53 protein-coding genes and 1 riboswitch (2 of these 54 running past the window's edge) are annotated in these 57,671 nt (G+C 42.1%); of the genes, 43 read left to right on the top strand and 10 right to left on the bottom strand.

The genetic code is table 11. The features are described from left to right. From NKR21_RS17165 to NKR21_RS17130, 9 genes are all read left to right on the top strand, one after another. A protein-coding gene (locus NKR21_RS17165) for a DUF6376 family protein (RefSeq protein WP_144457084.1) crosses the window boundary here: on the top strand, positions 1-94 show its end. 362 nt of this gene lie to the left of the window's left edge; the window shows 94 of its 456 coding nt (coding positions 363-456); its start codon lies beyond the left edge, outside the window; the stop codon is at positions 92-94. Positions 95-195: 101 nt separating this feature from the next. Then, positions 196-501, top strand: coding sequence for a metal-sensing transcriptional repressor (locus NKR21_RS17160; RefSeq protein WP_012011272.1), 306 nt, complete (start codon positions 196-198; stop codon positions 499-501). A 72-nt stretch (positions 502-573) separates the two neighbouring features. Next, positions 574-780, top strand: coding sequence for a copper chaperone CopZ (gene copZ / locus NKR21_RS17155; protein ID WP_144457086.1), 207 nt, complete (start codon positions 574-576; stop codon positions 778-780). Positions 781-1,056: 276 nt separating this feature from the next. Continuing rightward, positions 1,057-3,492 (top strand): heavy metal translocating P-type ATPase, encoded by a 2,436-nt coding sequence (locus tag NKR21_RS17150; protein WP_144457090.1) that lies wholly within the window; start codon positions 1,057-1,059, stop codon positions 3,490-3,492. After that, complete coding sequence (locus tag NKR21_RS21205; protein WP_012011269.1) at positions 3,489-3,623, top strand: hypothetical protein; 135 nt, start codon at positions 3,489-3,491, stop codon at positions 3,621-3,623. The genes NKR21_RS17150 and NKR21_RS21205 overlap by 4 nt, the downstream gene beginning before the upstream one ends. A gap of 176 nt (positions 3,624-3,799) precedes the next feature. Continuing rightward, entirely contained in the window at positions 3,800-5,077 is a 1,278-nt protein-coding gene (locus NKR21_RS17145) for a cation:dicarboxylate symporter family transporter (protein ID WP_012011268.1), read from the top strand. A 16-nt stretch (positions 5,078-5,093) separates the two neighbouring features. Further along, a complete protein-coding gene (gene aspA / locus NKR21_RS17140) occupies positions 5,094-6,539 on the top strand; it encodes an aspartate ammonia-lyase (protein ID WP_088001228.1) in 1,446 nt (481 codons plus the stop codon). Between the two features lie 116 nt (positions 6,540-6,655). Further along, entirely contained in the window at positions 6,656-7,972 is a 1,317-nt protein-coding gene (locus tag NKR21_RS17135) for a sensor histidine kinase (RefSeq protein ID WP_144457092.1), read from the top strand. Continuing rightward, on the top strand, positions 7,969-8,901 hold the full coding sequence (locus NKR21_RS17130) for a response regulator (protein WP_012011265.1): 933 nt from the start codon (positions 7,969-7,971) through the stop codon (positions 8,899-8,901). The genes NKR21_RS17135 and NKR21_RS17130 overlap by 4 nt, the downstream gene beginning before the upstream one ends. A 15-nt stretch (positions 8,902-8,916) precedes the next feature. Here NKR21_RS17130 and NKR21_RS17125 read toward each other — a convergent pair whose 3' ends face one another. After that, entirely contained in the window at positions 8,917-9,525 is a 609-nt protein-coding gene (locus NKR21_RS17125) for a TetR/AcrR family transcriptional regulator (RefSeq protein ID WP_144457094.1), read from the bottom strand. A gap of 89 nt (positions 9,526-9,614) precedes the next feature. Here NKR21_RS17125 and NKR21_RS17120 point away from each other — a divergent pair, with 89 nt between their 5' ends. Further along, the gene (locus NKR21_RS17120; protein WP_144457096.1) at positions 9,615-10,163 is read left to right on the top strand and encodes a hypothetical protein; all 549 of its coding nucleotides are present in this window, start codon (positions 9,615-9,617) and stop codon (positions 10,161-10,163) included. Between the two features lie 34 nt (positions 10,164-10,197). On the opposite strand, the gene NKR21_RS17115 is transcribed toward NKR21_RS17120, so the two are convergent. Genes NKR21_RS17115 through NKR21_RS17105 form a run of 3 tightly spaced genes read right to left on the bottom strand, consistent with a single transcriptional unit; the run spans position 10,198 to position 12,765 of the window. Further along, entirely contained in the window at positions 10,198-11,136 is a 939-nt protein-coding gene (locus NKR21_RS17115; RefSeq protein WP_012011262.1) for a metal ABC transporter substrate-binding protein, read from the bottom strand. 13 nt (positions 11,137-11,149) lie between these two features. Further along, positions 11,150-12,022: a metal ABC transporter permease gene (locus NKR21_RS17110; RefSeq protein WP_012011261.1), complete on the bottom strand. Its 873-nt coding sequence runs from the start codon at positions 12,020-12,022 to the stop codon at positions 11,150-11,152. Then, on the bottom strand, positions 12,022-12,765 hold the full coding sequence (locus tag NKR21_RS17105; RefSeq protein WP_012011260.1) for a metal ABC transporter ATP-binding protein: 744 nt from the start codon (positions 12,763-12,765) through the stop codon (positions 12,022-12,024). Before NKR21_RS17105 ends, NKR21_RS17110 begins: the two co-directional genes overlap by 1 nt. A 425-nt stretch (positions 12,766-13,190) precedes the next feature. Between NKR21_RS17105 and NKR21_RS17100 the strand changes: the two genes are divergently transcribed. The 7 genes from NKR21_RS17100 (at position 13,191) to NKR21_RS17070 (ending at position 21,471) form a co-directional block, all read left to right on the top strand. Further along, on the top strand, positions 13,191-15,290 hold the full coding sequence (locus NKR21_RS17100) for a heavy metal translocating P-type ATPase (protein WP_144457098.1): 2,100 nt from the start codon (positions 13,191-13,193) through the stop codon (positions 15,288-15,290). Positions 15,291-15,434: 144 nt separating this feature from the next. Continuing rightward, positions 15,435-16,121: a DsbA family protein gene (locus NKR21_RS17095; protein WP_012011258.1), complete on the top strand. Its 687-nt coding sequence runs from the start codon at positions 15,435-15,437 to the stop codon at positions 16,119-16,121. Then, positions 16,118-16,531: a disulfide oxidoreductase gene (locus NKR21_RS17090; RefSeq protein WP_012011257.1), complete on the top strand. Its 414-nt coding sequence runs from the start codon at positions 16,118-16,120 to the stop codon at positions 16,529-16,531. The genes NKR21_RS17095 and NKR21_RS17090 overlap by 4 nt, the downstream gene beginning before the upstream one ends. A 146-nt stretch (positions 16,532-16,677) precedes the next feature. Further along, positions 16,678-17,289, top strand: a complete 612-nt coding sequence (locus tag NKR21_RS17085) for a trimeric intracellular cation channel family protein (RefSeq protein ID WP_012011256.1) — start codon at positions 16,678-16,680, stop codon at positions 17,287-17,289. A gap of 318 nt (positions 17,290-17,607) precedes the next feature. Next, positions 17,608-19,623, top strand: a complete 2,016-nt coding sequence (locus NKR21_RS17080) for a Na+/H+ antiporter (RefSeq protein WP_012011255.1) — start codon at positions 17,608-17,610, stop codon at positions 19,621-19,623. A 63-nt stretch (positions 19,624-19,686) separates the two neighbouring features. After that, the gene (locus tag NKR21_RS17075; protein ID WP_012011254.1) at positions 19,687-20,556 is read left to right on the top strand and encodes an ROK family protein; all 870 of its coding nucleotides are present in this window, start codon (positions 19,687-19,689) and stop codon (positions 20,554-20,556) included. Positions 20,557-20,625: 69 nt separating this feature from the next. Beyond that, positions 20,626-21,471, top strand: a complete 846-nt coding sequence (locus NKR21_RS17070; RefSeq protein ID WP_012011253.1) for an aldo/keto reductase — start codon at positions 20,626-20,628, stop codon at positions 21,469-21,471. A 40-nt stretch (positions 21,472-21,511) separates the two neighbouring features. Here NKR21_RS17070 and modB read toward each other — a convergent pair whose 3' ends face one another. From modB to NKR21_RS17050, 4 genes are all read right to left on the bottom strand, one after another. Next, complete coding sequence (gene modB / locus NKR21_RS17065; RefSeq protein ID WP_012011252.1) at positions 21,512-22,174, bottom strand: molybdate ABC transporter permease subunit; 663 nt, start codon at positions 22,172-22,174, stop codon at positions 21,512-21,514. Further along, a complete protein-coding gene (modA, locus tag NKR21_RS17060) occupies positions 22,174-22,950 on the bottom strand; it encodes a molybdate ABC transporter substrate-binding protein (RefSeq protein ID WP_041815926.1) in 777 nt (258 codons plus the stop codon). The genes modB and modA overlap by 1 nt, the downstream gene beginning before the upstream one ends. 151 nt (positions 22,951-23,101) lie before the next feature. Continuing rightward, the gene (locus NKR21_RS17055; protein ID WP_012011250.1) at positions 23,102-24,952 is read right to left on the bottom strand and encodes an LTA synthase family protein; all 1,851 of its coding nucleotides are present in this window, start codon (positions 24,950-24,952) and stop codon (positions 23,102-23,104) included. 124 nt (positions 24,953-25,076) lie between these two features. Beyond that, on the bottom strand, positions 25,077-25,568 hold the full coding sequence (locus NKR21_RS17050; RefSeq protein WP_050944121.1) for a metal-dependent hydrolase: 492 nt from the start codon (positions 25,566-25,568) through the stop codon (positions 25,077-25,079). A gap of 172 nt (positions 25,569-25,740) precedes the next feature. On the opposite strand from NKR21_RS17050, the gene NKR21_RS17045 reads away from it, so the two are divergent. The 3 genes from NKR21_RS17045 (at position 25,741) to NKR21_RS17035 (ending at position 28,291) form a co-directional block, all read left to right on the top strand. After that, positions 25,741-26,169, top strand: coding sequence for a MarR family winged helix-turn-helix transcriptional regulator (locus tag NKR21_RS17045; protein ID WP_088001262.1), 429 nt, complete (start codon positions 25,741-25,743; stop codon positions 26,167-26,169). An 82-nt stretch (positions 26,170-26,251) separates the two neighbouring features. Beyond that, positions 26,252-26,395, top strand: a complete 144-nt coding sequence (gene sspJ / locus NKR21_RS17040) for a small acid-soluble spore protein SspJ (RefSeq protein ID WP_003213383.1) — start codon at positions 26,252-26,254, stop codon at positions 26,393-26,395. Positions 26,396-26,516: 121 nt separating this feature from the next. Continuing rightward, positions 26,517-26,695, top strand: a riboswitch (Lysine riboswitch). Between the two features lie 189 nt (positions 26,696-26,884). After that, a complete protein-coding gene (locus NKR21_RS17035; protein WP_012011245.1) occupies positions 26,885-28,291 on the top strand; it encodes an amino acid permease in 1,407 nt (468 codons plus the stop codon). A gap of 35 nt (positions 28,292-28,326) precedes the next feature. Here NKR21_RS17035 and NKR21_RS17030 read toward each other — a convergent pair whose 3' ends face one another. After that, positions 28,327-29,265 (bottom strand): iron-hydroxamate ABC transporter substrate-binding protein, encoded by a 939-nt coding sequence (locus NKR21_RS17030; protein WP_012011244.1) that lies wholly within the window; start codon positions 29,263-29,265, stop codon positions 28,327-28,329. A 259-nt stretch (positions 29,266-29,524) separates the two neighbouring features. Here NKR21_RS17030 and NKR21_RS17025 point away from each other — a divergent pair, with 259 nt between their 5' ends. The 20 genes from NKR21_RS17025 to pdxA all read left to right on the top strand — a co-directional run bounded on the left by NKR21_RS17025 (position 29,525) and on the right by pdxA (position 54,803). Beyond that, a complete protein-coding gene (locus tag NKR21_RS17025) occupies positions 29,525-30,577 on the top strand; it encodes a FecCD family ABC transporter permease (RefSeq protein ID WP_012011242.1) in 1,053 nt (350 codons plus the stop codon). Then, positions 30,578-31,600 carry a FecCD family ABC transporter permease gene (locus tag NKR21_RS17020; protein ID WP_012011241.1) on the top strand — a complete coding sequence of 341 codons (1,023 nt, stop codon included), beginning with the start codon at positions 30,578-30,580 and terminating at the stop codon, positions 31,598-31,600. Positions 31,601-31,619: 19 nt separating this feature from the next. Then, entirely contained in the window at positions 31,620-32,435 is an 816-nt protein-coding gene (locus NKR21_RS17015) for an ABC transporter ATP-binding protein (protein ID WP_012011240.1), read from the top strand. A 176-nt stretch (positions 32,436-32,611) separates the two neighbouring features. Then, positions 32,612-33,334 (top strand): response regulator transcription factor, encoded by a 723-nt coding sequence (locus NKR21_RS17010; RefSeq protein ID WP_012011239.1) that lies wholly within the window; start codon positions 32,612-32,614, stop codon positions 33,332-33,334. A gap of 3 nt (positions 33,335-33,337) precedes the next feature. Next, positions 33,338-35,092 carry a HAMP domain-containing sensor histidine kinase gene (locus NKR21_RS17005; RefSeq protein WP_144457101.1) on the top strand — a complete coding sequence of 585 codons (1,755 nt, stop codon included), beginning with the start codon at positions 33,338-33,340 and terminating at the stop codon, positions 35,090-35,092. A 136-nt stretch (positions 35,093-35,228) separates the two neighbouring features. Beyond that, on the top strand, positions 35,229-36,665 hold the full coding sequence (uxaC, locus tag NKR21_RS17000; protein ID WP_012011237.1) for a glucuronate isomerase: 1,437 nt from the start codon (positions 35,229-35,231) through the stop codon (positions 36,663-36,665). 68 nt (positions 36,666-36,733) lie between these two features. After that, positions 36,734-37,744: a LacI family DNA-binding transcriptional regulator gene (locus tag NKR21_RS16995; RefSeq protein WP_012011236.1), complete on the top strand. Its 1,011-nt coding sequence runs from the start codon at positions 36,734-36,736 to the stop codon at positions 37,742-37,744. 59 nt (positions 37,745-37,803) lie between these two features. Continuing rightward, positions 37,804-39,261, top strand: a complete 1,458-nt coding sequence (locus tag NKR21_RS16990; RefSeq protein ID WP_012011235.1) for a tagaturonate reductase — start codon at positions 37,804-37,806, stop codon at positions 39,259-39,261. Continuing rightward, complete coding sequence (locus NKR21_RS16985) at positions 39,258-40,751, top strand: UxaA family hydrolase (RefSeq protein WP_012011234.1); 1,494 nt, start codon at positions 39,258-39,260, stop codon at positions 40,749-40,751. The genes NKR21_RS16990 and NKR21_RS16985 overlap by 4 nt, the downstream gene beginning before the upstream one ends. Positions 40,752-40,771: 20 nt before the next feature. Next, positions 40,772-42,163: a glycoside hydrolase family 28 protein gene (locus NKR21_RS16980; protein ID WP_012011233.1), complete on the top strand. Its 1,392-nt coding sequence runs from the start codon at positions 40,772-40,774 to the stop codon at positions 42,161-42,163. A gap of 174 nt (positions 42,164-42,337) precedes the next feature. Next, the gene (locus NKR21_RS16975; protein WP_012011231.1) at positions 42,338-43,288 is read left to right on the top strand and encodes an ABC transporter substrate-binding protein; all 951 of its coding nucleotides are present in this window, start codon (positions 42,338-42,340) and stop codon (positions 43,286-43,288) included. Then, positions 43,254-44,312, top strand: coding sequence for a FecCD family ABC transporter permease (locus NKR21_RS16970; protein WP_012011230.1), 1,059 nt, complete (start codon positions 43,254-43,256; stop codon positions 44,310-44,312). Before NKR21_RS16975 ends, NKR21_RS16970 begins: the two co-directional genes overlap by 35 nt. Then, a complete protein-coding gene (locus NKR21_RS16965; protein WP_012011229.1) occupies positions 44,309-45,592 on the top strand; it encodes a heme ABC transporter ATP-binding protein in 1,284 nt (427 codons plus the stop codon). The genes NKR21_RS16970 and NKR21_RS16965 overlap by 4 nt, the downstream gene beginning before the upstream one ends. A 181-nt stretch (positions 45,593-45,773) precedes the next feature. Further along, positions 45,774-46,673, top strand: a complete 900-nt coding sequence (gene dapA / locus NKR21_RS16960; RefSeq protein WP_144457103.1) for a 4-hydroxy-tetrahydrodipicolinate synthase — start codon at positions 45,774-45,776, stop codon at positions 46,671-46,673. A 7-nt stretch (positions 46,674-46,680) separates the two neighbouring features. After that, a complete protein-coding gene (locus tag NKR21_RS16955; RefSeq protein ID WP_144457104.1) occupies positions 46,681-47,853 on the top strand; it encodes an iron-containing alcohol dehydrogenase in 1,173 nt (390 codons plus the stop codon). A 73-nt stretch (positions 47,854-47,926) separates the two neighbouring features. Then, positions 47,927-49,333, top strand: a complete 1,407-nt coding sequence (locus tag NKR21_RS16950) for a sodium:solute symporter family protein (RefSeq protein ID WP_088001285.1) — start codon at positions 47,927-47,929, stop codon at positions 49,331-49,333. After that, a complete protein-coding gene (locus NKR21_RS16945; RefSeq protein WP_144457105.1) occupies positions 49,330-50,505 on the top strand; it encodes a sialidase family protein in 1,176 nt (391 codons plus the stop codon). The genes NKR21_RS16950 and NKR21_RS16945 overlap by 4 nt, the downstream gene beginning before the upstream one ends. Before the next feature lie 146 nt (positions 50,506-50,651). Further along, positions 50,652-52,433 carry a sigma-54-dependent Fis family transcriptional regulator gene (locus tag NKR21_RS16940; RefSeq protein WP_186299652.1) on the top strand — a complete coding sequence of 594 codons (1,782 nt, stop codon included), beginning with the start codon at positions 50,652-50,654 and terminating at the stop codon, positions 52,431-52,433. A gap of 25 nt (positions 52,434-52,458) precedes the next feature. Beyond that, complete coding sequence (locus tag NKR21_RS16935; RefSeq protein WP_144457109.1) at positions 52,459-53,802, top strand: four-carbon acid sugar kinase family protein; 1,344 nt, start codon at positions 52,459-52,461, stop codon at positions 53,800-53,802. Beyond that, complete coding sequence (gene pdxA, locus NKR21_RS16930; protein WP_144457111.1) at positions 53,778-54,803, top strand: 4-hydroxythreonine-4-phosphate dehydrogenase PdxA; 1,026 nt, start codon at positions 53,778-53,780, stop codon at positions 54,801-54,803. The genes NKR21_RS16935 and pdxA overlap by 25 nt, the downstream gene beginning before the upstream one ends. A 17-nt stretch (positions 54,804-54,820) precedes the next feature. Here the strand turns inward: pdxA and NKR21_RS16925 are convergent, their stop codons facing one another. Beyond that, entirely contained in the window at positions 54,821-55,567 is a 747-nt protein-coding gene (locus NKR21_RS16925; protein WP_088001308.1) for an SDR family NAD(P)-dependent oxidoreductase, read from the bottom strand. A gap of 188 nt (positions 55,568-55,755) precedes the next feature. Between NKR21_RS16925 and NKR21_RS16920 the strand changes: the two genes are divergently transcribed. The 3 genes from NKR21_RS16920 to liaH form a co-directional block, all read left to right on the top strand. Further along, complete coding sequence (locus NKR21_RS16920; RefSeq protein WP_144457113.1) at positions 55,756-56,325, top strand: cob(I)yrinic acid a,c-diamide adenosyltransferase; 570 nt, start codon at positions 55,756-55,758, stop codon at positions 56,323-56,325. 334 nt (positions 56,326-56,659) lie between these two features. Continuing rightward, positions 56,660-57,052 (top strand): hypothetical protein, encoded by a 393-nt coding sequence (locus NKR21_RS16915; protein ID WP_144457115.1) that lies wholly within the window; start codon positions 56,660-56,662, stop codon positions 57,050-57,052. A gap of 15 nt (positions 57,053-57,067) precedes the next feature. After that, on the top strand, positions 57,068-57,671 hold the 5' portion of the coding sequence (gene liaH / locus NKR21_RS16910; protein WP_144457118.1) for a stress responsive protein LiaH. The gene runs 62 nt beyond the window's last position; only the first 604 of its 666 coding nucleotides appear in the window; its start codon is at positions 57,068-57,070; the stop codon falls past the right edge of the window.

The following is a 57,671-nucleotide window of genomic DNA, read 5'->3' as shown; positions in this document are numbered from 1 at the left end:
CATTGCTGCGATGCTTGAGGACCAGCAAGGGTTGATCAAGCAGCTTCAGCAGTCCGTCAATCTATTGCAGGACATTGAACAATTAACAAACTAAAGCAAACCCGATAGAGTGTATTCAGCATATCTTTGCCTTTTCCGGTGGAGATATGCTTTAATTTAGGTAAAGACAAGTCACATTAGAAAAAAGGTGATCACATGACAGAACATGAAGAAAGACATATGGCTTCGCCTAGAGCCGAGAAGGAAAAAGACCAATTGATCAATCGGTTAAAACGAGTAGAAGGACAAGTGCGCGGGATTCAGCAAATGATTGAAAACGATCGTTACTGTATAGATGTTGTGAACCAAATCTCCGCTGTCAATGCGGCTTTGAAAAAGGTCAGTCTTCATTTGATGGAAAAGCATACACATCATTGCGTAGCAGATGCAATCAAGAGCGGCAATGGGGATGAAGCCATTGAAGAGTTAATGACGGTCTTTACGAAACTGACAAAATCGTAGCATTTATGTTTACATTGATACCCTACTAGGGTATAGTAAATTGTAGAAAATGATTGATGGAGGTGATGAGAAGTGGAACAAGCAACACTTCAAGTGCAGGGCATGTTTTGCGGACATTGCGTGAAAGCAGTCGAAGGAAATGTAGGAGAACTAGCAGGTGTTGAATCTGTGAAAGTCCATTTAGACAAAGGAGAGGTGGAAGTTTCATTTCACCCAGATCAAGTCACGTTGCACCGTATCTCTGATGTAATTGAAGAACAGGGATATGATGTCGTTTAAATGAACATACGTGCTGCATAACAGCACGTCAGCGTGTAGACAAACCCTCGCATTCGTTGTCAGGTCTGCGCGCAGGTGCTCACGAATGTCAAATTCGCTCCGCGCCAGTGCTCGCCCTTCCTAGACTTCAAAGGTTTTCTATCACGCTGAAAAGAAGACAAAATGCTAAAATCAAGATCATTTTAGCACTTTGTCAACAATCTGACGTGCTGCATAACAGCACGTATTTTTTTCAAAATATAATACCCCCATGGTGTATATGGAGAGGTGAGGTCAATGAAGAAGGAAATCGACTTTCAAATTACGGGGATGACCTGTGCTGCCTGTGCAGGACGCATTGAAAAGGGATTGAACAGGCTGGAAGGTGTGGAGGATGCCAATGTGAATTTGGCGCTGGAAACATCTCATGTTGTGTATGAAGCAGAACAACTCACACCAGATGATCTCAAGAAAAAAATTCAATCCCTCGGCTACGATGTGGTGATGGAGCAAGCAGAATTTGATATAGAGGGAATGACGTGTGCAGCGTGTGCCAACCGAATCGAGAAAAAAATCAATCGGATGGATGGTGTTGATCACGGATCTGTGAACTTTGCGCTGGAGACCCTTCAGGTCACGTATCACCCAGGGCAAACGTCTACAAGTGATATAAAGGAAGCGGTTCAGTCCATTGGGTATTCTTTAATTGAACCAGCTGTAGATGAAGCAGAGGAAGGAAAGAAAGATCATCGCCAAGCAGCAATAGAGAAGCAGACGGCGCGCTTTCTATTTTCAATGATCCTGTCACTGCCGCTTCTTTGGGCAATGGTCAGCCATTTTTCTTTCACGTCTTTTATTTGGCTGCCTGAAGCGTTCATGAATCCTTGGGTTCAGCTGGCGTTAGCAGCACCCGTTCAGTTTATTGTCGGCTGGGCCTTCTATGTAGGTGCGTATAAAGCGTTACGTAATAAAAGTGCCAACATGGATGTTCTTGTCGCACTTGGGACATCAGCAGCGTTTTTCTATAGTTTATATGAAAGCATTCAGTCAGCGGTTCAAGGCACACATGAGGCAGCCCTCTATTATGAAACAAGTGCTGTACTCATTACGTTGATCGTACTCGGTAAATTAATGGAAGCAAGAGCAAAAGGGAGATCATCAGAAGCGATTCAAAAGCTGATGGGTCTACAAGCGAAAGAAGCGGTCATTGAGCGAGATGGGAAAGAGATGACCGTGCCTATTTCTGAAGTGAAAGTAAATGACCTTGTGTTTGTCAAACCGGGAGAGAAAGTACCGGTCGATGGAGAGATCGTGGAGGGCACAACCGCAATCGATGAGTCCATGATAACTGGCGAAAGTTTGCCTGTTGATAAAACGGCTGGTGATTCGGTCATCGGGGCAACCATCAATAAAAATGGGTTTGTAAAAGTGAAAGCGACAAAGGTTGGGAAAGAGACCGCCCTTTCACAGATTATCCGAGTCGTAGAACAAGCACAGGGCTCAAAAGCACCGATTCAAAGGATGGCCGATCAAATATCAGGTATATTCGTTCCTATCGTTGTAGGAATTGCAGTGCTCACCTTCCTGATTTGGTTTTTCTTTGTTGATCCAGGAAATGTGACAGCAGCCCTTGAAACCTTTATAGCGGTCATCGTTATCGCATGTCCGTGTGCACTCGGCCTTGCTACACCAACCTCGATTATGGCTGGAAGCGGCCGTGCCGCTGAATCAGGCATCCTGTTTAAAGGCGGGGAGCATTTAGAAGTGACTCAATCACTCGACACGGTGGTGTTAGATAAAACGGGAACTGTGACAAAAGGGGAACCGAGTCTGACAGATGTGCAGGCATATGCTAATTGGACAGAAGATGCGCTGCTTCAGTTAGTAGGATCAGCTGAACAGCAGTCGGAACACCCGCTTGCTAGAGCCATCACAGATGGAATGAAGGAACAAGGCATTGAAGCGGTCGAGATTGAAGCCTTCCAAGCGGATCCAGGTCATGGGATTGAAGTAAAGGCAGCAGGACACAAGCTTTTGGTTGGAACGCGTAAGCTATTACAGAAACATCATATCCCATATGATCAAGTCGAAGCATCCGTCACAACACTGGAGCAGCAAGGGAAAACGGCTATGCTTGTCGCAATTGACGGCGAAGTTGCTGGTATTGTTGCGGTCGCAGATACGATCAAATCATCCTCTTCTCAAGCAATCAAGCGTCTAAAAGAGCAAGGGATTCACGTCGTGATGATGACAGGCGATAACAAGCTGACAGCAGAGGCGATTGCGAAACAGGCGGGCATTGATCATATCATTGCTGAAGTCTTGCCTGAGGAAAAGGCAGCACACATTGCGGCGCTTCAGGAAGAAGGAAAGAAAGTCGCCATGGTTGGAGATGGCATCAATGATGCACCGGCCCTTGCGACAGCGAATATTGGGATGGCAGTGGGAACAGGGACAGATGTCGCCATGGAAGCAGCAGATATCACACTCATGACAGGAGATCTCCATGCGATTGCGGATGCGCTTGAATTTAGTCAAAAAACGATGAGAAACATTAAGCAAAATCTTTTTTGGGCGCTTGCTTATAATTGTATTGGGATACCGATAGCTGCTTTTGGGCTCCTTGCGCCATGGCTTGCAGGAGCAGCAATGGCATTTAGCTCCGTGTCCGTTGTATTGAACGCGCTCAGATTGCAGCGATTGAAGCCTGTGAGAGAGGAAGTGGCACAATGAAACTGAATGTCAAATGGATTTGGACGATTAGTGCATTGTTCTACGTTGCTCTTGTCCTCATTGGATATGCGACGTACGATCGATTTTCTCCACAACAAGATACACCAAGTGAACAAATGCAAAATCATTAGGACTTCGCCCAAAAGCGGAGTCTTTTTTTAACAATTTTGTGGAAAAACCCACCTTTTAAAAGATTTTTCATAAAAAATTCACTTCTTTTTGTTCCTTTTTGTCGTTTTTTGTAGGTTCATCGTTAAGATGCGATTAAGCAACAAAGAAAGCGTTATCAAAAAAAGGGGGTTCACGTATGAAAAAGTTAGGGTTAGCTTCTCAAATACTCATCGCGCTTGTTCTGGGTGTTATCGTGGGAGCGCTGTTTTATCAAAATGAAACCGTTATTAATGTGTTAACGCCGATTGGCGATATATTCATCCACTTAATTAAAATGATCGTTCTGCCAATTGTTATTGCTGCGTTGATTGTCGCAGTAGCTGGTGTAGGGGATATGAAAACCATCGGAAGACTCGGTGGGAAAACGATTCTTTACTTCGAAATTGTGACAACGATTGCATTAGCAGTAGGACTGCTTGCAGCAAACTTCTTCCATCCTGGTACAGGAATTGACATGAGCAACATGGAAAAAGGCGATATCTCTAAATATGAAGAGACATCAAAAGCTTCTTCCGAAAAAGCAAGTTTCTCTGAAACGATTGTGCATCTAGTGCCAACAAACGTGTTCCAATCTATTGCAGAAGGTGATCTATTACCAACGATCTTCTTTACCGTCTTATTCGGATTAGGAATTGCCGCAGTAGGAGACAAAGGAAAACCAGTATTAGGATTCTTTGAGGGGATACTCGAAGCCATGTTCTGGGTGACCAATAAAGTGATGAAGTTTGCACCATTTGGTGTATTCGCGCTCATCAGTGTGACGGTGATCAAATTCGGGGTCGGAGCGCTTCTCCCGCTAGGTAAGCTGGTACTTGTCGTTTACGGCACAATGGCATTCTTCGTGATTGTCGTACTTGGCATTATCGCAAAATTAGCTGGAACAAGCGTCTTTACACTATTTAAAGTGCTAAAAGAAGAAATCATTCTTGCATTCTCAACAGCAAGTTCAGAAGCTGTACTGCCTAGACTAATGGATAAAATGGAGAAGTTCGGCTGCCCGAAAGCGATCACGTCGTTCGTTATCCCAACAGGCTACACCTTTAACTTAGATGGAAGTGCCATCTATCAATCCATTGCCGCCATATTTGTTGCACAAATGTACGGCATGCCACTTTCAATCTATGAGCAAATTACGTTACTATTAATCTTGATGCTGACATCTAAAGGAATGGCTGGTGTACCAGGTGCATCCATCGTTGTTGTCATCACAACACTTGGTGCAATGGGACTGCCGCTTGAAGGACTTGCCTTCATCGTTGGGATCGACCGTATTCTTGACATGGTTCGTACAACTGTTAACGTATTTGGTAACTCACTTGCAGCCATTGTCATGTCTAAGTGGGAAAAAGTGTTTGATCAAGAGAAATCGAAGAAGTATATTGAGGAATTAAAACAACAAACAAAAGCAGCGTAAAAGGAGATCTTTTCAAATGACGAAGCTACAGGACAAGCAAGTTCGAATCGAACGAGACTTTCTAGGTGAAAAGGAAGTAGACACTCAAGCGTATTATGGAATTCAAACATTACGTGCAGTAGAGAACTTTCCAATTACTGGCTACCATGTTCATGAGGAACTCATCAAAGCATTAGGGATTGTCAAAAAGGCAGCCGCACTTGCAAATATGGATACAAAGCGACTCTATTCTGGTCTTGGAGAAAAAATTGTCCAAGCTGCCGATGAGGTTATTGAAGGAAAATGGAACAATCAATTTATAGTCGATCCAATTCAAGGCGGGGCTGGCACTTCAATGAATATGAATGCCAATGAAGTCATTGCAAACAGAGCGCTTGAATTACTAGGAAAGGAAAAAGGCGCTTATACTGAGCTAAGTCCAAACACGCATGTGAACATGTCGCAGTCAACAAACGACGTTTTCCCAACAGCGATTCATATTTCAACATTGAATATGATTGAAAAACTACTTTATACGATGGAAAACATGCATCAAGTCATGACAGAAAAAGCACAAGAATTCGATCATGTGATCAAAATGGGACGTACGCATCTTCAGGACGCTGTTCCAATTAGACTTGGTCAAGAGTTTAGTGCTTATGCAAAGGTTCTTGCTCGTGATATTAAACGGATCAAGCAGTCTAAACAGCATTTATATGAAGTCAATATGGGTGCAACAGCAGTCGGAACTGGCTTGAATGCTGATCCTAAATATATTCGCCAAGTGGTCGGCTATCTATCTGACATTAGCGGATTACCGTTAGTTGGAGCAGAAGACTTAGTCGATGCCACACAAAATACGGATGCTTATACAGAAGTATCAGCTGCACTGAAAGTATGTATGATGAATATGTCCAAAATGGCGAACGATATTCGCTTGATGGCATCAGGTCCAAGAGCAGGTTTTGGTGAGCTTCACTTGCCGCCGAGACAGCCGGGTTCATCCATCATGCCAGGGAAAGTCAACCCAGTGATGCCTGAGGTCATGAACCAAGTGGCATTCCAAGTCATCGGAAATGACCACACGATCTGTCTTGCATCAGAGGCGGGTCAGCTTGAACTGAACGTCATGGAGCCAGTTTTAATATTCAACTTACTACAATCTCTCAGCATGATGAAGAATGTATTTGAGTCATTCATGGACAACTGCTTGCGTGATCTAAAAGCAGATGAAACGAGATTAAAAGAATATGTAGAAAAAAGTGCTGGTGTCATGACAGCAGTGAATCCGCATATTGGTTATGAAGCTGCTGCACGAATTGCAAGAGAAGCGATTCTTACAGGCGCATCTGTACGTGAGCTTTGTCTGCAAAATGATGTGTTAACAGAGGAAGAGCTTGACGTCATCTTGAATCCTTTTGAAATGACCAAACCAGGTATTGCTGGCGCATCACTTTTAGAAAAGGATCGTTTAGAAGATTAAGCGGCATCACGAGAAGCGCACACCGACAAAGTTCCGGTGTGCGCTTTTTTATGGATGTTTGTTTTTCTCAAGCCCACATAGTATACTATCGTCAATTATTAGGGATGTGACTGCGTTTGAATCTACTGAAAAAATGGCTAAATACAGAGCCTTATTTAATTGTCATGCTCATTTTCCTGACACCGATTGGCGGAGAGTTTAAATTTTATCCATTTGAGGACAGCTTTCGGGTCAGCTTTGGAACCGTTGTCTTTTTCTTTATCCTGCTTCAAATGAAAAAATTCCCAGCATGGGCAAGCGGTATCATTGCAGGGGTTTCTGTTTTTGCATTTCGTGTGCTTCTTGATACAGCCGTCACAGGTCATCTTCCGCTGGAAGAAGCGGTTTCGTTAAGATTTCCTCCCCTGCTTTATTATGTCGTCTACGGCACGCTCTTTTATTTATTAAAGGTCAAACGTTTCCGCGATCAGCCTTGGCTGATTGGAGCGACAGGCATCATCATGGAGCTGTGTGCGAGCGTTGTTGAAATGATTACGCTTCGCGGGACCATCGATGAAATTTTAACGATGCGGACGCTGTTTCAGCTTTTCGTTTTAGCGATTTTCAGAAGCTTTTTCGTGTTGGCTTGTTATACAATGATTCGCTTATATGAAGAGCAGGCGAGAGAGCGTCAGATGAAAAAGGAAAAGGAACATCTGCTCATGCTCCTGTCTAACCTTTATACGGAATCTACATACTTTCATAAAACACTTGCACATGCTGAGCACATTACAGCGACATCCTACCAATTGTATCAATCCCTGCATCACGCAAAGGATGCGGAATCTTTGGATTTGAAAAAGCTCGGAAAAACAGCCCTGCAAATCGCAGGAGAGGTGCATGAGATCAAAAAGGATAACCAGCGGATTTTTTCTGCCTTATCAAAGCTGATTCATGAAGAAAATTTTCAGGCGTATGCAAGTCCTGCGCATATTGCTGGGCTTGTGATCCGTATTCATGAAAATTACGCAGAATCTCTTAAAAAAAACATTATCTTTCATTATGATGAAGATGGGCAGCATCCCGTCTATCACGTGTATACCATTCTATCTTTGTTAAACAATATCGTTTCCAATGCTGTCGAAGCCATTCCGGTGGATGGAGAGGTGTCACTCTCTATTTCTCAGAAAGAGAACCATGTGGTCTTTCAAATTAGTGACAACGGGCCTGGTATTAAAGAGCGCAATCACCATGTGATTTTTAAACCCGGTTTTACTTTAAAATACGATCAGGCTGGGAATCCATCAAGCGGTATTGGGCTTTCCTATGTAAAGGATACAGCGGAGAAGCTTGGCGGAAGTGTTGAGATGCAGAGTGTCCCAAATAAACAAACGACTTTCACGTTAACGATACCAATGGATCAAGTCAGTAGAAAAGAGGGGATTGGGAGATGAGATTTTTTATTGTGGATGATGATGAAGCCGTGCGTTCTTCACTGGCTCAGCTCATTGAAGATGAAGAGCTTGGCATTGTCGCAGGGGAAGCAGAAGATGGCGCAGAGTTAACAGCAAGCTACTTAAATGATTTGCACATTGATATCTTATGTATTGATCTATTGATGCCAGAAAGAGACGGTCTTGAAACGATTCGAGCCATAAAAGATGAGTTTCATGGGAAATACTTAATGCTGTCACAGGTAGAAACAAAGGAATTAATCGGTCAGGCATATACGCTTGGTGTCGAGTATTATGTGACAAAGCCAATCAATCGTGTAGAGGTGTTAAGTGTGCTCCACCTCATGATTGAGCGGCTTCATTTAGAGCATTCCATTGAAAATATTCAGCATTCACTCAAATCTGTCATGCAGTTTCAGCAGCGCGGTCAAACGAAAACGAAGCAGCGGGGTAAAACGCTTGCAGAAGCAGGTCAGTTCTTGCTTGCAGAGCTTGGGATTGTGGGTGAAAAGGGGTCTAAAGATTTATTAGATATGATTCTCTTCACAGATCAGTATTTAGCACTGCATACCGAACATCATGATTCCTTTCCTTCTTTAAAGGTCATTTTTAATGGTGTCACGGAGGATAAATTAAATGAGCCTTACACATCGGCAGACATTGCAAGAGAAGCGAAGGCAGCGGAACAGCGGGTGAGGCGTGCGATCAACCAATCATTGAAACACATCGCATCACTTGGGTTAACTGATTTTTCTCATCCGACTTTTGAAAATTACGCCTCTAAATTCTTTGATTTCACCATCGTGCGAAAGAAAATGAGTGAATTAACAAAAGAGACAAGCGGAAGAGAAGAACATACCCGTATCAATGTGAAGAAATTTGTGCAGGTGCTCTATTACGAAGCAAAACGTATTTTTATGGAAGATTAAAAAAGACATGCTCCCTTATGAGGGAGACATGTCTTTTTTGGTGATGGATTGCAGATGCATCTGCAGCACGGAGCGTATGAGCTGAGGCGGTAAGCGATGAGGCTGCAAGATCCCATTCAATGCAAGTCCGTTGATGACCGCATAAAGCCGCTCAGTTTCGACGAAAAGATCGATATGATCAAGCAAAAGCCCATCCTCTTTTAATGTCATTAAACAATATTGGGTCATTTGGAAAAGCTCGTCATACATCTTTGCATTGAGTGGCTGTAAATCTGGTTCAGTCATCGACTTAACCGTAAAAGCCTGCCACACCTCCATTTCAAATCTTCGTTCTTCATCAAGTGGAAGAACCTGCTCCAATAACGCGAGAACATTTTCTTCCGTTGAACCATTCAGCTGAAGTCCTGTCATTCGCTCTTTGACTCTTTCCTGAATCAATGTCATAGAGAAGAGAAATAGCTCCTGCTGTGTGGAGAAATAATGACGCATAGAGCCAGCTGAAATACCAGCTTCTACCGCTATTTTTCGTACAGAAGCGTTTTCCAATCCATCCTGTTTAATCACTCTCATAGCAGCTTGAGCGACTTTTTGTTTTTGTTTATGGTGATCGACGATTTTTGGCATACATAGATTTTAGCACAGCTATTGTTTTTTTAACACAGTTGTGTTATTTTTTATTTAATACAATTGTGTTAAAAAGGATGTGGGGAATATTGGTCGGGTTATTGATTGTGGCATGTGAAATTGGCTTTTGGCTGTTTATTCTGGTCGGGTTAACACTGCGTTATGTGTTTAGACAGAAAAAGTGGGGCGCATTCTTTCTCATTTGTACACCAATTTTGGATCTCATTCTTCTGGCAGCGACGTATTTGGATTTAAGACAGGGGGCTGTGGCGAGTGTCATTCATGGGCTCGCGGCTGTTTATATTGGGGTGAGTCTCGCTTTTGGACATCAGATGGTGAAATGGGCAGATGTCCGGTTTGCTTATCGATTTGCAGGAGGCCCTAAGCCGAAGGGAAGACCAAAATACGGGAAGGAACGGTCTGTGTATGAAATAGTCGGCTGGACGCGGCATCTCGTCTCTTATGTCATCGGAGCTGGTCTACTATTTGGGCTATCCTATCTCATCCAAGCACCAGAACGGACGGAAGCACTGATGCAGCTAGCAAGAGTATGGGGAATGGTCTTAGGCATTGATTTCGTCATTAGCATCAGCTATGTGATCTGGCCAAAAAAACACCCGCAAAATATAGCCAGCTAATAAAAAAACAGGCGAAATCATTTCGCCTGTTTTTTTATGATGAAAGCCCTTTGTAAATGGTGTCAATATTCCATTTCATCATCTTATAGTAGCTGTCTCCATCTTCACCTTTCTTTCCAATGGAGTCAGTGAATACTTTTCCTTTAATCGGAACACCAGTTTCTTCAGATAGGCTTTCAAGGCTACGTTGATCGACACTTGTTTCAAGGAAGAGCGCAGGTACTTGATGATCTTTGACGAAATGAATGATACGTTTCATTTGTCCAGGTGTTCCTTCATTCTCTGTGTTGATCTCCCAAATGTATCCAGCCTCTAGTCCATAAGCATCTGCAAAATACTTGAAGGCTCCCTCACTTGTCACAAGACGTTTTTTATCTTTTGGCAGCTGATCGAACTTGTCTTTTGCTTCATTATGAAGCGTTTGAAGTTTTTTGATATAGGCTTCTGCATTTTTTTCGTAATCCTCTTGATGCTCAGGGTCCGCCTTAATAAGTGCATCTCTAGCATTTTTAGCATACAGAATCCCATTTTCGACATTTAGCCAAGCATGTGGATCCTGCTGGCTTTCGAGTCCTTTTGAAGATAAATGTTTGACTTTGACACCTTTACTCATTTCGGCTACAGGTGCATCATCCCCGTCCTTGCCACTCGATTCGAGCAGCTTTTGAAACCAGCCATTCCCTGTTTCAAGGTTTAAACCATTATATAGAACAAGGTCTGCATCCGTTGTATGCTGAACATCCTTTGGCAGTGGATCAAATTCATGTGGGTCTGTACCAATGGGAACAATGCTGTGAATAGAGACGTGCTCTCCGCCTACTTCCTTCACAATGTCATAAAGAATGGAGTAGGTCGTGACGACTTTTAATGTGCCGTCATCTTTGCCGGAATTATTTTGCTTAGTAGAACAGCCTGTGATGATCATAAGGGCAATGAATACTGCGGTTAAACGGATTGCAAATACCTTCTTCATATATGTCCTCCTTTTACATAGACGCATCCTTTTTTAGCTGCGTTCGTTTTTGTTTAGATTTTAATGATCTCCATAGAATGCCTTGTTTTGGTGAAAAGATAAAGGCACTCCCGAATAAAATAGTCGCGACCAGCACGATAGAAGCGCCAGATGACAAATTATACGTAAAACTAAGTCCAAGTCCGGCGACAGCAGAAACTGCCCCGAAAAAAGCAGATAGATAGATCATGATCCATAGCCGGTCTGTTAAAAGATACGCAGTGGCTGCCGGCGTAATAAGCATAGCAACGACAAGAATAATCCCCACAGTTTGCAGTGAAGCAACGGTCACAAGGGTCAACAAGGTCATGAGAAAATAATGGATCATACGATTCGGTAAACCGTAAACCGAAGAAATGACCGGATCAAATGAACTAATGAGCAATTCTTTGTAGAAAACGATGACGGCCAGCAGGATAAAAATGCCGATGCCAAGCGTAATCCACATATCAGATGATCGAACAGCTAGAACGTTTCCAAACAAGATATGATATAAATCACTGGAACTTTTCAAAAATGTGATCAAAATGATCCCAATTGAGAAAAAAGCGGTGAAGACAATCCCAATCGCAGAGTCATTTTTGATGCGACTGTTTTGACTCACGTATCCGATCCCAATCGCTGTTAATACGCCAGTTAAGACGGCTCCAAAGAAAAAATTAATGCCTAGCATATAAGAGATGGCGACACCTGGCAGTACAGCATGTGATATGGCGTCTCCCATCAAGGCCATGCCCCGTAAAATGATAAAGCAGCCAATGACCCCGCAAATAATGCCTACCATCACGGATGTAAATAACGCTTTTTGTAAAAACGCATATTCAAAGAGTCCGGTTAAAAATTCCATTACACGTCTCCTCCTGCTGATTTTAAGAATGGTAGCTGCGTTTCATATGCCTCCAGCATGACCTCTGGACGTAGGATATCGTGTACAGGTCCTGCTTTGATGAGTTTTTTATTTAATAGAACGAGATGGCTGAAGTAATCATCGGCTTTACTTAAATCATGATGGACCACTAAAATGGTTTTTCCTTCATCTCGTAATTCCTTCAAAATGCGAACCATCGTTTCTTCACTCGCCATATCAATCCCAACAAACGGTTCATCCAAACAGAAGAGCTGTGCATTTTGCGCAAGTGCTCTTGCAAGGAAGACACGCTGCTGCTGACCGCCGGATAACTCACCAATCTGTCTTTTAGCAAAATCCTGCATGCCCACTTTTTCTAAACAGTGGTACGCATAAGCCCGGTCTTCTTTTTTGGGACGTTTGATCAGGCCAAGCTTCGGATATGTTCCAAGTAGGACGGTATCCAGCACATGTATAGGAAACGTCCAGTCTAGATCATTTCTCTGTGGTACATACGCAATCTGCTTTCTCACTTGTTTAAAGGGCTGTTCAAAAAAGCGAATATCCCCTTGGTCTTTTTCAATTAAATCCAAGCATGCCTTGAGTAAAGTCGACTTGCCGGCACCATTTGGACCTATGATTCCTGTCATCGTTCCTTCCTGTATGGAAAGAGAAATGTTCTCTAAAGCATCCTGTCCGTGATATGAGACATGAAGACGGTCGATTGTTAAAGCATTTGGCATCTCTTGCGGCCCCTTTCAATCTTCATTGCACTTCCTAAAGTTATATGCATACATTAAATAATTTTGACTAAAGGATGAAATGATTCTCTAACGCTAATTTGTTTCCTTAGGGAAACTTTTATTTTATTCTAAGCGTATGTCCTCTTTTTGTAAAGAGAAAAACTGTACTTATTCTTATAAGAGGTGAAACGATCGTTTTTATGTTATGCGTAGAGCGGAGGACATGAGCTTGGTTTATTGAAAATCAGCGTGACAAAATGGGACACAAAAAACCCATTTATTTCTTCATAAATGATTGACAGAAGATAAGAATGCCTCATATAATAAGGGTAATCTAATATATGAATATATGCTCATATATAAAGTTTTTAATAAGTTGAATCGATCCAGGGAACGTTACTTATCATATAGAAAAAGGTGAGAACATGAAAAAGATAAAGGATGAATACGTATTAAACGGTCTTGATTGCGGCAACTGTGCACGTAAAATAGAAACAGGTGTCAGCAAAATGGATGGAGTGGAAGCTTGCTCTGTTAACTTTGCGACAGGCACCTTGACTGTCACCCATGCAGATAAGCAAGAAACGATGTCGAAGAGAATTGAAAAAACTGTTCAATCCATAGAACCTCATGTGAGTGTATCACCGAAAGAAGAGGGACATCATCACGATCATGATCATGGGACGAAAAATTTAAGAACGATTGTACTGAAATTAATTGGCGGAGCAGTCATTGGAACAGCCGCTTTCTTTATCCCTGAAGATGGTGTATTAAAGTTCCTTATGTTCTTCGCAGCATATTTACTGGTCGGCGGTGATGTGGTTTTTAAAGCCCTGAAAAATATCGTGCGCGGTCAAGTATTTGATGAGAACTTCTTAATGACCATTGCAACAGTTGGCGCTTTTGTGATTCAGCAATATCCAGAGGCACTGGCAGTGATGCTCTTTTACCAAATTGGAGAGCTCTTCCAAGGGGCGGCAGTAAACCGTTCAAGACGCTCAATTAGTGAATTAATGAATATACGTCCAGAATATGCGAATCTAAAAGTCGGAAATGAAACGAAAAAAGTGAATCCAGAAGAAGTGAAAGCCGGGGACCGTATTGTCGTGAAGCCTGGTGAAAAAATTCCGCTGGATGGGCTTGTTATCGAAGGATTCTCTCTTGTTGATACCTCTGCACTAACAGGGGAGTCAGTGCCGCGGGATGTAGAAGCAGGAAAAGAGGTTCTTGCAGGATTTGTGAATCAAAACAGTATACTTGAAATTGAAGTCCAAAAAGAGTTAAGCGAATCGGCCGTGACTAAAATTTTAGATTTGGTTGAGAATGCAAGTAGCCGAAAAGCACAGACAGAAAATTTCATCACAAAGTTTGCAAAATATTATACACCGGCTGTCGTCGTGCTCGCCTTATTGCTTGCCTTTGTGCCACCGCTACTTATTCCATCAGCACAATTGTCTGACTGGGTGTACCGGGCACTTGTCTTTCTCGTCATTTCTTGTCCTTGTGCTCTTGTTGTATCCATTCCATTAGGGTTTTTCGGGGGAATTGGGGCAGCGTCTAAACGAGGCATCCTTGTCAAAGGCAGTAACTATTTAGAAGCATTAAATTCTGTGAAATATGCGGTATTTGATAAGACAGGCACGCTCACAAAAGGAAACTTTACCGTGACCAATATTTCCACAGCCAGTGACAAGTGGTCAGAAGAAGAGCTGCTTTCTTTTGCCGCACTAGCAGAAGCCCATTCCTCTCATCCTATTGCAGAATCGATTAAAGCGGCATACAGCTTACCACTTGATGAAAGCCAGATCGAAGCATATGAGGATATCGCGGGACATGGAATTAAAGCGACCATCAGCGGTTCTCACGTCTTAGCGGGAAATCACCGCTTGATGGAGCGAGAAGGCATTGTGTATGAAAAAGAAAAAAGAAGCGGAACCGTTGTTTATATGGCGATTAACGGTGAATTTGCCGGATCAATTTTGATCGCAGACGAATTGAAAGACGATGCAATCGAAGCCGTATCTGCTTTAAAAGCGTCTGGTATTCAAACCGTCATGCTCACAGGTGATGCTAAACAAGTCGGAACTGCGGTCGCCAATCAAATTGGCATTGATGAAGTACATGCAGAATTATTACCGCAAGATAAAGTAACGAAATTAGAAGAAATTGATCAGAAAAAGGCGCCTCAAGAAAAGCTATTATTTGTTGGGGACGGCATTAATGATACACCGGTATTAGCAAGAGCGGACATAGGAATTGCAATGGGCGGGCTTGGTTCAGATGCAGCTGTCGAAGCGGCTGATATTGTCATCATGACGGACCAGCCATCAAAGGTAGCAGAAGCCATCGCTGTCGCAAAACGAACAAGAAGGATTGTCTGGCAGAATATCGCATTTGCCCTTGGCGTTAAAGGCATCTTCCTTTTACTCGGTGCATTCGGTATTGCAACGATGTGGGAAGCCGTCTTCTCGGATGTCGGTGTCACCGTACTCGCTGTTTTAAATGCGATGAGGGTCATGAAATAAAATTGTAAGGAAAATTTCATGAATACCATCTTTCATAATAGATCCCCTCTTGTTAAAATAGAAGAAGTTGGATAATGGCATTCTTCTAAGCTATTATCCTTTTTCTTTTGTAAAAGGAATGAAAAAGATAAGGTAGGTGCTTATGTGAGTAAGAAAAATAATCAATCTTCATCCATTAAATTTGCTGTCATTTTAACCATTATTGCCGCTCTTCTCATCGGTATATTTGTTGTGATTGGAAACAAGAACAGCCAAGAAGCACAAACAGTTGACAGTAAGCCTTCGATTCAAGGACAACCTGTCATAGGAGACAAAAACGCAGCAGTGCAAATTGTCGAGTTTGGAGACTACAAATGTCCGTCATGTAAATCATTTGAAACAGACATTTTCCCAAAACTGAAAGCAGACTACATAGATAAAGGCGATGTATCCTTCTCATTTATTAACTTACCACTGCCTGTTCATGGAGATGGCGCAGTGTTAGCAGCACTAGCTTCTGAAGAAGTGTGGAAAGAAGATCCAAAAAACTTCTGGGCATTCCATGAAGCTGTCTATCAAGCACAGCCAGATAGTGAAGCAGAATGGGTGACGCCTGCTAAGCTGACTGAACTGGCGAAAAAGACAACAAAAATTGATACGGACAAACTCAAAGATCATTTATCAAAGAAAACGTATCAGCCGCAGCTGAACACAGACAATCAGCTTGTGAACAAATACAAAGTGAATTCAACACCAACGATCTTTATTAACAATAAACAAGTTCAAAATTTCTATGACTATGATGAAATCAAAGAATTAATTGATCAAGAACTTAAAGGGAAGAAATCATGAAGAATAAGCTTATTTACTTGTACAGTGCTTGGATTGTCTCGATCGTTGCGACGATGAGCAGCCTGTATTTAAGTGAAATTAAAAAGTTTATTCCATGCGATATGTGCTGGTTCCAGCGCATTTTCATGTACCCGCTCGTGCTTTTACTAGGAATTGCTACGTTCCGGGGTGATGTTAAAGTGAAGTATTACGTACTGCCTTTGGCTGTCATCGGTGCTTGCTTTTCCATCTATCATTATATGGAACAAAAAATCCCAGGCTTTGCGTCGATTCGCCCTTGTCTCAGCGGCATTCCTTGTTCTGTAGATTATTTGAACTGGTTTGGTTTTATCACCATTCCGCTATTAGCACTTATTGCATTTATTCTGATCATCATCAGTATGCTGCTGTTAAATGCAAAAGAAGATTAAGAGATGGCCTGCTTTTTAGCAGGCTGTTTTTTATTTTTGCAAAAAGATAAAATTTAAAGAAAATTTGTATTGCTTTTCGCTTATGTCAGATATACATTAAGGGAGTAGTATTAGATGATCAGATCATGTAAGGAGATAAGCGGAAAATGGCATGGGAAGTCTTAAGTATCATTGGTATTATCGCATTTGCCATTAGTGGTGCGATAGTAGCAATGGAGGAAGAGTACGATATTCTTGGTGTGTACATTTTAGGGATTGTAACAGCTTTTGGCGGTGGAGCGATTCGGAACCTATTAATTGGTCTTCCGGTGTCTGCTTTATGGTCACAGGGCAAAATGTTTACCATTGCTCTTGTATCCATTACGATTGTGTTTCTTTTTCCAAAGCTTTTGCTCAAGCACTGGAGCACATGGGGGAATTTCTCGGATGCAATTGGCTTAGCAGCGTTTGCGATTCAAGGTGCATTATTTGCGGTGCAAAGAGAGCTTCCGCTCAGTGCGGTCATTGTGGCAGCCATTCTGACTGGGAGCGGTGGCGGAATTGTGCGTGATTTATTAGCAGGGCGAAAGCCACTTGTGCTAAAAGCGGAGATTTACGCAGTCTGGGCAGCACTTGGTGGCTTATTCGTAGGACTCGGTTTAGCACAAGGAGAGATTGCTTTGTATTTGCTGTTTCTCATCCTCGTCGTATGTAGGGTGTGTTCCTACCTATTCAAATGGCGGCTTCCCGCTAGGTCTTATTTTTTAAATAAAGGGTAAAACGAGAAAAGAGCGATTTCGCTCTTTTTTTGTGTTTAATACGAGCTGGATCTCAGCAGGTGATAGAGTTTTCGTGTAAAATAAAAACAGGATCTTTTGTTCATCATTAGAACAATACATGTGATGAAAATTTTGTCAGTTGGCTGAATATGTGGATTCAGTCTTTTTTTGCCTAGATGGATTGTTATGTGTTGGTTTCTCTTTTTGCGGAATACTAAGAAGGCATATATCACTGAACGGATGAATGCTTGAAATGAACACATCACTGCATGTAAGCAAAACTTGACGAAAACATGAATTAAGGAGGGACACGTATTAGTGGAGATTTTTTTAGCAGTGCTCGTACTACTCGCACTCATTGCATCATCTAATATTATCAATCGTTTTGTCCCCTTTATTCCAGTCCCGTTAATTCAAGTGGGCTTAGGAATACTGGTGGCAGCTTTTCCTTCAGGTTTGCATATTTCTTTAAATCCTGAACTATTCTTCGTTTTATTCATCGCGCCGCTGTTATTTAATGACGGGAAGCGTACCCCAAGGGACGAACTGTGGAAATTAAGAGCGCCGATTCTTTTGTTAGCCCTAGGATTGGTCTTTGCGACAGTCATTGTCGCGGGATATACCATCCATTGGATGATCCCAAGCATTCCGCTTCCAGCCGCATTTGCGCTAGCAGCGATTTTATCACCGACAGATGTGGTAGCAGTCAGTGCTCTTTCCAGCCGTGTGAATATGCCAAAGGGCATCATGAGACTTTTGGAAGGCGAAGGATTGATGAACGATGCATCAGGACTTGTCGCCTTTAAATTTGCCATTGCTGCAACAGTGACTGGCGCTTTTTCAATCGCTGAGGCATCCTTTAGCTTTGTCCTAATTGCCGCAGGTGGTCTATTGACTGGATTTATTCTATCCTTTTTTATCATTCGTTTTCGCTATTTTCTCCGCCGTTTAGGAATGGACGATGTCACGATGCACATCATCCTGCAAATCCTTACACCATTTGTCATCTATTTAGCCGCTGAAGAAATTGGTGTATCCGGCATTTTAGCCGTTGTTGCTGGCGGTGTGACACACGCTATTGAGCAGGATCGAATGGAGGCAAATTTAGCCAAACTACAAATTGCTTCATCAAACACATGGAATATTATTTTATTTATTTTAAATGGACTTGTTTTCGTTATTCTTGGATTGCAGATTCCTGATGTATCGACAGTCATTTTCCAGGATGAAGCGTTTAATAATATGCAGGTCATCACTTACATCTTAATCATTACGCTGTGTCTTATGATTCTAAGGTTCTTATGGGTATGGCTCTTCTGGGCAGGGAAATGGAGCGCAACGAAAAAGCAAAACGTGAAAAAACCGAAACTTCGCGCCTCGATGCTCATGACATTCTCTGGTGTACGCGGGGCCGTGACATTAGCCGGTGCCTTCTCCATCCCATTTACACTTGCGGACGGATCACCGTTTCCTGAACGACATTTGATTATTTTCCTCGCAGCAGGCGTCATTTTATGTACACTCATTTTAGCTAGTGTGCTACTGCCTCTTCTATCCGAGAAAAAAGACAAACAAATCGCTGTCGATTTGGATACAAAAATTCAGCATGCGAAACGGAAGCTGCTGAGAAGTGCCATTAAAACGTTAAGAGAAGGAATGAATGAAGACAACAGGGAAGTGTCTCTTGCACTCATCAATGATTACCGAATGAAGCTGCGTAATATCCAGCGTGAGCCATATCAATTTGGGATGAGAAGACAAGAGAAAAAGATCAGGCTACACGGAATTAAAGCGGAGCAGATGAAGCTCCAACAACTCATTGAGGAAGAGAAAATCGATCAACAAGAAGCCTATGAGCTGCAAGAAAGATTCCATGAGCTCGAAATGCTGTACTCAAACTCCTTCAAAATTCGATTTTCAAAAGTGAAGTTTCTACGCTTGCTTCAATGGCTCCAATTATGGCGGCCGAATCAGCTCGTTTCCAGTGGTATTTTAGAAAACGAGGACTCGTACAAACAAATCCGTAAGAAAACGGCAGAGGCTGCTGTTGACTCGATCAAGCAGCATATGAACGATGAAAATAAACAAACGTGTCATCAAGTGATTGGCTTTTACAACCAAGTCATTTATCGCTGTGAACACGGCCCAAGCTTCTTTCAGCAAAAAGATCGTTCATTTGACCGGAAGAAAAAAGAGCTTAACTTCCAAGCTGTACAGACGATTCGAAATGAAATTCAAACGTTGTATGAAAATGGTGAAATCAATCGTGATATTGCCCATCATCTAAGGGAGTATATCAATGATATGGAAGCTGTTCTCTTGACCAATACGTAATGTTGTCATCTCCTCCCCTATGTTTTATGATGAAGAAAGAGAACAAGCAGGGGGAGATCAATGATGGCGTATTATGGAGCAATTGAAGCTGGCGGTACAAAGTTTTGTTGTGCAATCGGCAATGAGCATGGGGATATTCTCAAAGAAATGACGATTCCTACAGAGCACCCAGAAAAAACATTACAAAAGCTCATCCCATTTTTCGAGCAGCATGACATTGAAGCATTAGGGGTCGGCTCCTTTGGACCGATCTGTGTCCAAAAGGACGACCCTTCTTACGGTTATATCATGAACACGCCGAAAGTAGAGTGGAAGCATTATCCGTTCATCCCAGAGCTAGAGAAACAATTAAAAGTCCCAGTATCTTTTACAACAGATGTCAATGCGGCAGCCTTAGGTGAATTAACAAAAGGAGCAGCCAAAGGGCTGAATAGCTGTATGTATATCACGGTCGGTACGGGTATCGGTGCAGGCGCTGTTGTAAAAAACGAACTTCTTCACGGACATTCGCATCCAGAGATGGGACACATCCTTGTCAGGCAGCATGAATCAGACGTTTTTGAAGGAGTTTGCCCAGCGCATGGGACATGCTTAGAAGGACTGGCAGCTGGACCAGCGATTGAAAAAAGATGGGGGAAATCTGCGAAAGAACTGACAGAGGAAGAATCAGTTTGGGCACTTGAAGCCGATTATTTGGCGCAGGCGCTAATGCAGTACTCGCTCATTTTAAGCCCAGAACGCATCATTATGGGCGGGGGCGTCATGAAACAAAAACAGCTGTTTCCATTAATTCGAGAGAAGCTTGCTGCTTATCTCAATGATTATGTAGACCTGCCGCCGCTTGATTCATACATTGTCTCTCCTGGACTTGAGGATAAGGCCGGCATGACAGGTGCTTTGCTGTTAGCCATCGAAGCGAAGAAAAACGCCTGATAATAGAGTTTTAATGGACAACGTGAGATAATGAAAAAGATGGAATCTATGAAAAAGGTGGTTGTTAAAATGGTCAAAAGCTTGAATGATACCGTAACACTGAATAACGGAGTAGAAATGCCTTGGTTTGGTTTAGGTGTATTCAAAGTGGAGGACGGCAATCAAGTGGTAGATGCCGTAAAAGCAGCCATACGAAACGGATACCGCAGTATTGATACGGCTGCCGTTTATAAAAATGAGACAGGCGTAGGCAAAGCAATTAAAGAATCTGGCGTGAAACGAGAAGATTTGTTCATTACGTCTAAAGTATGGAATACGGATCAAGGCTATGACAAAGCGCTGGCTGCATTTGACGCAAGCTTGAATCGATTAGGTCTTGATTACCTAGACCTCTATTTGATCCATTGGCCTGGTCCAAATGCAGAAACATTTAAAGACACATGGCGTGCGCTTGAGAAGCTTTACAAGGATGGGAAAGTGAGAGCCATTGGCGTCAGCAACTTCTATATTCAGCATTTAGAAGAGCTGTTAAAAGATGCAGAGGTTGTTCCAGCCGTGAACCAAGTTGAATTTCATCCGAAACTGACACTTGTCGAACTACGTCAATATGCAAAAGAAAAAGGCATTCAAATTGAAGCGTGGTCTCCGCTTATGCAAGGAAAGCTATTAGATCATGACGTATTAAAGGACATGGCTGCACGCTACAACAAATCTGTTGCGCAAGTCATCTTGCGTTGGGATCTACAAAGCGGCGTCGTGACGATTCCTAAATCAATCAACGAAGAACGTATTAAACAAAATGCAGATATTTTTGATTTCGAACTTTCCAAAGAAGACATGGAAAAAATTGATGCATTAAACAATAACGAACGCGTCGGCTCGAATCCAGAGACGATGACGGTTGGGTTTGAATAAATAAAAAAATCCTCTTTCTCATGTGAGAAAGGGGATTTTTTTATTTATTTCTACGCACAGCCAAAAGCATTATAAAAGATAAGATCACGATACAGATTGTCCAGGCCCAAGCAAGCTCCATGCGTCCAGAATCAATCGCCACATAGATAGCGGTTGGGAGTGTTTGGGTTTTTCCTGGAATGTTGCCAGCAAACATTAAGGTCGCTCCGAATTCTCCAAGGGCTCTTGCAAAGCTAAGGATGCTGCCAGACAAGAGGGATGGCAGGGCAAGAGGTACAGTAATATAGGCAAAGACTTGGAATGAATGAGCACCATCTACTTTTGCAGCCCCTTCAATATCTGACTCAATTGTAGAAAAGCCCGCCTTTGCTGATTGATACATGAGCGGAAATGCGACGACTGTCGAAGCGATGACCGCCGCCCACCATGTGAAAATGACCGGCTGATGGAAGATCCATTCAATCGCGCCCCCTATTAAGCTATGTTTTCCGAATACGACGAGCAATAAAAAGCCAACGACTGTTGGTGGGAGAACGAGTGGCATCATCAGAAGCGTTTCCACAAGCATTTTCCCTTTAAAAGTTGTTCGCGCCATCCAAAAGCCAATCGTTGTGCCAAAAACAGTGGCCAACAGTCCGCTAACGATCGCCACTTGAATGGACAGCCAAATGGGTGATAGAAAGTCTTCAGTCAGCATAGGCATTACGACACTTGAAAGCCATATTTCTTAAAAATAGATTTGGCTTTATCAGATTGAAGAAATTGAAAAAAGACCTTGGCTTCCGTTAGATGTTTTGTCCCTTTGACAATCCCTACTGGATATATAACCGGAGAGTGCATGTCCGAATTTGCTTCAGCTGCGATTTTTACTTTTTTAGAAACGAGGGCGTCTGTTTTATACACAACACCAGCGTCTACATTTCCTGTTTCGACGTAGCTTAGAACTTGACGTACATCTTTGGCATAGACAGCATTCTTTTTCACTTGGTCCCATATGTTCAGTTTTGTAAAGAGCTCTTTGCCATATGTACCAGCAGGAACCGATTCAGGTGTGCCAAGAGCAATCTTTCCTTTTATGTGCTGGACGTCTTGAAAGCTTTTAATAGAGGAAGAGCCATCTTTTGGCACAATAAGGACTAACTCGTTTTGTATAGCATCCTTGATATAATCTTGATCAATGTCTCCAGATTGAACAAGTTCATCGAAGGGCTCTTCTGCTGCTGAGAAAAAGAGATCGGCTTTTGCTCCTTGAGCGATTTGCTGCTTCAATGCGCCGGATGACCCGAAGTTATTTGTTAATGTCACATGTGGATGCTGTTTGTGAAAGGAGGCTTCAATCTCCTTTAGTGCATCCTGAAGACTTGCCGCTGCTGAAATCACAAGCTCTGTTTTTTTCTTCGTATTAGATGGCTTCATCTCAGTTTGGCATCCACTCAGGAGCAAACATATGGAGATGAGGGCTAAGAATATATACTTCATGTTCACACCTCTTATCATTCATTATCATGTATTTTCCTTTATTATAAGCAAACTTATTTGGGCATTCATAGACTTTCAGTAAAAAGAGAAAAGAAAAAGCCGCCTGATGGCGACTTTCAGTGTGATGACTAAAGAGATCGTTTGATCCTGTTTATTGCTGATAAAAACGCAGTAAATTCCCATTGATCACCTTGTCTGATAAGGAGAGCTCTTTATTGGCTTTTTCTATATAGGGCTGACATACTTCATCCTGCTTCACGGGTTCTTTTGTTTTTTGATCATAGCAGGTGTTTTTTGTATAGAGATACTCATCTGTAATAAAGTTCCCGTTTCTCAATACAGCGAAAGGCGTCCGTTCATCTGAAAATAAATCATTGCCGAATTGAATGGAATTCTTTGTTTCAATCCCTAGTAAGTGAAGAAGTGTCGGCTTGACATCCATTTGACCTGCTGTTTCAGAAATGGTCTGTGGTGCTTGATCTGTGACGCCAGGAATGTAAATCAAAAATGGAACACGCTGCAGTTTGACCGCATCAAACGGTGTGATTTCCTCTTGATTGAGCAGCTGTGCCATTGCCTCATGATGTGCCTCAGAGATGCCATAATGGTCGCCCATGAGGACAAACATCGTATTGTCATACAATCCTTCTTCTTTCATACGATCAAAAAACATCTTAATCGCTTCATCTTGATAGCGGACGGTCGTCACATAGCGGTTTAAAATGGTACTGGACGAATCATATTCATCAATAAACTGATCCTGCGGGTCAATTTCAAATGGAAAATGATTGGTCAAAGTGATGAACGTACTGTAATAAGGCTGCTTCAACTTTTTTAAATAATCAATGGATTGATCAAAGAAGTCGATATCCTTTAAGCCCCAGCCAGTGGAATTCCGTTCATTGACATGATAAGAATCGACATCATAGAAACGATCAATTCCTAGTGATTCATACATCACATCACGATTCCAAAACGTTTTGTTATTCGCATGAAATTGGACGGATTGATAGTTTTCCTTTTTCAACTGCTTGTATAACGTGTCATATTTATTATCACTCGCTGTGAAAAAGACAGCGCCACTGCTAGAAGGATAGAGGGAATTAGCAACAATAAACTCTGAATCGGACGTCTTTCCCTGCTCTGTCTGCTGATAAAATTCATCAAAATAAAAACTCTTTTTAGCCAATTGATTTAAAAAGGGAGTGATATATTGTCCATTTACCTTTTGGTTCATGACAAATTGCTGCGTCGATTCAAGTGAAATGAACACAACGTTCTTGCCTTTAGCAAGCCCAAAGTACTCTTCGTTTGGTGCACTGTAATCAGCCTTTGTATAGTTTGCTACAGTAGAAAGCGTATCTTCATCTGCAAAGGCCTTTTGTCCAATGCGTGCTGTTTGGGCAGCACCGTCGTACAGATGGAATTGGAACAGCCCGAGGTTTCTAACAATGACTTCACGATCATAAGAGCTTGTCAGAAATCGAGGGTGATCCATCATAGCTGAGCTGATATGAAACAATAGGAAACTACAGCAGATCGCATAATATGTTTTGATCGTCTTGTATGACGCTTTTGGGGCTAATGGTTTGCGTTTGAGCAGCCAAGCAAGTACGACAAAATCAACGAGCATCAACACAAAAAGCGGGTGGAATAATTCCGTCATACTGCTACCCATATCTCCCATGTTCTTCGCTTGGAATAGCACGGGAATGGTAATGAAATCAATATAAAAGCCATAAAAGATCGTATTCGATATCAATATCGCCGTGAGAATAAAATTTGCAGTCAATAAAAAAACCTTTTGTTTGGTTTCATTTAAAAAGAGAGCTATCCCAAACAAAGGAAGTAGAAAGCTAAGTGGATTGATCAAAAGCAGCCATTCATGAAACAGATTGGCCGTTCGTATGTGAAAACCTAGTTGATAAATGATGTATGTTTTCATCCACATGAAAAGGATGGAATACACTAAAAACCAGTGATTTTTGAAAAACGCTTTCATTTATGTATCTCCTCACCATTCTGTATTCAGCTGCAAGGCAAAAACACTTATCTTAAACCTACTAAAAAAATGAGGAATGATCAATTCATAACTTATCTTTTTCGCAAAACTCTTTTTTATTCTGTTAGAACTGAATGGGGATCGATATGCCGCAAATGACGGCGATGTAATAACAGGTGACGACAGTGAGAGCAGCTAGTACGACTTGTTCTCCTGTGCTGCCTGTTTTGACATAGAAGGGGAGACGCACTTTAATGGAAGCTGGAAATAAGAATTTAATGCCGTTCACTGTCCCAGCATCAAGGATAAGGTGGCTCGCCATTCCAACTAGTAAACCGATACTTAGGCTGTCATTTGGAATGTATGTTGTCGCGAGAAAATAAATGATCAGTAGAAATAATAAACTGTGTGTAAATGTGCGATGACCGAACACGCTGCTGATCAGGGCCGAGAGCAGCGGAAATTTTCTACCGATTTTACTTTTTGTATGGCAAAGATCAGGAATCAAAGCACCTGCTGATCCAGCTGCAGCCATGATCACTGGGTCGAATCCGTAGTAGTAGGCGACGGCCGTTGAGGCGGCGATTCCGCCCATAATGTGTGTTTTTCCTGTCATGATGCGTACTCCTGTTCTGTTTTTTTGTTCAAGTATTCACTATATCAAGGGTGAATTTATTCAGCAAGGCTTATTTCTAAAGAAAAAAAGGACAAAAGGGTTGGCTGATTGGAAAAACATTCTATAATAGGGGGGAAGTCATGTTGATACTAACGATAAGGATGCGATTCGGATGGGTAATGCAGACATTTTAAAAGAAATTGTTCTTGTACATTATGAAGTCAGCCGTAAATTAAACCGCAAGTTACTTGAGTTAGAAAAAGACATCACGCCTCCGCAGATATATGCTCTTTCTATTTTGATACAAGGCAAAGTATCAGATGCCGAAGAGCTGAAACAAAGACTCTCTTTAAACCCAGGTGCAGCCTCCATTGCACTCAACAAATTGTGTGAGCAGGGCTATATTCAGAGAGAACGGGACAAAGATGACCCCTCACTCGTCCGATTAGAAGCCACCGAAAAAGGGAAGGCGATTTATGAGAAACATACACGCCTTTTTGGGAAGGTGATTCAGCATATGATGTCAGACTTCACAAAGGAAGACTTAAAGACCTTTTTGATGTATCTGCAAAAAATGAGACAGACCTTTCATGATGATTAAGCCTTTCCACTTTGTATAATGCGGCGCACTGTAGCACAAATTAATCGGGCAACCGCATTTTATGAAAAGGGAGGAAACAGCGATGTCATTTTTCCAAAAGGATAAAAAGGCGAAAAGCGAGAAAGACCACAAGCAAGTAGATCAGCTGTTAGAAGAAGCAAGCAAAGAGCTAGCAGGCGATCCGCTTCAGGAAGCTGTACAAAAGAAGAAAAACAACGATCAATAAGCAGGTATAGGGCAGAGAAAAGCATCTCTGCCCTTTTTCTATGTTTTACCCTTTGACAGAAATGAGAATGTTTGATAACCTTCGTGTAGTAAAAATGAATAGAAATCCTCACGCTATGTCTCAGTGAGGTAGAGGTTGCGCGGATGATGAGTCACTCATGGGAGAGATGGAATCGAAGATCATGAGAAAAAAGGCATCAGCGCCGAAGTGTATAGAGAGCTCCAACTTTCTTTATGCTGGGTCTGCATTGAATAAATGCAGGACTGCCACGTCTTTGAAGCGTGGAGGGCTATCCGGAGATCAAGGTGTATGTTTTGAAAAGCATGGACTGTTGTTCAGGCTTTTTTTTATGTTCTGAGTACCGAAGATAAGGGTATGCTGTTAAGAAAGTGACCCATGAACATAAAGAATACAAGTCATTGCTTCACAAATATATCAATGAAGATACTGCCGGGTCTGGTCCGAAGTGAATATAACGGAGGTACGGAAATGGAACAGACAAAAAAATGGGGTTTTTGGTTATTGACGGCATTTGTCGTCGGAAATATGGTAGGTTCAGGCATCTTTATGCTGCCAAGTACGCTTGCCCAGCATGCTAGTCCTTTAGGTGTGACGATGGCATGGCTTGTCACAGGTGGCGGTGTGCTGATGATTGCACTTGTTTTTGGGCATTTGTCCATTCATAAGCCGCAGCTAACGGCTGGACCACAAAGTTATGCAAGAGCACTTTTTAACGATCCGAAAAAAGGGAAAGCGGCCGGTTTTACAATGGTTTGGGGATATTGGGTAGCAAGTTGGATTAGTAATGTCGCAATTATTACGAGTCTTGCCGGTTATTTAACGACATTTTTCCCTATTCTCACCGTGAAGACGGAGATTTTCACCTTTGGAAAAGAAGCGATCACACTTGGTCAGCTGACAACGTTTATTGTATGTACCATTCTTCTTTGGGGAACACATACGATCTTAATTACAAGCTTAAGCGCTGCAAGTAAATTAAACTTTATTACGACCTTTTCAAAGGTACTTGGGTTCGTCCTTTTTATTGTTGCGGGATTATTTGCATTCCAAACGGCATTATTTGAACATTATTACTTCCCAGTTGCAGCAGAAGGTGAAGGAATGCTCGGACTTGGAGGCCAAGTTCATCATGCGGCCATTTCCACACTATGGGCATTTATTGGCATCGAATCTGCTGTCATTTTATCAGGAAGAGCGTCCTCGCAGCGTGATGTGAAACGTGCAACGATTACAGGTCTTTTAATTGCACTCTCTATCTACATGATTATTACTTTGATTACAATGGGCGTCCTGCCGCACGATCAGTTGCAAGGCTCAGATAAACCATTCGTTGACGTACTACAGCTTATTATTGGGCCGGCTGGCGGAATTGTGATGGCACTGCTTGCGATTATTTGTTTATTTGGTTCGATGCTCGGCTGGATCTTACTTGGTTCAGAAGTACCGTATCAAGCAGCAAAGGCTGGCGATTTCCCAGCAGTATTTGCAAAAACAAACAAAAAAGGCAGTCCTGTTTTTGCTTTAACGGTTACAAATATCATGTCACAGCTGTTTATTTTCTCAGTAATGTCTCGTACGATTAATGAAGCTTTTACCTTTTTAACGACATCAGCGACACTTGCGTATCTCATTCCGTATATTGTGTCTTCGATCTATAGCTTTAAAGTCATTATGCAAGGTGACACGTATGACCTTCAAAAAGGGAAGCGAACAAGAGACGGAATCATTGCGCTGATTGCAATGGGATATTCCGCTTGGGTTATTATTTCAGGAACAGCTGATTTGAAAACATTTGGACTTGGCATCGGCCTGTTCTTAGTAGGTATTTTGCTTTATCCATTCATGTCAAAAGGATTTGCGAAAGGAACGGAATAAGGGAAACGTTTCTCCACATTTGGAGAAACGTTTTTTTATGATGCAGATGTTAAACGATCGACAATAAACTCAAGCTGTCCTTCTAATGAAACTGGGTCATTAAAGAAGTACCCGACAGGATCGATTTCAAATACGTGTTTATTTTGTACAGCAGGAAGTGATGCCCAAATGCTGCTTTCATACACCTGGTCCCCTTTACTTTTTGAACCGCTCCATGGACTAGTGAAAATAAAGTCGCCTGCGTATTCTGGCAGCTTTTCAAGAGAAATGTTTGCATAGCCGACGCCGCTGTCGATGGCATCTTTTTTCACTGCCTTTGGCGCACGTAATTTCAGCTCGTCATAAATAATTTCGCCTCCGCGTGCAAAGGTGTTTCCAAAGATATAGATCCCTTTATCAAAAGGTGACACGATAGAAACAGTTTTGTTGCCGATTGCTTTTGTGACTTTAGGCTTTACCTCACTTATTTTTGTATCCCATTTTGTGATCCATTCTGTTGCTTTTTTCGGTGTACCTGTCATTTTACCGAATTCTTTCAGTTGATCTTTAAAGGAATATTGATTGTATTTAATGGCAACGGTTGTCGCAATTTTTTTGTATTGATCAAATTTTTCATCTTCACCCCAAGCGATAATCATATCTGGCTTCAAAGCGGCGACCTTTTCGACAGAAGGGGTTGTTCCAAGGTTTTTGACACCATCCGTTTTGCCTTTATAGAAAGGGTTTTTAAAGATAGGTGCAGTTGCAGCAATTGGCGTCTTGCCAAGTGTCACGAGGTCACCGTAGTAGCTTTCAGCGAGAAGCACAATTCGTTTTGGATCTTTAGGGAGTTTGACTTCACCTTTTACATCCTGATAGGTGATGGTGTCATCCTGGTTGGCGCCAGATTTTTTATTTGAAGTGCTGCTGCAAGCAACTGTAAAAAGCATGAGAATGGCTAAGGATATCAAAAGAAATCCAGATCGGTTTTTCACAAAGTTTCTCTCCTATTCACGTTCATATGATAATGATTCTCAATTTCAATTATATCGTAACATGATGGAATGAAAAATGCATCGGCTATTTTAGGACCAAAAGAAAAATGGTGAATTTCTCCCGGTTTTTTGATGAAAATAAAGAAAATGTTCAGAACAATGATTTCAAAAAGGAAAGAAAATGATATACTAGACTTCGAGATTGATAATCATTATCATTGATAACGAATAGATATGAACGGAAAGGAAGAGACTGGTTTTGGGCTCACAATCGAATAAACAGCTGCCAGCCAAGGACGATGAAATGGATATTGTTACGAAGCCCTTTGGAACAGCAGCTGTTGTCATCATAGGAAGTATCGCTTTAGCATTTGGTCTTTTTTTATCGGTATCATTAGGAGCAGCAAATATCCATCTACACACGGTATGGGAAGCCATTTTTCAATTTGATCCACAACAAACGTCACATCAAATCATTCGAGAATTAAGGCTGCCTCGTACAGCTGGGGCTGCACTCGTCGGTGCCTTTTTAGCTGTATCTGGTGCCATCATGCAAGGGATGACTAGAAATGCGCTTGCGTCTCCTGAAATTATGGGTGTGACAAATGGCTCTGCATTTGCAATTGCGATAGCATTTGCCTTTTTCCCAGGTCAATCTTCTTTCACATTAATTCTTTGGTCATTTGCTGGAGCCGCACTGGGTGCATCGATCGTGTTTGGTGTCGGTACTCTGTCTAAGGGAGGACTGACACCAGTGAAGCTCGCACTGGCGGGTACGGCGGTTGGAGCCCTTTTAAGCTCGATCTCTACAGCAATTGCCATTCGGTTTGACGTCGCTCAGGACATGAGCTTTTGGTACGCAGGCGGCGTGGCAGGCTTAAATTGGAGCAACATTCAGGTCGTTATTCCAGTCGCCATTGCAGGACTTGTGGTTGCGATGATCCTTGCACGCTCGATCACTGTACTGAGCTTAGGTGATGAATTGGCTAAAGGACTCGGGCAGTATACGAAAACGGTCAAAGTGCTAGGCATATTGGTCGTGATTCTTTTAACCGGTGCTGCTGTGTCGGTGGCAGGTTCAATTGGCTTTATCGGGCTTGTCATACCCCATGTCACTCGATTCTTGGTCGGAGTGGACTACCGGTGGATTATCCCTTGCTCAGCTATTTTAGGGGCCATTTTGTTAATTTATGCAGACATTGCTGCAAGACTGGTCAATGCGCCATTTGAAACGCCAGTTGGTGCCATTACTGCGATTATAGGCGTTCCTTTCTTCTTATATTTAGCTAGACGTGAAAGGAGCGGAATTTAAATGGAAATGGTGCAGCAGGCAAAGATAAAGAAATATAAACGAACGATGCTGATGATCTTTTTAGCCATCGTCGTGGTATTTTTGATTAGTTTAAATACCGGGGAAATTCGTATTTCTCCGATAGATACATTGAAAACATTTTTTGGATTCGGAAGCGAAATGGATGAGCTGGTGCTGTTCGAATTCAGACTTCCAAGAATGATCATCGCTTTACTTGTTGGTGCTTCTATCGCTGTTTCAGGAGCTATTTGGCAAGGTGTTTCTCAAAACGGCTTAGCTGATCCTGGAATTCTTGGTGTGAATGCGGGCGCAGGCTTTGCTGTTGTGCTTTTTATCTTTGTATTTCAAGGCACGATGTCGAACTTAGGTCAATTGACGATTTTTATCCTGCCGCTTTTCGCATTTGCAGGAGCAGCCTTTGCTGCATTTCTCATCTATGTGTTAGCGTGGAAAAAAGGCATCACACCTGTTCGATTAATTTTAACGGGTATTGGCGTCAACGCTGCGTTTTCAGCAGCAATTGTGGTCATTCAATTAAAAATGAGCCCAAATGATTTTAACCAAGCCATCGTGTGGCTATCAGGAAGTATTTGGGGCTCAAGCTGGACGTATGTCTTATCAGTTCTGCCATGGATGCTTATTTTCCTTGTGTTAGCGCTTGTGAGAGCACGCTACTTAAATATCATGAATTTAGGTGACCAGCTGTCCTATGGATTAGGGATTTCAGTTCATAAAGAAAGAAGCTTCATGATGCTAATTGCCGTTGCATTAGCAGGTGCAAGTGTCGCTGTTGCAGGTAGTATCTCTTTCTTAGGGTTAGCCGCACCGCACCTTGCGAGAAAGCTTGTTGGACCAAAGCACCAAGGAATGATACCAGCCTCCGCGTTGATTGGCGCACTGTTATTATTACTGGCAGATACACTTGGTCGCGTCATACTTGCACCATCAGAGGTGCCAGTTGGTCTAGTCGTTTCTGCTTTAGGTGCACCTTACTTCATTTACTTATTGATGAAAACGAATTAATGAGGGAGGAGAAAAACATATGAAATCGCTCGAAACAGAAAAGCTATGTATCGGTTATCAGGACCGTTTGATTGTAGAGGATTTAAATATCAGTATCCCAAAAGGCAAGGTGACAACATTGATCGGACCGAATGGGTGCGGGAAATCAACGATATTAAAAACAATGTCCCGTATCATGAAGTCCAACCGAGGCGCTGTTTACTTAAATGGTCAAGCTATTCATCAAACGCCTACAAAAGAAATTTCAAAACAGATGGCGATCCTACCGCAAACGCCCGAAGCACCAAGCGGACTGACAGTGTATGAGCTTGTGTCATATGGACGTTTCCCGCATCAAAATGGATTTGGTCGCTTATCAAATGAAGATAAACGAATCATCAGATGGGCACTTGAGGAAACGGGCATGATTGCTTTTCATGACCGGCCAATTGAAGCACTTTCTGGTGGACAGCGTCAGCGTGTATGGATTGCGATGGCACTTGCCCAGGAAACAGAGCTGCTTTTATTGGATGAGCCGACGACGTATTTGGATCTCGCACATCAACTCGAGATTCTTCAGCTGTTAGAACGGTTAAACAGAGAGCAAGGACGAACTGTGTTGATGGTCATTCATGATTTAAATCATGCGGCACGTTTTTCTCATTATATGATTGCCCTCAATCAAGGAAAAGTGATCAAAGATGGGACGCCTCATGAGGTCATGACCAAAGAGGTGCTTGGTCAGGTATTCCACATTGATGCAGAAATCGTACTTGACCCTAGAACGAATAAGCCGATTTGTTTAACATATGACTTAATGAATCACGAAAGAAAGCTAGAAGCTGTGAATGGATAATAGAAGTAAAAGGAACTCGGTGGAATAGCCGAGTTTTTTTGCGTCTCTGAATCTTCCTAGTAATGCCATTTCCCCCAGTTGATATTTTTTCGCTTTTATGCAGAAAAGAGGTACTTTTTTACTTTAGACAATGGTAATATACGGTTAGAGATCATAGCTAGAAAGGAAAGAGATGCGTGGAAACAGCAAAAATATTGATTGCAGATGACGAAGAAGCAATTGTCAAAATGGTTGAACGCGTATTAAAAAAAGAAGGATTCAAGCATATATATAAAGCTTACCATGCAGATGAAGCATTAGATGTTGTCAAAAACGAGGACATCCATCTCTTACTTCTAGATGTGATGATGCCGGGTAAGTCTGGTTTTGATGTTCTTCCTGAAATGAGAAAATTTACGAAAGCACCCATTTTCTATTTAACTGCAAGAACGTCTGATGTAGATAAACTGACCGGTTTTGCTCAAGGGGCAGATGATTACATCACAAAGCCATTTAATCCGCTAGAGCTTGTGGCTAGAATTAAGGCTCACTTAAACCGAACATATATCTCTTTAAAGGAAGACCAAGATGAGGCTCAAAGTCCATACGAATATGCCCATTTCTCTTATCATCCTCATTCAGCTGAATTGAAAGTAAGAGGAGAGGTGACTGCATGCTCTGCTCAGCTACTCTCTTTACTGAAGTACTTTTGTGATCATCCGAATGTGGTTCTCTCAAAAGATCAAATCTATGAGAAAGTATGGGGCGTTCCATCATATGGTGATAACAACACCGTGATGGTACATATTCGAAAGCTGAGAGAAAAGATCGAGTTAGATCCAAGTCAGCCCGAATATATTGTGACGATCCGTGGAATGGGATATAAATTTATACCACACCCAGTAAAGGTTCATCAATAATTTATGAATTTACGAGCAAAACTCTTCTTTCACTTTGTCGGACAAATGTTTATTGTGATTGCCGTTTTTATCATCGGAAATACGTTCTCTGATAATTTATATTTAAAAAAATACTACGAGAACATGGCTGAAACTGGTTTAACAAAAGCTGATGGAGATACACTCATGAGCTGGCTTTATTTTAACGAGGATGGAGAAATGGAGGCCGATGATCAGCTCAAGCAAGCAGTGAGAAAACGAGACGGCTGGCTGCAAGTGATTGATTCAAAAAAACATAACGTCTATAGCTATCACCGACCTAAGTCCATTCCAACTTCCTATCAAAAGGATGAAATGATCCAGATCTTTGAAAAAAGACAATTCAAAGATTATAAGATGTACTTCTGGCCAATTGAGATTGATCAAAAAAGCTTTATCGTGTTGTATGGGTTTAAAACAAACAGCACAAAGGTCGCCAATTATTTGAAGCAGAACGAGAAAAATTTGGCTGCACTCTCTCAATATTCGGTTGAAACGAAAGAATTCTTGAAGAGAATGAATGGGTCGGTGCATCTGTTCAATGATGAAGGGAAATATTTAAAAGGCATTCGAGCCAATACCAATTTGAAACATGATGTAACAGATGTTGAACTACTTAAGTATCAATCAAAGCCTTGGGAGTTTAGAAGTGATCTATCTTATATTAGAGTGAATAAAAACCTGTATATGATCATTTCTGTACCAAATAAAGTATACAGCCCAGATGGCTTATACGATAAAGAAACAGACGCTTTAAATCAATATACGACCATTTTAATTGCAGGTCTTGCGATTACAATTATTATCGTCATGACATTATGGTATTCGTATCGCTATGGACTGCCGATCTATCACATTATTCGCTGGCTGATTTTCTTATCTAGAAATAAATTGCTGGAACCAACGAATAGAAAAGGAATCCCAATTAGTAAAAATAAAAAAGGGCGTATTAAGCGGGAATACCGATTATTTGAGGATATCCTCAAAACAATGGATCAGCTCACGCTTACATTAAAAGAGAATGAAGAAAACCGAAGAAAAATTCAAACCACAAGGGAAGAATGGATTGCAGGATTGTCTCATGATTTGAAAACACCCCTTAGTACCATCTACGGCTACGGGCTCATGCTTGAATCTGATCAATATCAATGGTCCAAGGAAGAAGTCATGGAAATGGGACAGGTGATTCGTGAGAAATCAGAATACATGTCGACCTTGATTGAAGATTTAAACCTCACGTATCGATTGAAAAATGGGGCCTTACCTATCAATCGAAAGCCGGTCGAGCTGGGTGAATTTTTAGCCTCTATTATGGACGAGTTTTCAAGAAGCTCTTTTTCTGAGGATTTTTCATCCTCTTTTGAAGACCAAACTAACGGTGTCATCTTTGAGATAGACAAAGCTTGGTTCAGACGAGTGATTGAGAACCTGCTTGCGAATGCAGTCAAGCATAACCAAAAAGGCACGCATATTACTGCTGTTTTGTCTGAAACAAATGAAGAAATTCGGATCGAAATGAAAGACAACGGATGCGGTATGGCACAAGAAACGGTCGATCACTTATTTAACCGCTACTATAGAGGGACAAATACAAATGACCCAACGAATGGAACAGGACTTGGTCTGGCAATAGCAAAAGAGCTTGTCTTACTGCATGACGGCGATATTCAAGTGGAAAGTGAACCTGGTGCTGGAACAACTATTGCGATTATCCTAAAAAAATCACCTTCTGTAAAATAGCCAAAAAACGATTTTCCTTTCTGAAGGAGATCGTTTTTTCCTGTTTTAGGATTGAAATCAACTTTGTAAACGATTACAATTAAATTGTTAACGTGAACAAATCGTTTTCATACGATAAGAAGGATGGGGGAATTTGATGAAAGCCTTTTTAAATGAGCAGTTTTTACTAAACAGTCCAACGGCGGAAAAGTTATATCATGAGTTTGCAAAGGACCTTCCAATCATAGATTACCATTGCCATTTAAGTCCTAAAGACATCTATGAAAATAAAACCTTCCGAAATATCACTGAGGCATGGCTTTATGGAGATCATTACAAATGGCGCGCCATGAGAGCAAATGGCATTCCCGAAACGCATGTCACGGGTGATGCATCTGATTATGATAAATTTTTGGCGTGGGCGAAGACCGTCCCTATGACCATAGGAAATCCGCTCTATCATTGGACTCATCTAGAGCTGAGAAGGTATTTCGAAGTCCAAGACCTATTAAATGAAAAAAATGCAGACACCATTTGGCAGAAAGTCAATGAAAAGCTGCAAGAAGAGGGATTTGGAGCGAGAGACTTCATCATGAAATCAAACGTTGAAACTGTTGTGACAACAGATGATCCAATCGATTCACTTCAATATCATCAAAAACTGCGGGAAGAGGGATTCTCTGTACAAGTGCTTCCAGGGTTTCGACCTGATAAAGCACTCGATATAGCGAATGATCTGTTTGAAAAATATGTTCATGAGCTGGCAGAGGCTTCAGCTATTTCAATACAATCCTACCAAGATTTTTTAAATGCTCTCCGCGCGAGAATTGATTTTTTCCATGAACACGGCTGCTTGATCTCAGATCATGCTATTAATGAAATGACATATGAAGAAACGACACAAGAAGAAGTGGAGACCATCTTTCATAAAAGAATGTCTGGTTATCCATTGACAGAAAAAGAGAAGATCAAATTTAAAACAGAGACTTTCATTATGCTAGGTCAGGCTTACTGTGAGCGTGGCTGGGCAATGCAGCTTCATATCAATGCACTTAGAAACAATAATACGAAAATGTTTGAGAGGCTTGGGCCAGATACGGGGTACGATGCGATGAATGACGAAGATATTGCAAAGCCGCTTTGCCGTATATTAGATCGTTTAGAACAAGAAGATGCACTGCCAAACACGATTCTGTATTCCTTAAATCCAAGAGACAATGTCGTGATATCAACATTGGCTGGAAGCTTTCAAGACGGGAAGACACCGGGGAAGATGCAGCACGGCACAGCCTGGTGGTTTAATGATACGAAGCAAGGAATGACAGAGCAGATGATGACTCTTTCCAGTATCGGACTGATCAGCCGTTTTATCGGGATGCTGACAGATTCACGAAGTTTTTTATCCTATACAAGGCATGAATATTTCCGAAGACTGCTTTGTGATATCATCGGGGATTGGGTAGAAAAAGGAGAAGTCCCCTATGACCTAGAGCTGTTAGGGGAGATCGTGAAAGGAATCAGTTATGAAAATGCCAAGCAATATTTTCAATTTGACCGAGTAAAGCAGCTCCATCATCAAAGTAAAATCACATGAGGAAAAAGGTAAGAAAATGAAAGCGGTTTTATGATAAGATGGAAAAAAATCATAAAAGGCGGAATAGCATGACAGTCACAATTAAAGACATAGCAAAATTGGCAAATGTCTCTCATACCACAGTATCAAGGGCTTTGAATAATAGTCCTTTTATTAAAGAGAAGACAAAACAAAAGATTTTGTCGATTGCAAAACAGCTGAACTATTCACCAAATGTCCATGCCAGAGGCCTTGTATCACAAAAATCTTTTACGATCGGTCTGTTTTTTACGAGTTTAACAGAAGGCACATCCTCAAGCTTCTTTGTGGATGCGTTAAAAGGCGTCAATAGCGTCATGACAGAGCATTACAATCTGTTTGTTAGGGGTATTGACGATTTTCATGATTACACAACCATTCATAAACAGCGCTACGATGGTATTTTGCTGATGAGCCAAAGTGAACATGATGAAGCGTTTATCCATCATGTCAAGAAACAGGGCATTCCAATCATTGTGCTGAATCGCCGTGTAGAAAGTCATGAAGTGATGAATATATTAGCAGATGATAGTCAAGGAGCATACCAGGCAGCGCACTATTTCATTCAGCAAGGCCACCAACAAATCGCCATCATTGAAGGAAAAGAAGGCTTTAAATCGACTCAGGAGAGAAAAGCTGGTTTTCTTCAAGCGTTAATTGATCACCATATTCCGATGAAAAAAGAATATATGATCAAGGGTGACTACCATATGAAAAGCGGCTATGAATCAATGGAATCCCTGCTGACCCTTGATCATCCGCCAACAGCTCTTTTTTGCTCTAACGATGATATGGCCATTGGTGCAATGAATGCTTTATATGCAAAGGGTAAGACGTGTCCGGGCGATGTCTCTATTATCGGTTTTGATGATATTGCATTTTCATCCTATACCACGCCTGCACTGACAACGGTTAAAAAGCCAATCGAAAAAATGTGTGCACTTGGAGCAGATGCCATTCTATCTGTCATAAACGGAGAAGAGCAGGAAGAGGATCATATGGAAAAAATGTATGTCCATACAGAGCTCATGATCAGAGATTCAGTCAAAAAGGTGCAGTAATCAGCACCTTTTTAAGAAAAATGTTCACGTGTGCATAGAATGCAGAGAGGGGAATCCATTTGAAACGTTTATCAAAAAGCATATACCCAGTGTCTGAATATCCGGAAACGATTTTGCAGATCGGTGAAGGGAATTTTATGCGAGGCTTTATGAATTGGCACATTCAAAAGCTGAACGACTGCACAGATTTTAAAGGAAGGGCTGTTGTTGTTCCTCCGAGAAAAGGATCTGTTGCAGCTTTAAATGAACAAGATGGCTTATACACATTATGTATTCAGGGCTATCATGACGGTCAAGAAATGAATGAGCGCATGATCATTCAATCGATCAGCAGAGGAATCAGTACGTATATGGATTATGATGTTTTTTTACAAGTAGCTGAAAACCCCGATCTCCGCTTTGTTTTCTCAAATACGACAGAGGCAGGACTTATGTTCAGAAAGGAGGATCGCTTGGAGGATCGACCACAAGCGAGTTTTCCGGGAAAGCTGACAGCGTTCCTATATCACCGGTTTAAATCATTTGCTGGAGATGAACAAAAAGGGATGATCATCCTTCCTTGTGAACTGGTTGAACATAACGGTGACCGTTTGAAGGAATATGTGGTAGACATGGCAATTGAGTGGGAGCTTCCGCTTGCGTTTATCACATGGATCAAGGAAGCCAATACGTTTTGCAATACGCTTGTGGATCGGATTGTTCCCGGGTTTTCTAAGGAAGTAGCTGAAATGGTTCAAAAGGAAGAGGGATATATCGACGAGTTGCTTGTCACGGCAGAATACTATCACCTCTTTGTTATTGAAGCACCTGTTTTCGTACAAAAAGAGCTTCCCTTTCAAAAAGCAGGTTTAAATGTTCTTTTTGTAGAGGATATTGCGCCTTATCGCATAAGCAAGGTACGGATTTTAAACGGTGCTCATACAGCGATGGTGCCAATCGCTTACTCATGCGGGATAGAAACTGTAAACGAAGCTGTGGGTGATGAAGATGTTGGGCCGTTCATCCGGCGGATGCTGGAGGAGGAAGTACTACCAGGGCTTGAGCTCTCTCGAGATGAGCTTCTTCTTTATACACAATCGGTCTGGGATCGCTTTTGCAATCCATTTGTGCAGCATCAATTGCTGGATATTGCGCTTAATGGTGTATCGAAGTTCCGAACTCGTATTCTTCCGTCATTGCTTGATTATGTTGAGCAAAAGAAACAGCTTCCAATGAAACTCGTGTTTTCACTCAGCAGCCTCATTTATTTTTACAGAGCACATGCAGAAAAGATAAAGGATGATGAGACGGTACTGGCATTCATGAAGGATGTCTTTGAAGAAGTGAACAAATCTAATGAAGCGATCGCAGCTAAGGTTCTATCATGTGAGTCATTATGGGGGAGAAATTTAACGGATATACATGATTTGGTTCACGCTGTAGCTGATCAGCTTACTTTCATACAGGAGGAAGGGATGAGAGCGGCTGTTCAAAGAATGCTGCAACATCAATATGAAAGTCAGGGGGAGAAGGCATGAAAGATTTTATTGTGATTCACCCTTCAGATAATGTCGGTATTGCTTTAAAAGTACTTGAACAAGGGGAGGAGCTGCATCATCAAGATCATGCCGTTGTTTTAAAAGAAACCATCGCCAAAGGTCATAAGTTTGCATTGGTTGATATCAAGCAGAGAGAGAATATCATGAAATACGGTTACCCCATCGGGCACGCAACGACTGCCATTTCTGCTGGAGAATGGGTGCATACACATAACATTAAAACCAATCTATCAGGAAAGCTTAATTATGAATACGAGCCTTCATTTACAAAGAACCCCTGTGAAAAAACGAATCTTACTTTTAAAGGATATAAGCGGAAAAATGGGGAAAGTGGGATACGCAATGAGCTTTGGATAGTCCCAACCGTTGGATGCGTAAATGGCATCGCCGATCAAATTATCCAAATATTCACTGCTGAAATGGGCGGGAGCATCCATCCGTTTGAAACAGCTCTTGTATTAAAGCACAATTACGGATGCTCACAGCTTGGAGACGATCATGAAAATACAAAAACCATTTTACAAAATGCCGTGAAGCATCCCAATGCTGGAGGCGTGCTTGTCCTCGGACTGGGTTGTGAAAATAACGACATTGGAGATTTTCAGTCTACATTAGGTGAATATGACCATGAGAGAGTGAAGTTTTTAAGAAGCCAAGAAGTAGGAGATGAGATTGAGACGGGAGTCGCTTTACTCAAAGAAATTTATGAGGCAGCGAAAGAGGATCACCGTGAAGAAATCCCGTTATCTGAGCTGAAAATCGGCTTGAAGTGCGGGGGATCAGATGGATTCTCCGGTATTACCGCAAATCCGCTTTTAGGAAGGCTGTCCGATTTTATTGTTGCTCAAGGCGGTACGACAGTGTTAACAGAAGTGCCAGAAATGTTTGGAGCAGAAACGATTTTGATGGAAAGAGCAGAATCAGAAGCGACTTTCGACAATATTGTGCAAATGATCAATGACTTTAAACAATACTTCATGGATCATCGACAGCCAGTATATGAAAATCCTTCCCCGGGAAATAAAGCAGGGGGAATTTCGACATTAGAAGATAAATCTTTCGGATGTACACAAAAAGCAGGGACTTCTGACATTCAAGATGTATTGAAATATGGGGAATTGCTAAAGCGAAAGGGTCTAAATTTATTAAGTGCGCCAGGAAATGATTTGGTTGCTTCATCTGCTCTTGCCGCTTCTGGCTGTCAGTTGGTTCTTTTTACAACAGGCAGAGGGACACCATTCGGCACGTTTGTCCCAACAATGAAAGTCTCGACGAATACAGCCTTATATGAAACAAAAAAACATTGGATTGACTTTAATGCGGGAGAATTGCTTGAAGATGTACCAGAAGATGTTGTGTTAGAAAAATTCATTTCAACTGTCATTGATGTGGCGAGTGGAAAGTTATTAAATCATGAAAAAAACCATTTTAGAGAGCTAGCTATTTTCAAAACAGGTGTCACACTTTAAGGCGACTGGGGGATGAGAATGTGTCTAGAAAACGGGATTTAATGTATATCACAGCAGGAACGGTACTCACAGGAATCGGACTCACACGTTTAGCAAGACAAGGGAAGAAAAACAAAGAAGCAAACGGAATCGATCAAGTGTTAAAACAGATCAAAGCACCACTGTTCCCTGATCGTGAATTTAATGTGGTTCATTATGGTGCAGATGCACAAGGAATCGAGCTTTCAACAGAAGCTATCCAGTCTGCCATTGATGATGCGCACCGTTTGAAAGGGGGGCGTGTGCTCATTCCAGAAGGGACATTTGTGACAGGTGCGCTAGAATTGAAGAGTCATGTAGAGTTGCATTTGCATGAGAAAGCGTATGTGTCATTCAGTCAAAACCCAAAGGATTATCTGCCGCTTGTCCTGACAAGATATGAAGGGGTCGAGCTTTATAATTATTCACCTCTCATTTATGCACACCATGCAGAAAACATTGCCATTACAGGAGCTGGAACGCTTGATGGTAGGGGGGATGAGCATCATTGGTGGCCTTGGAAATATGGCACGAATGGCCAGCCCTCTCAAGAGCGAGATCGTCAGCTTCTATTTGACATGGCTGAAAAGAGAAGACCAGTAGAAGAAAGAGTGTTTGGTGAAGGTCATTATTTAAGATCAAGCTTTATCCAGCCCTACCAATGTCAGCAAGTTCTTATTGAAGGAGTGACAGTGAAGGATTCACCGATGTGGCAAATTCACCCTGTACTAAGTGAACATGTGATTGTTCGTGGAGTCCATATTATCGGGCATGGACCAAATACAGATGGTGTGAATCCAGAGTCTTGCCGGAATGTACTCATTGAAGATTGTTATTTTGATAATGGCGACGACTGTATTGCCATCAAATCTGGAAGGAACGAGGACGGTCGAAGAATAGGGATTCCATCTGAAAACATTGTCATTCGTAGAAATGAGATGCGTGATGGACACGGGGGAGTAACGATCGGGAGTGAAATCTCTGGCGGTGTAAGGTATGTCTATGCAGAGAATAATGTAATGGATAGTCCGAACCTTGACCGGGCACTGCGGATTAAAACCAACTCTGTCAGGGGCGGTACCATTGAACATATTTACTTTAAAAACAACACAGTCAAGAGTTTAAAGCATGAAGTGGTCTGTATCGATATGATGTATGAGGAAGGGGATGCGGGTCCACATCGTCCTGTTGTACGTCATATTGAAGTAGAAGGACTGAAAAGCAGCGGCGGACGATATGGAGTGAAAATAGCCGCCTACTCACATTCCCCCGTGACAAACTTCAACATGAAAAATTGTGTCATAGATCATGTGACGTATCCACTTTCTTTGGAGCATGCAATAGCGCCTTCTTTTCAGAACGTTGTCATCAATGGCGAACAAATTAATAAATAGATGATGTGAAAAACAGTCTTTTTAGAGGCTGTTTTTTCTTTTATCAGAAGGAAAAAGACGCTTTTAGAAATCACATATACAACCTATCTGCACTGTAGTATAATATTCCCGAAATTAGAAAAGAATTGACGGAAGAGATTTCGTCAAGCAGTACATAAATCAGGGGGTTCATTCATGAAAAAGTTAACGGCCATTTGGCTATCGCTCCTGCTTGTGATGGGTGTTTTAGCAGGATGTGCAGGTGCTGAGACAGACCATAAAGCAAAGAGTTCACAAAATAACGAAACAGCGACTGCGGCATTTCCTGTCTCAATTAAAGATGCAGCTGGTAAAACAGTCGAAATCAAAGAACAGCCAAAACGAATTGTTTCATTAATTCCAAGTAATACAGAGGTTGCGTATGCGCTCGGTCTTGGAGATAAAATGGTTGGACGATCTGATTTTGACAATTATCCAAAGGAAGTTGAAAAGGTAGAGAAAATTGGCGGACTTGAATTCAATGTCGAGAAAGTCATTTCCTTAAAACCTGATCTGGTACTAGCTCATGCCTCGCAGATGGGATCAAAAGATGGATTTAAACAGCTAGAGGATGCAGGGATTCAAGTACTGACTGTAAATGATGCCACTTCCTTTAAGGATGTGTACAAATCGATCAATATGATCGGTGAAGCAACAGGTGCAAAAAAAGCATCAACAAAGCTTGTAGACGAGATGAAAGCAAAATTGAATAACATCAAGAAACAAGCAGAGGCGATCTCTAAAGACAAACAAAAAACAGTCTTTGTTGAAGTATCAGGTACTCCTGAAATTTATACAACAGGAACTCATACATTTATGGACGAAATGTTATCTGTGATCCATGCGAAAAATGCTGCTGGTGATCAAACTGGCTGGGTGCAAATGACAGAAGAATCGATTATTAAACGAAACCCTGACGTAATCGTCACAATTGATGGGTCCAGTTTAGCTGATCTGAAAAAGAGAGATGGCTGGAATGCGATCAAAGCAGTAAAGGAAAAACAAGTCTTTCAATTGAATACGGATCTCGCATCAAGACCGGGACCGCGATTGGTTGAAGGAGTCGAGGCTCTTGCGAAAAGCATCTATCCTGACACGTTCAAATAAATTCATCATCGCATACACACTAAGTTCTTTACTTCTTGTGGTGAGCATTGGAATGGGAATCTCCTTTGGAAGCTTAGGGATTCCCATTCCTTCTATTCTCCGTATATTTGTTCATGAACTATTCGGTGTGCAGATAGGCACAATAGATTCAATTGATCGCAATATTATGATGAATATCCGGCTGCCGAGAGTGATATTAGCGGCACTAGTCGGAGCAGCGCTGGCGTTATCTGGAGCAGCTTTTCAGGGGTTATTAAAAAATCCTCTAGCTGACCCATATACACTCGGTGTATCTCAAGGGGCATCAGTTGGAGCCGTCGCGACCCTATTTTTCAGTTTGCAGCTCCCTTTGCTCGGCAGTTTCACGCTCCCTTTTTTCAGCATGACAACAGCACTTGTGACCCTATGTCTCGTTCTCTTTTTTGCGCGTCTTGTTCATCGGGGGATGAGCATCTCCTCTTTAATTTTAACAGGGGTGATTTTCAGTTCTTTTTTGGGCGCGCTTATTTCATTGATGATTGCTTTAACGGGTGATGATTTAAAAGAGATTATTCATTGGCTTCTTGGCAGTGTGTCCATGAGGGGCTGGCGCTATATTGTGCTTTTCCTTCCTTTCTTTCTGATTGGGACCTTTGCATTATTGCTAATGGGACGAGATTTGAATGTCATGACGTATGGCGAGGAGAAGGCAAAGCTATTAGGTGTACATGTGAAAAGGAGCAAATATATCGTGCTACTTGCTGGATCGATTTTGACTGGTAGTGCAGTAGCAGTATCAGGAACGATCGGATTTGTGGGACTTGTGATTCCGCATTTTATTCGCCTCTTAGCTATCACAGACCACCGGCACCTCCTGCCGTTGTCGATGCTGAATGGCGCTTCCTTTCTTGTTTTAGCAGACGTGTTATCGCGTACGATCATTGAGCCGACTGAATTACCGATCGGCATCATCACAGCGTTAATTGGTGCTCCTGTATTCGGCATCATCCTCATCCGTAAATATAGAGGAGGGACGCATCTATGATTCAAGTGAAAGAAGTCAAAGGTGGATATGGAGAGAAAGAGGTCATACGTGGCATCAGTCTTGAAGTAAAACAAGGAGAATTTCTCGGTATTCTTGGTCCAAATGGAAGCGGGAAGTCGACCTTGCTTAAAATGATCTCTGGGCTGCTGGAACCTGACAGTGGAGAGGTACGCCTGAGCGGTCAACTGGTTAAATCCTACCGTCCAAAAGCGCTTGCGCAAAAAATGGCTGTTCTACCGCAGAAAACGGACCAAGCCTTCTCATTTACAGTGGAAGAAACGATTCAATTCGGTCGTTACCCGTATCAAAAAGGATGGCTGCAATCTGTTACGCAAGAAGATGTACAGGTCGTCAGCAAAGTCATGGAACAAACGGGTGTTGCACAGTTTAAGAATCAATCCATTCATGAGCTAAGCGGGGGAGAACAACAGCGTGTGTACTTGGCACAGGCACTAGCCCAGCAGCCTGACTATTTATTGCTTGATGAACCAACCAGTTTTCTTGATTTGGCCTATCAAAAAGACTTGCTTGATTTAATTAAAGAAGAAACGACTTCCTCTAGATTAACGGTCATTGGTGTATTTCATGATGTGAACATCGCCAGTTTGTATTGTGATCGGCTACTCCTGCTTGATGAAGGAAAGACCGATATGTTAGGGTTGCCGCATCACGTCTTGACCACTGAACGAATCAACCGTGTGTATAAAACAAATGTGACACCGCTCCAGCATCCATTTAGGGCAAACCCTCAGCTGATCGTTGAGCCTGCGGCCTCTTCTAAAGCATCTATTGTAAACATAATGGATGGCTGGAGGACATATGGCTCAGAAGGAATGACGTTTTCCGTGAATCAGCCTCTTCGCATCCTTTCCTCACATAAGAAAAACGGCGGATTCTTTTGGAAAAGGTCTATTGGAACGGGATCGAAGATGCTTCATGAACAGCTAGAGCCAACTGAAGATATGCTGTTTTTCGAGAAAGGTAACGGATTAGCGGAATATGCCGCAGAAGATGCCGAAGACGATATGATCCTTTACGGCATGCTTCAGCAGGAAGAGTTGACTATTTGGCTTATCTTGAAACGATCTTTATCGGACGGAGCAGCTGTTCAGCTCATGGGGCAGCTTATGTACATCATGAAGCAAGAAACAAGTTATCCGTTCCATCATCTTTGTATCGCAGCATCCAATACGCAGGAAACGGAAGATGACCTCTTACGTGAAAGATTAGGACAAAAGATGCAAGGGCTTCTTCATACGTTGAAAGTCATTCAAAAGTGAACCGAAATGGTTCGCTTTTTTTGTTGAAAACATCAACAAATATCATAAGAAATGAACTGAATATAGGAAAAAATCTAAAAATATGTTGCTAAATAAATCAAAATTCTTTTATAATAAGAAACATGAAAGCGTTTAAATAATATAGTGTTTAAAAATGCAACATAAAGAGAGGGAGGATGATTTGAATATTCACGGAATCATACCAGCTATTTTGACACCGCTTACAAAAGGGGAACAGTTTCATTCAGAAGTGACAAAACAATTAGTGAATCGTTTGATCGACTCAGGTGTACACGGCATCTTTGCCTTAGGCACAAATGGCGAGTTTCATTTGTTTTCAGAGGAAGAAAAGCTTCAAATTGCTGAAACAGTGGTGAATGCTGTCGAAGGACGAGTGCCGGTATTTATTGGAGCAGGCGAAAATAGTACGGAGGCAACCATCAGTCTGTCAAATAAACTGGCAGATCTAGGGGTAGATGTTCTGTCTATCATTACACCTTACTTTGTTGCACCAACCCAAGAAGAGCTGTATGAGCACTTTCGCCACATATCTGAGAATGTGAATATTCCGATTCTGCTTTATAACATTCCATCGAGAACAGGGGTATCTCTTGCACCAGAGACGGTTGCGCGGCTCAGTATACTTCCAAATGTGTTAGGCATTAAAGATAGCAGTGGCAACATTGAAAATATCAAGGCTTATCTGGATGTAACAAAAGACGAAGATTTTGTCGTCCTTGCAGGTACAGACTCACTTATTTTAGAGACATTGAAACTCGGCGGAGCAGGGGCAGTGGCGGCAACGGCAAATGTGCTTCCTGAAACGGTCGTTGGACTCTATGAATCTTTTCAAAAAGGGGAATTTAACCAAAGTGAGCACCTCCAGCAGCAATTGCAGCCATTAAGAGCGACTTTTTCTTTAGGGACATTACCAGCACCTTTGAAAAAGGCAGCAGAGCTTTCGGGGATACCAGTTGGACCGCCAAAGAGTCCTGTAAAAGAGCTTTCCGGGGAAGCATTAGAAACGGTGGCACAAATGGTAGAGAACTATCGCTTGCATGTGAACTCAGTAAAGGAGTAGTGAAGAGATGACAATCACGCATTATCACTTTCAGACGGCATCGCACATCGTATCTGGCGCGCATTCTTTAGATCTTCTTGGGGAGAAGTTAGATGGATTAGGGCTGAGCGGACTCACATCCATTTTTATATTAACACAGCCATCCATCGTATCACTTGGTTATGCAGATCACATCAAAAGTGAACTTACGAAAAAAGGAATCACAAGTGAGATCAGTACAGCGATTAAACCGGAACCAACAGAAGAAAATATTGAAGAGGTATTTCAGACATTTTTACAAGGGGAGCATGATGCCATTATTGGGATTGGTGGGGGAAGTGTACTTGATGCTGCAAAGATTTTAGCTGTGCTTAAGACGAACGATGAGCCGATATCTGCTCTTGTTGGCACCAATCTTGTCAAAAGAAGAGGGGTTCCAACGATTCTGATTCCGACAACCTCTGGTACGGGTTCTGAGGTGACACCTAACGCAATTGTGACCTTTCCAGAAAAGGAACTGAAAATTGGAATGGTCAGCCCGCACCTTCTACCAGACCTTGTAATCTTAGATCCAGCTCTAACTCTCAACTTGCCAAAGGCTATTACCGCAGCTACAGGGATGGACGCGTTTACACATGCGCTTGAATCGTATATTTCAAATAAAGCAAATCCATTCAGTGATATGTTTGCGCTTGAATCAATGCGGCTGATTTCAGGAAGTATTCAGGAGGCATATCATCACGGAGAGAATATGAAGGCAAGAGAAGATATGCTTGTTGGTGCAATGTATGGGGGAATGGCACTGACAAGTGCAGGGACTGCGGCTGTTCATGCCATGGCTTATCCATTAGGGGGGAAATACAAGATTTCTCACGGTGTTGCTAATTCTATGCTACTTCCTCATGTGACGGCTTTTAACGCAGATCACATCATTAATCGGCTGGAACAGGTAGCAGGAGTGATCGGGATTGCGAAGACAGATGCTAAGCGACCGCTTGCAGAGCAAGTAGTGCGTCAGATTGAAGCGTGGACAGCGGATCTACACATTCCTCAACAACTCAAAGCTTTTGGTGTGTCCAAAGAGGATGTGCCTGCACTTGCTCAAGCAGCTTCAGAGGTAAGGAGGTTAATGAACAACAATCCAAAGCCAATGTCTATATCCGATATCGAACAGGTATACATGAAACTGCTTGGCGCATAACACTTCATATGTCACTGGGATGATGGGGATCAGAAGTTGCAGCACACGGCTTGCACACAAAGGGGGATCTTAAGTGAATGTCTTAAGCAGTTCTGTTATCACATTTATTTTAATCGTCATTATTATCTATATTCTGTTTACGACTTGGCTGACGATGCGTTTCCGCAGTAAGTCTAATTCAGAATTTAACAATGCCGCTAAATCACTTCCAGCCATTGTTGTCGGTATTTTGCTCATGAGTGAATTCATTGGAACGAAATCTACTGTTGGAACAGCAGAATCCGCCTTTACGCATGGGCTTTCTGCTTCATGGTCTATTGTAACCGTCGCCATTGCTTTTTTTATTTTTTCCTTTTTCTTAGTCGGTAAGTTTTATCGAACAGGCCAATATACCATTTCTGGTATTATTGATCAGAAGTTTGGGAAATCAACGAAACTTGTTGTGTCAGTCATTATGATTGCCGCTTTGCTGCTTGTGAATCTAGGAAACTATTTGAGTGGATCAGCTGCCATTGCATCCATTCTGGGGCTGCCTTTAATAACCTGTGCAATCATTACGGCGGTTGTGAGTACATTTTATTTTACATTCGGGGGAATGAAAGGGGTAGCATGGGTCACGATCCTTCATTCGACCGTAAAGTATGCGGGGATATTAATTACACTAGGGGTAGCCCTTTATTTAACGAAAGGCTTTGAACCAATGAAACAAACCCTGCCTGATCATTTCTTTACATGGGACGGGACAATTGGCTGGGGGACAATTGGAGCTTGGTTTATTGGAAACATGGGAGCCATTTTTGCCACGCAGTTTATCATTCAAGCGATCACTTCGTCGAAAAGTGAGCGTGAGGCGAAGAAATCAACGCTTTATGCGGCGTTGCTTTGTTTACCGCTTGCTATTGCGATCGGTGTAATTGGTGTCGCATCACGTTATTTGTATCCAGACATAGATCCTATTTATGCATTCCCTGTCTTTTTACAGCACATGAATCCGATTTTAAGTGCGATTGTGGCAACTTCGCTTGTAGCATCTATTTTTGTCGGTGTATCAACGGTTGCGCTTGCTACCACAACGTTAATCATTGATGATTTTTATGTACCGAAAATGAAACCAACACCCGAGCAGCGAATGAAAATGACAAGGTATGTGGCTGTATTCGTTGGAATTGTGCCTCTAGTAGGAGTAGCCCTTGCACCAGAACTGCTGTCTCTTTCCTTTTTTACAAGAGCGCTTCGAACATCAATCGCTGTTGTAGCGGCAATGGGTTTTTACTTGCCTTACTTTAATTCAAATAGAGGGGCAACTATTGGTCTAGCTGCTTCAGGGATTGCCACGACGGTTTGGTATTTGCTCGATAATCCATTCGGAATCGATAATATGTATATCGCCATTATCATTCCTTTCCTTGTGCTGGTGATCGACCGATTTTTCAGCCCGCCTGCTAAAAAGGATCAACCATTGAAAGGAGAATTATCATGACAAAAGAAGAGTCCATAATTAAAATAGATGGAATATTGCGACTAAATAAACAAGATACAGAGAGAAAAGAAGCCTTTCTGCCAACAGAGTGCGTACAAAATCATGCAGCTAATATCGTGGAGCTGGATAATGGAGATGTATTATGTGTGTGGTTTGGCGGTACACAGGAGGGGATACCTGATATCTCAATCTATATGTCAAGGCTCAAGCGTGGGAGTAACAAGTGGACAAAGGCAGTGAAGTTGTCCAGCGACCCGACCCGTTCAGAACAAAATCCAGTTTTGTTTCAAGAAGAAGATGGCAGACTATGGCTTCTTTACACAGCGCAGCTATCCGGGAATCAAGATACAGCGATTGTGAGATACCGATTGTCAGAGGATAGAGGAGAGACATGGGGAGAGATTGATACTCTGTTTGATCAGCCAGGGACGTTTATTCGTCAGCCGATCGTTGTACTAGATAATCAAGATTGGCTGCTACCCGTCTTCTATTGTAAGACGATTCCAGGCGTGAAATGGACAGGGAACCGTGATGTCAGTGCTGTGAAGATTTCAGGTGATCAAGGAAAAACGTGGGAGGAAGTCATTGTACCAAACAGCACGGGCTATGTTCATATGAATATTGGAAAGTGTGCAGATGGTTCTCTTCTTGCCCTATTTAGAAGCAGGTTTGCTGATTCAATTTATATCAGCCGTTCCGTCGATCATGGACGGACATGGTCTGATCCTAAGGCAACAGAGCTGCCAAATAATAACTCATCCATTCAATTTACAGTGCTCAATAATGGTCATCTTGCTCTCGTCTATAACCATATCAATGCGGATGAGCAAACAGAAAGAAGAGCTTCTTTATATGATGAAATCGAGGATGAAGGCGATACGCGTACAGCCGTTGATACAGAAGCACGTCCAGCTTTTTGGGGAACTCCGCGAGCACCAATGACATTGGCGGTATCGGTGGATAATGGCGAAACATGGCCTATCAGACGTAACCTTGAAGTGGGTGATGGATATGCCATGACAAACAATTCAAAGGATAAACTAAATCGCGAATATTCCTATCCATCCATCACAGAAGGAAAAGATGGGAAGCTGCATATTGCATTTACGTATTATCGGCAGGCGATTAAATATGTGTGTGTGTCAGAAGGATGGGCAATTCGCTCACATTAACCACAAGAGGGCACTGTTTCCTTGAATTGTAACCCTCATTTGCTTCATTTATAATTAATGTTTGGAGGGTTGTCCCCATTTTCTAACGGCTGGACTCCCTCAATGTATGTCTCACGATGAAGAGATAAAAAATGGGGGTCCTTTTCATGAATATCAATGTGTTAGGTGTGGCGCCGTATAAAGGATTGGGCGATGTATTAATCGATCTTGCCAAAGAAGAAAAAAATATCACATTCCAACTTGAAGTAGGAGATCTTAGGTCTGGTGTTGCTCTTGCAGAACAAGCAGAGGCTGAGGGAATGGATATCATTATGAGCCGAGGCGGAACAGCTGCGCTCATTCAACAGCATGTCAATATCCCAGTAGTTGATATCCCTGTGTCAGGATACGACTTGCTCCGTGCGTTAACGCTGATTAAAGATTATCACGGGCAAAAAGCGGTCGTAGGTTTTGAAAATATTACACAAGGTGTACGCACCATAGGTGATCTATATGGGATTAAAATCGATATTTACACCATACAGCAAGAGGAAGAGGTATGGGATCTTTTAAAACAATTACAAGAACAAGGCACAAAAGTTGTGCTTGGAGATGTGATTACAGTTAAAGCGGCCAAGGAGCTGGGAATGCAAAGTATGCTCATTACATCAGGTCGTGAATCGGTCAAAGAAGCATTTCATCAAGCGAAACAAATGTATCGTTTATATAAAGAGGCAACAGCAGAGCAGCGTCTTTTTCGTGAAATGATTGATCAAGCTCCAAAAGGCATGCTAATCATCAATCCACAAAATCAGCTTTATTTTATGAATCAACAAATGAAACATTGGATGGAAAAAGGATTATTTGCACCGTTTTTTCCTCATGATGATGTGATTGCATGGTGCCCAGCACTTGAACCTGCCATCAAGGCGATTCGGGAAGGAAAACAAAATGGCTTTTCTCAAATATCCCATCAGCAGCAAGAATGGCATGTTAAAGGAAACATACTCTCGAAAGGAGAATTGCTTGTCACGATTGAAAAGCCTTCTACTGTGATGAATCGAGAGGATCATCGTATATGGACGCTTGCATCGCCTGTTCACTCAGAGCATCCATTTTCCTTTTTTACAGAGCAAAGCCCGAAAATGCAAGAGGTAATCAAAAGGGCAAAAGCGTTCAGTCAGACATCCCGATCGATTTGTCTCTATGGTGAACAAGGAAGTGGCAAATCAAGCCTTGCTTTCGCAATTCATCAAATGAGCGAGAGAAAAAATGAGAGCTTTACGACAGTTCATTGCAGACATATAACAGAGCCGGATGACGTGCGTTCAATTCCTCTTTACCAAAAAGGGACGATGTTTCTGAAGGATATTGAGTGCGTTCCAAGAGAGTTACAGCTACTCATTGCAGGGCAGATACATCATCATCAGAATATTCGCTGGATAGCTGGAACGACAGTGGACTTATTCAAATTGATGCAATCTGGAACGTTTAGTGAGGAATTATATACGTGCTTGCAGGAACTCACGATTCATGTCCCTCCGTTGTCTGAACGCCCAGAAGATATTGAAGATATAAGCAGGTTATTTATTGCAGAGCTGAATTCTCTATACGGGACGCAGGTTGTTGGGTTGTCAGTAGATGTGATTGAAGCCTTTCAACACAAGAAATTTAGAGAAAACGTCAGGCAGTTCAAACGGATCATTGAGGAACTTGTGCTGACGACAAAAAGTGGATATATCACTTTGAATGAGGCAAAGGCAGTGATGAATCAACTCGCTTTTGAAAATGAAGAAAAGCAACTGTCTAGCTACTTGAATGGAACGCTCGATGAAATTGAAAGACGAATAATCAAGACAGTGCTGGAAGAAGAGAATATGAATCAATCAAAAGCGGCAAAGCGGTTAAATATTAACCGTACAACGCTATGGAGAAAGCTAAAGGAATAATACGCAATGAGGCCGAGGTGTCTATATGACAAACGATCTATTAAAAAAAGGAGCGAATTTAGAGCAAAAGGTGATCATTATGGCGGATGATTTAACTGGTGCTAACGATACGGGCGTTCAATTTGTGAAAGCGGGTTTAACAGCTTCTGTGCTTTTTCAGTCGTCATTTGGCGACATTGACCAGTATAAGGAGGATGTGCTGATTGTGGATACCGATTCGCGAAGTATGTCTTCAGAGAACGCCTACAATGAAGTCAGCCAAATGGTGCAGCCATTTCTCCAAGATGAATCGCACCTTTTCTTTAAAAAAATAGATTCTACGTTAAGAGGAAATATAGGAATTGAGCTGCAAGCACTAATGGACATTGGTCAATTTGATGCGGCAGTTATCGCACCTGCCTACCCCGATGCAAAAAGAACAACAGCCTATGGCATTCATTATGTGGATGGCGTACCTGTTCATTTATCAGAAGCAGCAAACGATCCGAAAACACCAGTTTTGACGTCCAGCATTTCAGGTTTAATTGCCGAGCAGACGAACGTCACGCCCAAAAATCTTACTCAACAAACAATCAGTGCAGAGCTGAAAGAAACGAGTGACGAGGTGTCTTCCTTATTAAAGCATGGTCACCAATGGTTTGTGTGTGATGCAGAAACGAGCGGTGATCTCGCGCAAATTGTTGAGTTGTTTATGAAGATGGAGAAAAGATTACTATGGGTTGGCTCGGCTGGACTGGCTGGTGCATTAGCGGCTTCTGTCGAAAAAAAGAGAGAGGCTTCTCAACTTAAAAAACATAGGCCTGTCCTTATCGTATCAGGGAGTGCCTCTCAAAAAACAAACAAGCAGTTTGCTTATGTAAGGGAAACACATCATTGTCTTGAAGTGAAGGTGAACCCGCTAAACATATTAAACGGTCGTGAAGCATGGGAGCGAAAATCAGTGCTCGATCAACTGCGCACGCATCAGAACGAAGACATTCTTCTTTACACAGATGCCAGGCCGGAAATAGTTGAAAAGATGCTTGCTTATGGGGAAACTAAGGGGCTGTCAAGGCAAGAAGTTGGTAGTGCTTTGTCCGTCTGTCTTGGAAGGATTACGAAAGACATTGTTCAATTATCAGGAATCACACGTCTTTTTCTAACTGGCGGAGATACAGCGAGGGCAATTTGTCAGGAACTGGGCGCAGCAGGTATTCGGCTGCTGAAAGAAATTGAACCTGGCATCCCGCTCGGACAGCTCGTCGATACCAATTTATATGCGGTCACAAAAGCAGGGGCTTACGGTCAAAAAGATTCAGTACTCCATGCGATAGAAGTACTGAAAAACATAGAGGGGGAAGTCGAATGTCAAAACCAATCATTGCTGTAACGATGGGAGATGCGGCTGGTGTTGGTCCTGAAATTATCTTAAAAGCTTTTCAGCAAACCCGTTTACATGAAGAAGCCGTTCTATTTGTGATTGGAGACACGAGTATATTAAATAGGGCGAAAGACTTTGTGAAGGCAAATATAGAGATTGTGAGGATCACAGAACCAGAGGAAGCGGAGCAAGTCAAAGCTGGAGCTGTTCCCTGCCTAGACCTTGAGCTGTTAACAAGTGAGATACCGATTGGGGACATATCAAAAGAAGCAGGGAATGCGGCTTTCCGGTATCTTGAAAAAGCCATTACCCTTGCGAATGACCGCAGAATTAAAGGCATTTGTACAGCGCCGCTAAACAAAGAAGCCCTTCATAAAGCAGGTCATATGTACCCAGGTCATACAGAAATTTTAGCAGACCTGACGGGTACAGAAGATTATGCGATGATGCTGGCAGCTCCTAACTTAAAGGTAGTGCATGTCACCACACATATTGGGTTAATGGATGCTATTTTAAAAATTAATGCCGAGCGTGTATACACAACAATTAAATTGGCTCATGACACACTCGTCCGTTCTGGAATCTCTGCCCCTAGGATTGCTGTATGCGGGATTAATCCGCATGCTGGCGAGAATGGGCTGTTTGGAAACGGAGAGGAAGAGGAGAAGGTCATTCCAGCGGTTGAACGGGCGCAGCGGGAAGGAATTCAAGTGTTTGGACCGCTTCCGGCTGATACCTTGTTCTTTAGGGCGACGAGAGGTGATTTTGATATTGTTGTGGCAATGTATCATGATCAAGGGCATGGACCGATTAAAGTGCTTGGTTTAGAATCAGGTGTCAACATTACAGTCGGGCTCCCGATTATTCGTACAAGTGTCGATCATGGGACAGCATTTGATATCGCAGGAACAGGAAAGGCTGATTCTGCGAGCATGGAGGAAGCCATTAGACAGGCGATCATGCTATCTGGTACGAGAGAAAATTCATTTGAAAAGAAAAAGAGCCTGTAAGTGAAGGCTCTTTTTTTCTAGTTCATATACGTTCCACCATTCATATTGATGGTTTCTCCTGTGATGAAATCAGACTGGTCAGAGGCTAAAAATGTCACGACATGTGCGACCTGTTCTGGTGTTCCAATTTGTTTCAAAGGAATTCTGTCTAAAACAGAACGGCGGTATTCATCGCTCCATTGCTTGCTCATGTCTGTTTCAATTGGACCTGGGCAGACAGCATTGACATGGATATGATGCTCAGCTAATTCTTTCGCAAGATGCATCGTTAAATAGTTGATACCAGCTTTTGAAGCGCCGTATGCAGGCGATGCATTTTGATGAGGGGTTTTGCCAGTTGTAGAACTCATGTTGACAATTTTTCCGCTCTTTTGTTTGATCATCTCAGGGATGACAGCTTGGCACATCAGGAACGTGCCAGTCAAATTAATATCAATTAATCGTTTCCATTCCTCAAGGGAGGTCTCCACTGTAGATTTCCGTAAATTGATACCGGCGTTGTTCACCAACAGATCAATTTGTCCAAAATGTGTTTTCGCTTGTTCTACAAGAGCAGCCGATGTCTCTGGTAAACTAGCATCACCAGCAACATAAATGGCTCGTTTCTCTTCTTTATTTAGTGATGAACAAACATCTTGTAGCAACAGTTCGTTCGTTCCATTGATAACGACGCGCGCCCCTTCTCCAGCAAGTGCCTCTGCAATGGCACGGCCGATCCCTCTGCTAGCACCTGTAATAATTGCTACTTTATTTTGTAAAGTCACATACATCCCACCCATCTGTCATAATTGAAAAGCGCTTACATCTATTATAAATCGGGATGTTTCATCATTCAACACGTTTAGTGGAAATGAAGAAGGTTTGATCAAAAGTGTTTCAAAGTTAAACAAATAAATTCTTTTCACTTCAGGTTATACTAAAAGGACAAAGCAGTAGAAAAGGGGGAAAACCGTTGAAACTTTATACAAAAACAGGTGATCAAGGTCAAACAGGCTTGATCGGCGGGAGAGCCGATAAGGATGATGTGAGGGTAGAGGCTTACGGCACGTTAGATGAGGCGAATAGTTTCATTGGACTCGCACATGCAAAATTACGTCAGCATGGTGAATTGTTTCAAGACATTATGTCAGAGCTGATTGTGATACAGCACGAGCTGTTTGACTGCGGCGGTGATTTAGCAGCAGTGAAACTACCGAAAGAAGGTAAATTAACTGAAGCATCTGTAGCAGTCCTTGAGCAAAGAATGGATGTCTATGTAGAAGAAGCCGAGCCGCTCACGAAATTTATTTTACCAGGCGGTCAGGAAGGTGCGGCTCTCTTACATGTGGCGCGCACAGTCGTCAGAAGAGCAGAGCGGCAGATGGTGACGCTTGCGAAGGAGGAGGAGATTCCACCAGTTGCGCTCACGTATGTAAACCGGCTATCTGACTATTTATTTGCAGCCGCCCGAATCGTGAATCATCGGCTCAGTGAAGCGGATGTCGAATATGAACGAAGTGCAAACGTATTTCGGTCTAAATAAAGAAAAGCACTCTTCTCATTGAAAAGTGTTTCAGCGTGTAAACAAACCTTCGCACTCGTTGTCAGGACTGTGCGCCGGTGCTCGTCCTTCCCAGACTTCAAAGGTTTTCTATCACGCTGAAAAGAAGACAAAGGGCTAAAATCAAGATCATTTTAGCGCATTGTCAACAATCTGAGCACTCTTCTCATTGAAGAGTGCTTTTTTATTGGATTCTACCGCTCAGTCTGAGCGAAGTTACGACTCTGGTCGCAATGAAAGATCAATCTGCGACACGTTTTGCCAGCTTTCTTTTTTGACTATAGTAAAGGCAAGGAGCAAGAAAGGAGGCATGAAGATGAAAATAACAAGTAAAACCATCATCGGTTCGATTTTAATGTTTGTCGGTCTATCCATCTTCTTCGGTGGTTCGCTAGGAGGGCTGATCCCGATTCTGATTGGGGCGTGGCTCATCTATGTAGGTGTAAAGAAATACGAGAAAGGCAGTAAAACTTTCGGCATCATTCTAGCCGTCATTGGTGTCATGATCGTTGTGCAAGGTCTGCCATTTATCCTTGGAATCGCCCTAGCTGGGGGGCTTCTCTACTTCGGCTGGAGGATGATCAATGGTGAAGTGGCAAAAGGATCATCAAGCAGATCATATATGGAACCAAACTCGTCACCGAAAATGGAAGAACCTATGCACACGTCATTTGATCAAGAATGGGAAGACTTTTTAAAGAAAAAATAAGAGGAGGAAATTCAAATGGTATTTAGAAGAATGAGAGATATGTTTGTTGCAACGGTCAATGAGGGCTTAGATAAAATGGAGAATCCGCGTGTCATGCTAAATCAGTACGTTCGTGATATGGAGGATGATATTGCCAAAGCGAAACATGCGATCATCAAACAGCAGACGATACAACAAGGTTTCCTGCGCAAAGCAGAAGAGACGGAAGCATTTGCTGAAAAAAGAAAGAAGCAGGCTGAGCTGGCATTTCACGCAGGAGAAGAAGAGTTAGCACGAAAAGCGCTCACAGAAATGAAGTATTTTGAAGAAAAGCATCAGGAATATCAGGAAGCTTATCAGCAATCTGTGAAACAACTAAAAGAACTAAAAGAGCAAATGCAGCAGTTAGAAACGAAGCTGCGTGATATTAAAGACAAGAAGCAGGCGCTCATAGCAAGAGCAAATGCCGCACAGGCAAAGCAGCATATGAACGAATCTATGAATAAAGTAGATAGTGAAAGTGCATATAAAGAATTTCTTCGAATGGAGAACCGTATCGAAGAAATGGAGACAAAAGCAGGCAGCTATGCACAATTTGCAGATCAAGGAGCATATGCTCACTTAGACTATGCTGATGAGG

The sequence above is a fragment of the Bacillus sp. 1735sda2 genome, assembly GCF_024159245.1.
Classification (GTDB): domain Bacteria; phylum Bacillota; class Bacilli; order Bacillales; family Bacillaceae; genus Bacillus; species Bacillus pumilus_O.
This window is presented reverse-complemented; position numbering and strand designations above follow the sequence as displayed.

What these genes read in the sequence shown, in the direction of transcription:
- NKR21_RS16975 (WP_012011231.1), top strand. Translation starts at nt 42,338, where the DNA reads ATGAAAAAGTTAACGGCCATTTGGCTATCGCTCCTGCTTGTGATGGGT.
- NKR21_RS16940 (WP_186299652.1), top strand. Translation starts at nt 50,652, where the DNA reads ATGAATATCAATGTGTTAGGTGTGGCGCCGTATAAAGGATTGGGCGAT.
- NKR21_RS17090 (WP_012011257.1), top strand. Translation starts at nt 16,118, where the DNA reads ATGAAGAATAAGCTTATTTACTTGTACAGTGCTTGGATTGTCTCGATC.
- NKR21_RS21205 (WP_012011269.1), top strand. Translation starts at nt 3,489, where the DNA reads ATGAAACTGAATGTCAAATGGATTTGGACGATTAGTGCATTGTTCTAC.
- NKR21_RS17075 (WP_012011254.1), top strand. Translation starts at nt 19,687, where the DNA reads ATGGCGTATTATGGAGCAATTGAAGCTGGCGGTACAAAGTTTTGTTGT.
- NKR21_RS17005 (WP_144457101.1), top strand. Translation starts at nt 33,338, where the DNA reads ATGAATTTACGAGCAAAACTCTTCTTTCACTTTGTCGGACAAATGTTT.
- uxaC (WP_012011237.1), top strand. Translation starts at nt 35,229, where the DNA reads ATGAAAGCCTTTTTAAATGAGCAGTTTTTACTAAACAGTCCAACGGCG.
- NKR21_RS17045 (WP_088001262.1), top strand. Translation starts at nt 25,741, where the DNA reads ATGGGTAATGCAGACATTTTAAAAGAAATTGTTCTTGTACATTATGAA.
- NKR21_RS17050 (WP_050944121.1), bottom strand. Translation starts at nt 25,568, where the DNA reads ATGACAGGAAAAACACACATTATGGGCGGAATCGCCGCCTCAACGGCC.
- NKR21_RS17020 (WP_012011241.1), top strand. Translation starts at nt 30,578, where the DNA reads ATGGAAATGGTGCAGCAGGCAAAGATAAAGAAATATAAACGAACGATG.
- NKR21_RS17055 (WP_012011250.1), bottom strand. Translation starts at nt 24,952, where the DNA reads ATGAAAGCGTTTTTCAAAAATCACTGGTTTTTAGTGTATTCCATCCTT.
- NKR21_RS17145 (WP_012011268.1), top strand. Translation starts at nt 3,800, where the DNA reads ATGAAAAAGTTAGGGTTAGCTTCTCAAATACTCATCGCGCTTGTTCTG.
- NKR21_RS17130 (WP_012011265.1), top strand. Translation starts at nt 7,969, where the DNA reads ATGAGATTTTTTATTGTGGATGATGATGAAGCCGTGCGTTCTTCACTG.
- pdxA (WP_144457111.1), top strand. Translation starts at nt 53,778, where the DNA reads ATGTCAAAACCAATCATTGCTGTAACGATGGGAGATGCGGCTGGTGTT.
- NKR21_RS17100 (WP_144457098.1), top strand. Translation starts at nt 13,191, where the DNA reads ATGAAAAAGATAAAGGATGAATACGTATTAAACGGTCTTGATTGCGGC.
- NKR21_RS16955 (WP_144457104.1), top strand. Translation starts at nt 46,681, where the DNA reads ATGACAATCACGCATTATCACTTTCAGACGGCATCGCACATCGTATCT.
- NKR21_RS17085 (WP_012011256.1), top strand. Translation starts at nt 16,678, where the DNA reads ATGGCATGGGAAGTCTTAAGTATCATTGGTATTATCGCATTTGCCATT.
- NKR21_RS16945 (WP_144457105.1), top strand. Translation starts at nt 49,330, where the DNA reads ATGACAAAAGAAGAGTCCATAATTAAAATAGATGGAATATTGCGACTA.
- NKR21_RS17015 (WP_012011240.1), top strand. Translation starts at nt 31,620, where the DNA reads ATGAAATCGCTCGAAACAGAAAAGCTATGTATCGGTTATCAGGACCGT.
- NKR21_RS16985 (WP_012011234.1), top strand. Translation starts at nt 39,258, where the DNA reads ATGAAAGATTTTATTGTGATTCACCCTTCAGATAATGTCGGTATTGCT.
- NKR21_RS17070 (WP_012011253.1), top strand. Translation starts at nt 20,626, where the DNA reads ATGGTCAAAAGCTTGAATGATACCGTAACACTGAATAACGGAGTAGAA.
- NKR21_RS17150 (WP_144457090.1), top strand. Translation starts at nt 1,057, where the DNA reads ATGAAGAAGGAAATCGACTTTCAAATTACGGGGATGACCTGTGCTGCC.
- NKR21_RS17160 (WP_012011272.1), top strand. Translation starts at nt 196, where the DNA reads ATGACAGAACATGAAGAAAGACATATGGCTTCGCCTAGAGCCGAGAAG.
- NKR21_RS16915 (WP_144457115.1), top strand. Translation starts at nt 56,660, where the DNA reads ATGAAAATAACAAGTAAAACCATCATCGGTTCGATTTTAATGTTTGTC.
- NKR21_RS17035 (WP_012011245.1), top strand. Translation starts at nt 26,885, where the DNA reads ATGGAACAGACAAAAAAATGGGGTTTTTGGTTATTGACGGCATTTGTC.
- modA (WP_041815926.1), bottom strand. Translation starts at nt 22,950, where the DNA reads ATGAAGTATATATTCTTAGCCCTCATCTCCATATGTTTGCTCCTGAGT.
- NKR21_RS17125 (WP_144457094.1), bottom strand. Translation starts at nt 9,525, where the DNA reads ATGCCAAAAATCGTCGATCACCATAAACAAAAACAAAAAGTCGCTCAA.
- NKR21_RS16935 (WP_144457109.1), top strand. Translation starts at nt 52,459, where the DNA reads ATGACAAACGATCTATTAAAAAAAGGAGCGAATTTAGAGCAAAAGGTG.
- NKR21_RS16965 (WP_012011229.1), top strand. Translation starts at nt 44,309, where the DNA reads ATGATTCAAGTGAAAGAAGTCAAAGGTGGATATGGAGAGAAAGAGGTC.
- NKR21_RS17115 (WP_012011262.1), bottom strand. Translation starts at nt 11,136, where the DNA reads ATGAAGAAGGTATTTGCAATCCGTTTAACCGCAGTATTCATTGCCCTT.
- modB (WP_012011252.1), bottom strand. Translation starts at nt 22,174, where the DNA reads ATGCCTATGCTGACTGAAGACTTTCTATCACCCATTTGGCTGTCCATT.
- NKR21_RS17110 (WP_012011261.1), bottom strand. Translation starts at nt 12,022, where the DNA reads ATGGAATTTTTAACCGGACTCTTTGAATATGCGTTTTTACAAAAAGCG.
- NKR21_RS16995 (WP_012011236.1), top strand. Translation starts at nt 36,734, where the DNA reads ATGACAGTCACAATTAAAGACATAGCAAAATTGGCAAATGTCTCTCAT.
- aspA (WP_088001228.1), top strand. Translation starts at nt 5,094, where the DNA reads ATGACGAAGCTACAGGACAAGCAAGTTCGAATCGAACGAGACTTTCTA.
- NKR21_RS17105 (WP_012011260.1), bottom strand. Translation starts at nt 12,765, where the DNA reads ATGCCAAATGCTTTAACAATCGACCGTCTTCATGTCTCATATCACGGA.
- sspJ (WP_003213383.1), top strand. Translation starts at nt 26,252, where the DNA reads ATGTCATTTTTCCAAAAGGATAAAAAGGCGAAAAGCGAGAAAGACCAC.